We start from the raw sequence: 57671 nt of genomic DNA, 5'->3' as shown, positions 1-57671 counted from the left end.
TACTTTTACCAGCTCCGTTAGCCCCAATAATTCCGTAAGTATTAGATTCAGTAAATTTTAAATTGACCCCTTCAAAGAGCTTTTTATCGCTAAATATTTTGCTTAAATTTTGGACTTCTAACATTTTCCCTCCTTTGTTCAAAAATAAAGAACCATATTAACAAAATGGTTCTTTATGTATTTTTATTTATTTACGATTTCGTGAAAGAAACCTAAAAATTCTTTTGCTAAATTTTCAAAATTAAATAAGTTTTGGTTGGCAAATCTTTGTGCTAATAGCACATTTGCATTTTTATTTCCTCTGCAAGTTCCACTGCAGGCTTTTCCACCAATTGGGCGATATACATGTTCCATAATAGTTTCATCTCCTAAAAATCTTTTAAATCTTATGCCATGTTCTTGGGACTTAATATTTGAATCTAGATGTCTTAACTTTCTTGTATCTGTTTTATTTTGTCTCATATTAACTCCTTCTATATTGTTTCTTAATTATACCATACTCTTTAAGAATATATAATAGTATATTTGCAAATCTCGAGCTTAAATTTTCTTACATATGTGTTTTCGATTATAATCAACTTGTAAAATAACCTTCAACCCTTTTGTAATTTATTTTGATATTATCATAAGGTAACACAGATATAAAATAAAGATATCTTTCTGGATTTTCAAAAAATTCTTGAATTCTTTTGCTATATTCAATATTAAATTTAAATGTATATCAAACTCGATTACCTCTATTAATTAGTATTTTTTTTGGTTGGTTAATTTCCTTATAAATATCTGAAAATTCATTTAAGGAAACAAAAGTGCTTTCATTATTTAGTTTTTGATTTTTATCTTTTCATTCTTGTATATTTTCTAACGATATTTTAGAAGTTATGGGTTTAAGTTGGTCGAAAATGCTTAAAAGATACCCCAGGCTTATTGCAAATACTAAAACTCAATTTGACAAGATGAAAAAAAGGAATCAAATAAGATAAGTAATATATTCGCTATTATCTGCTAATTTATTGAATTTAAATTCGCCATAAGCAATTGGGACTAATAAACCAAAAGCAGCAATTCATATTGAAATATTAAAATTAGTTTGATGATAATTATCTAATGTGGTTTCAGCTTTTTTGTATATAAATCTTTGCTTACTTATGATTTTGATTAAATCATCAAAATAAATGTCATCTAACTTTATTGAATTATTTAAAAAATACTCTTGAGTCTGTTTCTCGGCTATAAAGTATAAATTTGGCAAAAATAAAAGTTCTTTTTGGATTTTTTTAATATTAATAATATTTTGTATTGAAAAAATTGTTCAAATTATAAAGATAATTGACCAAGTTATTATAATTGCTTCAAAGATCATGTTAACCCAAATTATCTTCTAATAATTTATTACTATTTTTACTTCGAATATATTCATACGTGTATGTTTGATTATTTTTAGTTACAGTTCTTTTAACCTTGATTAAATTATAACTATCTAATTCATATTTGCTCATTGCAAGCATTTCTTTTCGACTGAATATTTTGCCATCTATAAGACGTTTAAAAAACATATTTGTCCCTCCAGTACCACCACTTTTATATGCAAAAGTTTGTGGTGTTTCAGAGATAACTACTATTTTATTAAGTTTTTTAAAATTATCTCATTGCTTAGCATATTGTAGTTTCATTTCTCTAATTTTTTCTATTTCAGTATTGATAACTTTTAATTTATTTATTTCTTCATCTAGTTCATCAGAACTTTTTAGAAAACTATGTACATCATATGCAACGCTAAAAATTCCCCACACTTTTGAAATGTATTTAGAAGCGTTTTTTTTGGCTATATCAGTTGCTAATGATTGTATTGCAAGATCTGAAAGATTAGCAGCAAAATCAACACCCCATTTAACACCGTCTTTAATAAATTTAGTTAAATCAATTTCCTCAATTTGATCTAATAATTCTAATTGTCTTTTTATTGCATTTGTTTTAGTTTTACGGAATTCTTTATACACACTTAAACCTAGTGCAATTAAACCAGCGCCAGCAGCAATAAATGCAAGTGGAGTAATAAACAACCCAAAGAATCCTGTAACAACTGATGCAGCTGTAAATACTACTATAAGATTTTGAATTTCAGTATTAAATTTTTGTTCCTTTGCCAATTGTTCATATAATTCACCTTTAATTTTGTAAATTTTCTGGTATTTTTCTAAAAGTAAACTTAACACCTTTGATGTTCCCGGATCATTATTAATATAAGTATTATCGGGAGTTAAAATTCTATCAGGTGCTTTTTCCAACACCTTAGTTTGTTTTTGATTGTCTATTTCTTTTTTAACGTTTCGCAATTGCACATTATAATTTCCAAGAAAATCATAACTATTTAAACGAGATTTAACTTCTTGTTCTTTTAATGGGTTACTTTTTATTCTTATGTCCAGTTTATTTGTGATTTTACTTAGAAATTCTTGTTTTACTTTTTTATTTTGCTTAGTGTTTTTAGTTTGGGTTAGTTGGTTAATATTACTTGTGTTTTTTACTGCATCTGAAACAACTGCAACAACATTATTAGTTAAATTAATTTGATCTTGTTCAGAAATATCAGATTTACTATCAGTTTGTGGGGTTTGTGTGACACTAGAAACACTTGTAAAATTAGCAACTTGAATTACGTCCATGTTAGAAATTAATGTTTTTTGGAATTTCGTGCTTGTCTACCTCTTTCTGTTTTAATGCTTATTAGATCTCATGGTAATATTTTAGAAAAATATTCTCATTCATCTTTAGTTTTGAATATACTTTGGTCATAATTTTTGCTTTGTTTATTTAAATTAACTTTAATAAATTTATATCATCTGTATTTTTAAAAGTTAAGTTATGATCTAGTTGTGGATAAAAACTTATCACTATTTCATGATTGTTTGTAGCTAAAATTTTCAGTAAAAATTTGTTATTTTTATAATTTTACTAATACTAATTACATTATGCAAAATCACAACCCCGTTGTTATTATGCAATTATACTATAAAGAGCGTAAACAAATGTTATAGTGATTTAATTAAGAAAAACACCCTTAGGTGTTTTTTTAGTATTAAACATTTAGTTTTGTGGTTGTTTTGAATTTATCTCTTGTTGTTTTAATTCATAGTATTTATTAATCATGCTTTGTTCAAATTCTTCGATGGTTTGTGCTCCGCCAAAGTTAAAAACCTGGATCATAGTTTGGAATAAAGGATCTTGCCGCATTGCTTTAGTAATTAATGATTTTTTACCCATGCGGTGTTTTAAGATATTAACCATAACTTTATATGCAATATCATTAAGCATTGCTTCAAATAGTTTTGTTCCTTCTTCTGTATAAACTTGATATGGGTTTTTTTGTGAGTATTGTACTAAATTCACATTTGAACGTAATTTATCCATGCGGTTAATTTGTCTTTGTCACCTACTATCTAAAACAGATAAAATACTTTGTTTTTGTAGTTGTGCAATTTCTTCAGGATCGGCATTTTCAGTAGCATTTTTAATTCATGCTTCATAAAGTGAAAGAATAATATTGGCAATATAATCTGGTAAATCATTTTCATGAACTTTGACAATATCAGATATGTCAAAGTTAAATGAAACTAGTTGACCAATATTTTCATTTAAAAATCTAACTAATGCATCATAATCATAATTGTGATGTGTATTAAATTCATCGTTTTGAACAACTGATTTAGCAGCTGATGCAAACATTCTTTTAATAATAAAATCAACATTTGAACTAGTTAAAATTAAATCACGTTGGGCATAAATTAAATCCCTTTGTTGGCGAATTACATCATCATAATTAAGCACTGATTTCCGAGAATCATAGTTAAAACCTTCAATTTTCTTTTGTGCATAATTAAATTGTAATCTTAATGTTTTACTTGATATTTCATTGCCTTTTTTATCTGCATAAGCTTCTTGGAATTGTTCATATGAAGCAAAACGCTTGATAAGTTGGTCTTCTAAGGAAACAAAGAATTTACTCGTTCCAACATCGCCCTGACGTCCTGAACGACCTCTTAATTGGTTATCAATACGCCTTGCTTCGGCTTTATCGGTACCTAAAACATATAAGCCACCTAAAGCAATTGCTTCTGGAGTAGGTTTAATATCAGTTCCCCTACCTGCCATGTTAGTTGCAATTGTAACTGATTTAACTTCTCCAGCTTTAGCAATAATTTCAGCTTCAGAAGCATTTTGTTTAGCATTTAAAACAGTATGAGGTATTCCCCGTTTTAAAAGAAGTTTATGCAAGATTTCTGAATCTTCAATTTGCGAAGTCCCAACTAAAATGGGCTGACCTTTTTCATATAATTCTCAAACTTTTTCCACCACAGCATTTCATTTATCTTCTGAATCATAAAAAATAGAATCAGGCTCATCTATTCTAGCAATTGGTTTATTTGTCGGCACAACATTTACACGTATATTATAAATATCAATGAATTCCTGCTCTTCAGTTTTACCAGTACCTGTCATTCCACAAAGTTTTTTGAACATTCTAAAGAAGTTTTGGTAGGTAATTGTGGCTTGAGTTTTGGTTTCTGGTTCAATTTCAATTTGTTCTTTAGCCTGGATAGCTTGCTGCAACCCTTCTGAATAGCTCCGACCATCCATAATTCTTCCTGTAAATGCATCAACTAGTTCTATTTTTCCGTCTCTTACAATATATTCAACGTCAATACGCATAATTTTATGGGCTCTTAATGCATTTTGAATTAGATGAATTTTTTCGCTATTTTCCATATTATAAATATTTGGAGTATTGAAAAATTCATTTGCCCTTTGAATTCCTGAGTGTGTTAAGGCAACAACTTTCGATTCTTCGTCGATAATATAATCTTGGTGTGATAAAGTTCTTACAAATTGATCAGCAGCGAAATATGTACTAATGTCTTCTTTTTCTCCTCCAGAAATAATTAACGGTGTTTTAGCTTCGTCAATTAAAATTGAGTCAACTTCATCAATCAAACAAAAATATAAACCACGTTGTACTTTTTCGTGTTTATTAGTAACCATGTTGTCTCTTAAATAGTCAAATCCTAGTTCAGAATGAACTGAGTAAGTGATATCACAAGCATAGGCGGCTCGTTTTGAACTTGGGTCTAATTGGGCTTTATTAATTCCAACCGTTAAACCAAGGAAGTTAAATACTTCACCCATTTCAATTGCATCACGTTCTGTTAAATATTCATTAACAGTTGAAACAATTGCTCCTTTACCAAGTAAAGCATTTAAATAAACTGGAGCAATTGAAGTAATTGTTTTACCTTCACCTGTTTTCATTTCGGCAACTGAACCAAGGTCTAGGAGTAACCCTCCTAATATTTGAACATCAAAAGGTCTTTTGCCTAAAACTCTTTTAGTTGCTTCGCGAGCAATTGCAAAAACATCCTCGCGGATATCTTCTAGTGTATAACCTTGTTTAAGTAAATCCTTAAAAAAGGATGTTTTTGATTTCAATTCTTCATCAGTAAATTTTGAGACTATTGCTTCAAGTGAATTAATTTTCTTTAATGATTTTTCAGCAATTCTCATTTCAGTAGATTTAAGGTCAAAAATATTGCTTATTTTTTTCATAACTTATATTATATATTAAAAATTTAAATTTGAAGGTTTGAATAATTTCAATTATTTAGGTAGTTAATAAACTATTAATGTAAATGTCACATGCAAGTTTTTTGCATGTGACATTATTTTTTTTGTCTGCCTTGTAATAAAATAATGGTATTAATAAATTTTCAAAAATTAAAGGAGACTATAAAATTATATGAAAAATTTAGAAAAATATATTGTTAGAGGATTATTTTGTTAATATTTCGCCTGTGACTTTTCCAAAAAACAAAACTAAAAAACAAAAAATATTTTTCTTGTTTTTAAAATTTATATGATATAATTTGCTCATGAAAAACGAAAGACTCATTACACTGATTAATATTAACTCTCTTTATACTATGTTATTCCATAACATTTGTATGTTTTAATATTAATCTGTTGAGTTGTTATTCATAACAGATTAATAAATTTAGAAATCTGTTATGAAGATTACTATAGAGGAGCTTTTAGGATTAGTAAATATTTCAGTAGGCATACATAGAATATTGAAAGGACATAAAAGCCGAAGCATTTAAGGTGGCAATTTTAAATGCTGGTAGAAAGTCATAAAAGATTTCTACTCTTGGGTGTTTATCGCCCTTGGAGCTATAGATTTACATTTCTATTAATAATAATTTGGGTTTTTAAAACCTTATTTAATTTATATTATTAAATTAGTCTTGTAGATTTATACTCTACAAGATTTTTTGATTTAAATGGAGGTTTTGTGGAAATTAAACAATATAAAAATCATAAGGATGTTGAAGCAAAATATCGCTGAGATTTAGAAGATTTATTACAGGGTAAAAGCTTAGAATATTGAATTAATCAATATCAAGATATAACAAAAAAACGGATCGCAGTAAAAGATTCAAAATATGTTTCAATTGATGCTTATTTAGATGATATTAAATTAGAACAAGAGCAAACTATTATTTCTAATAAGATTTATAACTATATTTCTAATAATTTGAGTACTGATTTAAATAATGCTCAATATATTAAATGAGAAAAAGATTTTGAATATCAAGCTTATTTACTAAATCAAGAATTTGGATCTGAGTTACCACGTTTCTTTAAAAATATTGACAAAATGAAAGTATGGAAAGATGATCCAAGGTTAAAAAGTTATAAACGAGCTATTGAAGATTTAATAGCATCACAAAAATATAAATTAGATGATAAAGTAGAAGAATACTTAGTGCAAAGTTCACTAGGTGCACCTAACCCACATTCTATATTTAGTATTTTAAGTGATAGCGAGCTTGATTATGGTTATGTAAAGATGCCAAATGGTCAAAAAACTAAACTTGACCCAATTAAACGTAATAAATTATTGAAATCAAGCGATAAAGAAGTTCGCAAGCAAGCTTATCAAAAATATTGAGATGCTTATTATAAGCATAAAGATTCTTTTGCAGAAATATTGTATCAACACTTTAATATGTTAGTTTCAGAAGCAAAAGTACGCAAGTATGATTCAACAGTCCATATGTTGACTTATGAAGACAAAATAAGTGACGAAATTTTGCAAACTCTATTTCAAAAAGTTGCGCAGAAAAAACAAATTTTGAAAAAGTATGTTCGTAATTTAAAAACGTTTTATAAAAAACGTTTTGGTGAAGAATTTCACGATTATGATTGATCTCGTGAACTAGTTAAAGTTAAAATGTCATATTCAGTCAAAGAAGCTAACGACTTAGTTTTAAAAGCACTTGAACCTTTTGGCCCTGAATACTACAACCAAGTCTGAAAAGCGCTAAATGAAAATTGAGTTGACTATATGAGCACAACTACTAAGCGTTCTGGTGCTTATAGTATTGGTGCTACATATGGTATTGATAAAAAATATATTTTAATGAATTTTGATGGGATGTTACGTAGTGTTGAAACCTTGGCCCACGAATTAGGTCACTCAATGCATTCGTATTATTCTGATAAACATAATGATATTAATAATGCAAGTTATCCAATTTTCTTGGCTGAGATAGCTTCTATTTTTAATGAATTAATGTTATTTGATTATTTAATTACAAACTCAAATAATGATAAATTAACTTTCTATTTATTAAATAATCTTATTAGTGGTTTTAGCGGCACTGTGCATAAGCAAGTTTTATGAGCTAACTACGAGTATGATTTATACAAAGCAATTGAGCAAGGAAGGGCTAGTTCAAGTTATGATTCGATTAGTAAAATATATTTTGAAAATGCTAAAAAATATACTTTAAATGATTCTTTAAAGTATACACCTAATGGAACCATTCAATCGATTTATGTACCTCATTATTATTATGGTTTCTATGTTTATAAATATGCAATTGGACAATTAGTTGCAATTTATTTCTTTAAACAATATAAAAAATATGGCACCCAGGCTCTTGAAAATTACATTCAAAACTTTTTAAGTGCTGGTGGTAACGATTATCCGCTAGAGATATTAAAAAAAGTTGGTGTAGACCTTACAAACAGCAAATTTTATGATGAGGGATATGATTATTTAGAAGACCTCATTAACCAATGAATCAAAATTGGAAAAAAATTATTTTAAACATTACTATTAAATAAAAGGAATTATTATGAAAAAAAGAAAATTATTTTTATTTGCAAGTACATTAAGTGCACTTGCTTTACCAATAGCCACTGTAGCTTGTGGCAATAGTGGCGATAATATTTTAGTCACCGAAACATTTGCGAACTATGCAAAACAATACATTTACCGTAATCAATTTAACTCTAAATATGAACAATCTGCTGGCGAGTTTGATGGATCTAAGTATTCTGGTTCAATCAGTGGTTCATCAGCGGGTGTAGGATTAGCTTCATCAGGTTTCTTATTTAGACACGAAGGATCTGGCAAAGCTGAATTTTTTGAAGAAGAATCAATTAGTGCTGACGGTATTAATGCAGTCAAAAAAACTTATGTAACTAAACCTTCGACCTTAAAATGAACCTTAGAATATGCAAAATCTATTAAACTATATGTTGATGGTAAAGAAGTTGTTTATGATAATGATAAAACTGAGCCTTTAGGAGCTCCGACAATTGATGGGAAATATTATGCATCATCTTTCATAGAATTAACCAGCAATGATCCTAAATCAATCAACAATCCTAAATTTTTTGATGACTTATCAAAAGCATCTAAATTTGAAATTGAGGTTGATGAATCTGCAAATTGGGTAGATTCAACTGGTACGAAAACAAATTACAAAATCGTTGCTAGAGATTTCTATTACGGAATTTTAAGAACTTACTTACATTCAGATACTAAGGCACGTCTTGAAAATGGTGGATCAAAACACTTAGATGAAACAGCTAAAACAATTATTCCAAATTCTGCGGGTACATTTGATGAGAAAAATACCTTCAGTAATAAATATTTATATGGACTGTACAATATTGATTTTGACAAAATAATTGACGAAAGTTCATTTATTAAAAAAGATGGTGACAAAAATTACTTAGTATTTCAAAAAGCTGATCCAAATGCTACCGCACAATTTGTAGAATTCTACAAAAGTATTTTATTTGGTAACTATGATTATGTTCCAGCACCAAGTCAATACATTGATGAAATGAACAAAAATCTAGCTGAACTAAGAAAGTTTGTCCCACTCCAAAAAGAAAAAGGTAGAGAAGCAACAATCGCAAGTGACTTAGCAAAAGCTACTGGTAAAACTAAAGACTCAGCAGTATACTGGTATGGACTTACCAATGATACAACTTTATATGCTGGTAGATATTACTATAAAGGATATGATGCTACTGATTTAACAAAACGTTGAGTATTAAATACAGAATATAAAGATCAAGCATATGTAAATACACCTGGTAGATTAAAAGAATTACAACATGTCTATCTTAATGCACCTGTTGATGCAAATGTATATAAGAGTCAAAACTATAATGCATTTATTTCAGGAACTACTTCAGCAATTTCATTTACACAATTAGATGCAAATACTCAACAAAAAATAATTAAAAATAAAGACGTTTTTGGACTAAGCAAATCTCAAAGTTCAAACAAAAAATCAACTTTAGGTTACTACTATTTATCAGTAATCCCAAATTATGGCCAAAACAAAGAATTTAATGATAAATACTTTAATGATGCATTTGCAAAATTACTTTGAGGAGCAACTCATGAAGAACTTAACAAAGGGACAGCAACAAATACTTTAACTTACACAACAACAGGAAGAGGGGCAGAATTTAGAAACATTATTACATCAGCAATTAACTGAGATCATGCTGCTAAAGAATCACTTCAACCTCTTGATGGTATGGCTTGACTTACTGGTGTTGCCCAAGATACACCATTTGTAAATACTGACACAGATACACCGAGAAAATTAGCCGACCAAATCAACGAACTTTTTGTTGTGGATCGCAACACTAATCAAAGAGTTGATCTTGGTGGTAACTTAGGGACTGAATTAAGACCTAGTGAAAACAATGTAGTTGGACAAGCGGCTGATCAAAAATATCAATCTGCTGCTTATCAAACACTAAAAGAACGTTTTAAAACCCTAGTTGATGAATTTTACAATGAAAATCCAGCTTACAAAGAAGATAGCGATAAAGAGAAAGGAAATAGTAAAATTAGATTTGTGATTTCATATAGATTTACTAACTATAATGAAAAAGAACAACAATCACTTTTAAACCAAGTAAAGGTACTTAACTCATTATACCCTGAAAGAATGAATGTTTCTGTTGTAAAATTAGATCCACAAAATGCAACTAAATCGCTTCAGAGCTACTTCCTATACTCACCTTCACCAGCTGAAATAATTTCCTGAACTTCTGATTATGAATTAATTAACGGTTCAAATGACTATAGATCATGAAAATATGCAATGCCAATTCTTGCTGCAATTGCTTATGATGAACAATATAGTGCAAAAGTTGCTTTGGCATATCCAACTTTATTCAAAGCAGCTCAGAAATTAAAAACTTATTTAGAATTAAATAAGGAAACTTTAAAAATATCAATTCCAGCTGAAAAATGGTCAAAACTCACAAATAAAGATTTACACTCATTGCCAGATTATTTAGGTCAAAAACTTGTGGACGAAGAAAAATCAACTGATACAAATGTTGTCTTAAAAGATATACCAAAAGAGGATACAACTAAATACCTTAGTGCATACGAACTTTCTGCATACTACTTGTTGTGATTGAATACAGATACAACACATGCATTAACTAAAGATGAACTTATTAAATTTACAAGTGAATTAACAAATATTTCTGGTTTATTACCTAATCCATTCTATACTTCAACAACAAACGGAATTTCTGATGTTTTAGTAAACCCTAACTATATTTATCCTAATACACCTAACGAAAGTGATTACTCAACTTACTTAGTAAGACTAGAAGAACCAAAACAAGATAAATAACATAAACAGCAATAAACATGATTGTTTATTGCTTTGTGTTTTATGATAGAAAGGAAAATTAATGTTAAAATACATTTTACAAAGGATCGGCTTTGCTATTTTGACTTTGCTAATTATTGTTTTTGTAGTATATGTGTTAACAGCTCAGTTTTCTGTTAATCCATTTGTAGAAAAAGCATTAGCAACTTCAGAATCTAGTAGTAATAATAATTCAAATAAAGAATTATTAAAAAAGCTTTTTAATGATTCAGTAAGATACCATTTTTTACCCGCTTCTTGAGCCAATCGTTATGATGAATTTGAAAATGTTTGACTCAACTATCGCTTAAGTCCGTTTACCCGCTTTGGATATTGACTTAGTGATATTTTTACAAACAAACAAAACCCATTTGGAGAACCATTTAATGAAAATATTTTCCAACAAACACAAACATCATCAATTTCGGAATTATTCTTTAAATACTTAAAATTATCAATAATTATTACTCTTCCGGCGTTTTTTATTAGTGCTATTATGGGTATTGTGCTTGGTACAGTTGCTGGGTACAAGCGGGGAACAATATTTGATGCAGGAATTAATGTTTTTTCACTATTCTTTATTGCCTTACCATCATTTATTATTGCCCCAATCTTAATTTCAATTTTATTAAGGGTTAATATTACGCCAAACTTTATTAACCCATATTCAGCACAAAGTTCACAAGTTTATACTAAAAGCCAAATTTTCTTGTCTTGAATACCACCTATTTTAATTGTAGTGCTTGGTTCTTTATCTGGGTATATTACTTATACACGAAACCAAGTCATTACAGTTTTAACATCAAATTATGTATTAATCGCACGTTCAAAAGGATTAAAACAATCTGAAATTTTCTTCAAATATGTCTTAAGAAATATTTCAATTCCTTTAGCAGCAATTTTAATTCCTTCATATATTGGTTTATTAACTGGAGGAATTGTTATTGAAAGATACTGAAATATACCTGGTACTTCAGAAATTATTGCCCAATCTTTCCCGCAAGGGGAAATTAACATTATTATGTTCAACACAGTCTTCTTCACATTTTTAGGTGTTATGACTACGATTGTTGTTGACATCTCATATACTATTTTAGATCCCAGAATTAAATATTCATCTCAATCAGGGTTTAGTTATTGACAAATATTTATGCGTACTATGCAACGTAATAAAGATTTTGTAAAACACAAGCAATTACAAGGAGGAATAAATGACTAGTAAAGAATTTAACCAAAAATATAAACTAAAATTGGATAATATTACTAATCCATTTGCTTTTGCTCCTCAAACTAATAACTTTAGTAACGTTGCTGGTAAGCCAAAAAAATTAATGGTGGAAATCTTCAAAAGATTCTTCAAAAGTTGGCCTTCAGTTTTATTCTTAATTGTTTTTTTAGCGGTCTTTATAACCTCGATAGTCGTAACAACTTATTCAAACTATAGTGCAGATATTTCGGTAGATCAAACTACCAAACTTAATTTAATTGGCGAGAAAGCTGGCCTAACCACTAATACAGGTTCATCATTTGTAAAATCTTTACCTGCAATTTGAGCTGGTAAAATAAATTCTAAGTTAGTTTTTAGTGATAATTACTTTACTGAAAATGCCTTAGCTTGACAAAAAGCGGACTATTATGGCGGGTATTTATGAAATCAGTTTAACAAACCAGAATACTTTACTCAAGATCTGACAAGTGGAAATTTAGTTAGATATATTGATTTTTACAAATGGTATGAAATTGACTCGGTGCATATTGTTTTAATTAATTCTGGCATTAGCCCAACAATTTCTGCACAAGAGACTGCTAAATATTACCAAGAAATTTTAGCCGCTAACCCCCACATTAAATTAGGAACTTATTTAGGAACTACAAGTACTGGTATTGATATATGAACTCAAAGTTGAATTGGAACTTGAAGAGCAATTAGACTTGCTTTAGTTGTTGCTACCTTACAAACCTTAATTGGAGTTGCTATTGGATCCTACTTAGGATTTCATGTTGGCAAACCCGCTGATACAATTATCATGCGTTTAATTGATATTTTTTCAGCTCCACCAACTTTAATTTGGTTATTATTATTTGCTACTTTATTTGGAACAACTGACTTAACTTTAGGTTTTGCCTTAATCTTTGTTGGTTGAGTTGGTTCTGTTGGTAGAACAAGATTATTTATTATTACAGTTAAGGATTCAGAATTTATTACCGCCTCTCAATCAGTTGGTGCTTCAAAAGTCCGTTTAATTTATAAACATGCATTACCTTCAATTGTCGGCAAAGTTGCAACTAGCTACGTTGCATCAATTCCGTCAATTATTCTTTCAATTTCATCACTTGCTTTCTTAGGTTTCTTTAAATCTGATAATGCAAACTTAGGAAAAATTATTTCTTCAGCCCCTGCTGAAGCTGCCACAAATATTTGGACGTTGTTACTTCCATCATTAATCTTACTTTCAATTTCAGTTTCGCTACACTTCATTGCTTTAGGTGTCCATGATGCATTAGACCCTAAAGTTATTAAATCAAAATAGGAGGATATTTATATGCAAGAATCACAAGATGTTTTGTTATCTGTCAAGAACCTTAAAGTTAGTTTTAAGGTTAAACGTAATAAATATATAAATATTGTCCGTGGTGTTGATTTGGAAATTACCAAAGGTCAAATTGTTGGTATTGTTGGAGAGTCAGGGTCAGGAAAATCAGTTACTTCAAAATCATTTTTAAATATTAATGAAAATTCATTAATTACTGCTGATTTAATGAATATCGATGGAATTGATTTGTTAAAATCAAAACGAGATAGTTTTTGGCAAAAAATTAGGGGACATAAAATTGGATATATCCCTCAAGATCCTTTAACTTCCTTAAATCCAACTCGTAAAGTTGGCAAGCAACTCTTAGATGCTTTAAATAAAAATGTTGATTGAAAAAATAAAACTTACCAAGAAAAGCGCCAATACCTAGTTGACTTATTAGATAAATTTGGTATCAGAGGACCAGAACAAGTTTTTGACATGTATCCACATACCCTTAGTGGGGGTATGAAGCAAAGAATCGTAATTACTATGGTTGTTGCTTTGAAACCTAGTTTAATAATTGCTGATGAACCAACAACAGCTTTAGATCCAACGGTTCAAGCTTCAATTTTAGCTTTATTTGATCAAATTCGTGAAACAATGAATATTTCAATTATTCTAATTAGTCATAATATTTCTGTAGTTGCTAAGTTTTGTGATTATATTTATGTTATGTATGCTGGCAAAATTGTTGAACGCGGGACAAAAAAAGATATTTTTACTGACCCAAGACACCCTTATACTTGAGCTTTAATTTCTGCAATTCCAGAAAACAAAGAAGATCGGTTATATTCGATCAAAGGAACCCCTCCGGATATGAATAATTTACCCTTGGGCGATGCCTTTGCGCCAAGAAATGATTATGCCCTTGAAATTGATTTTGTTAAAGAACCCCCACTTTTTGAAGTATCGCAAACTCATGCTGCTGCTACGTGGTTATTACATCCAAAAGCTCCACAAGTTGCATTATCTCCAGAATTAGAAAACAGACTTAAGAATTTTAGAAAGGTGTTCAACGATCATGAATAACAAGAGACCTATTTTAGAAATTTTTAATTTAAAAAAATTCTTTGTTAATAAAGGACATGTTAACAAAGCTGTTGATGATGTTTCTTTTGATGTTAAAGAGGGTGAAATAGTTGGTTTAATTGGTGAATCAGGTTCTGGGAAAACAACAATTGGTCGTTCACTTTTAAGGCTTTATGATGATTTTAATGGGTTTGTGCGTTTAGATGGAAAATTAATTTCAGGTAAAAAAATCTCATCTCAAACACGTAAATTCATGCGCAAAAACATTCAAATGATCTTTCAAGATCCAATGGCTGCTCTTAATGGTCAACATACAATTTTCACAATTTTAAAAGAACCATTAGTAGTTAATAAAATCATTAAAAACAAAATTAAAGATTTAGATAAAACTTGAAGCAAAGTTAAAGAAAACTTCCATTATTCATTTTTAGAAGCTGTTTTAAAATTAAGATTAGAAAATCTGAAAATTACTAATTCATTAACTAAGCCCTTCAATGATAAATGAAGCGATATTTTGAGTAATATAAATGATTTTGAAAATGATGAAGGTTCATACGATGATAAATTTAATTCTTATTTTTCATTTTTAGAAGAGAAAAATAAGAACAATTCCACAATTATTAATAATTTATATTCAAATACCGATTCATTAATTTCATTATATAATGAATCAAAAACCAAGCTTGCTTTGAATCAAATTGATATTGATGAAGTTGCTTATTGGGAGGCTTTAGCAAAGTATAATGAACAGCTTAAATTAAGCAAAAAAACCAAAAAATATTATCAATATAAATTAAGCCGTAAAGAAGCATACCAAAACATTAAGGCTAATTCACTAAATTGATGGGAAGAATATTCAAGTTCACGAAATTCAGTTAAGAATATTATTGCGGAATTAAAAAATGAATCAAGGCTTAATTGAAATGAATCATATAATGCTTATGATATTGAATTTCACGCTTATAAATTAAAACTACATTTATTAAATAAAAAAGCCGAAAGCTTATTTAAGAAAAATAAAACATCTTTAACATATTTAACTTTTAATGAGCTCCAAGAGTTAATTAGTTCTTTTAATCAAATTTCGCTGCCAATTTTTGAACAAAAACTAAATTTAGATGTTTATTCGTTTAGTTCTTTAAAAGCATATAAACAAGAATTAGTGAAAATAATTGATCAAGAATATAAATTTGATTTTACAAAATATACTAATCTTTCAACTGAACGGAAAAATGCACACAGAATTTCTTTTAAAAATGAGCTAAATAAATATTTAAATTCTATTAAGTTAGAATTTAAAGAATTTTTCAAAAAACCTCTTGATAATTCAAAAGAATTAGACAAAGCTAAAAGAGAATATCAAGAAGCTAAAGAAATCCATAATGAAGAAGTTAGAAAATATGTTTTAGATTTTGAAACTAGAATTAATTTACTTAAAGATCAAATTAACAGCGAAGAAAATACTTGGAAAGAGCTCAATATTGTTTCTAAGAAAAATAATGAACTATTTAAGTTAGTTCATAAGAAATTTAAAGAGTTTTATAAAACTAATCGTATTTTAAGACTCCAAGAAAGACTTAAAGAAGCAAAAAATAGCAAACAAGAAAGTATCATAAAATTAACTCGTAAATTAAAACAAGCTAAAATTGATTTACAAGTTTATGATACAAATGTGCGAGATAAATTATTAGGTGTTGAATCATTTGATATCGAACTTAAATACCTTACAAAAGATTTAAATAATACTTATGTATTGCTGGGAGTTTCTAAGTTTGATTTATGGCTTTTAAATAAAAATAAAAAGTTACAAAAATTCTTGACTTATATACTGAAACCATTTAATTTATGGAAACTAAAATCTTTATTTACTAAGATAACGATTTATAAAAGTTTAGAAGATGTTGGGTTATTAAAGCAATTTGCATATCGTTACCCACATGAATTTTCAGGAGGACAGCGCCAAAGAATTGTTATTGCAAGAGCCTTAATTTCTGAACCAAAAGTTATTGTTGCTGATGAACCAATTGCTTCATTAGATATCTCAATCCAAGCTCAAATTGTTAATTTACTTAAAGATTTATGTTTAGAAAAAAATATTGGAATGGTTTTTATAGCTCATGATTTATCAATGATTGAATATATTGCCGATCGTGTTCAAATTATGCACTTTGGTAAAATTGTTGAATCAGGTGATACAAAAGAAATTTATCAAAACCCACTACACCCTTACACAATTAACTTATTTAAAGCTATTCCAAAAGTTTCTAATGCTAACGAAAAATTTACTGATGTTAAATTTGAATTAGAATATCTAAAAGCTCAAAGATATCCAAATGTTCCAATAAATTATGCTCTAACTACTAATCAAAACCATTTTGTTTACGCTACTAAAGAGCAATTTATAAAATGAACTAACCAAGAAACAAATAATGATTAAAAACCTTTGAAACTCAATTAAAGAAGAATTACACAAAAAACATTTATACATCTTATTTGGTATATCATTCTTAATTTTTTTAATAATACTTTTAATTGATTTTAGCATCAAAAAAACTTATGATGCTAAATCCTTCTTGAACTTGCTTTCAGTATCTGCAATTGTATCTAGTTCTTTATTGCTTGTTATCTTAATTATTACTAAGAATTTTTGAAAATCAATGAGCAGGCCGTTTAAGCAAGCAAAAAACAATGTAGGAACATACAAAGAAGAAAGAAAAATGCGTTATATGAATGCAAATGAAGCTAATAAATATCGTCAAACAATTATTGCACGAAATCAAGAGAAAGCTTCTAAATCGCCTATTAATAACCTTGCATATTATTTAAATATTTTGTTGTTTTTCATACTTTTTATTATATTTTTTGTGATATCTTCTATAATTTAAATTCCAAAACACAAGTAGACATACTTGTGTTTTTTTGTATATTAATTGGAAATGTCACATGCAAGATTTTTTGCATGTGACATTGTTTTTGTCTGCCTTGTAATAAAATAGTTGTATTAATAATTTTTCAAAAAATAAAGGAGACCTTAAAATTATATGAAAAATTTAGAAAAATATATTTGTGTTTTTGACAAATATCGAAAAGAAAATAAATATCAACATTTTAAAATTGAAGAGAATTATAACACTATCTTGAAAATGCAAGGAGCTCTTGAGTCGCATCGAAAATTACGAGCAAACCAAATCGATCTAGAGCAACTTTATAATATTTTACAAGAACTTTCTGAAGGCTTCTCAATCCAAGAAGTAGCCAAGATTTTTGATAGAGACATTCGAAGTATAAAAAGTAAAATCGAAATTATTACAAATCGCAGACCACTTAGTTTAGATAAACAAAATCGCTATGTTTGTCCTAAGTGTTCAAAAAGAGTAATGCGGGTTAAAACCCTTAATTTTACCAAGCTATACGAACATTTATTAGGCTATTCATTTTCGCGACTCTTTTTTGTAAGTGATACAATTAAAGAGAAATGAAAGGCCTACAGAAAATATTGGTATAGTGAGCTTAATACATACAATAAAAATAGAAATAAAAAGAACTTGCAGCAAAAAGAAGTTAAGAAATCAGTTACCTATCTTGTGAATTCTTTTAAAAAATTATCCCCTGATGAATTTGCTCCTTCACCTAGTTCAATTTATAAAATAATCAAAAAATACCCTTATTTCCTTGATTTTGACCATATTGTTAAAAAATCTGAAGGCAAATATGGCATAAGGAAGAAAAAACAAACCAAACCTAAAACATTAAAATATGCTACAGAAATTTCAAAACGTCCAGCTTATATTAATGATCGCTCTGAACACGGCCATTTTGAATTAGACACCGTTATTGGTAAAATCAATGATACATATTGTATTGTGACCATAATTGAACGGCAAACCAGAATGTCTTATGCTATGCTCTCAAAACGCAACTCCAAAGCTATCAAACAAACTCTTGTCAAACTAATCAAGAAACATAACTTAGACATTAAAACTTTAACAGTTGATAATGGTAGTGAAAATGTCTTATTGCACCAGGTAATTCCAACTGAAAGATTATTTAAATGCCAACCATATAGTTCATGACAAAAAGGTTCAATAGAAAATATGCACCGCTTAATTAGGTATTACATTCCCAAAGGAAAAAGCATGGATAAATACTCTCAGCAAGAAATTGATTATATGATGGAAAAAATAAATAACTATCGGCAAGTTGTCCGGAAATATAAGATAACCTAAAATTTTTTTAATCCCCCGCCTTTGATTGCAATCAAAGGGGCCTTACTTTTGACAAAAGTAAGCAAAACCGACGAGAAAACACTGCCGTGTTTTCTGTTTTCTCATACATTTTTTTATCTAAAAATTATGTTAAAATTAAAAGACAATTATTTTGTTAATATCTCGCAAGTGACTTTTCCAAAAAACAGTGTTTTTTTGTATTCAAATCATTGATGCACATTCTAAATTTTATGTTATAATACTACTGAGCCGACATCGAGGTATCTCATGTCAAATTACCTTCAAATTATTTGAAGGTTTTTCATTAACTTAATTTATTTCGGTTATATCGTGTTATAATATAAGAAATTAAATAACTATTATTTAATCCATTATTTTATTCCATTCATTACATAATATAAATTTAAAAGAAAAGGAGAGATTAAGATGAATAAGAAAAAGAATCTCCCTACAAGAATTATTCCACTTGGGGGAGTTGAGGAAATTGGTAAATCAACTTTACTAATTGAACATGATAACCATATTTTTATTATTGATTCTGGTATTAAATTTGCAGATACTTTTAATACAGGAATCAAAGGAATTATTCCAAATTTCGAATATTTAAACAGGCCTGAAAAAACTATTGAAGGGTTATTTATTACCCATGGTCATGAAGACCATATTGGAGGTGTTGTTTATTTAGCAAAACAAACAAAACTAAATAAAATTTTCGCGCCACGTATTGCTATTCAATATTTAAAACTTAAATTTGATGAACATAACATAAAATCTAAAATTGAATTTATTGAAATTCAAAAGGATGATGTGCATAATTTCCCAAATGGTTGCAAAGTAGATTTTTGAACTTCGCAACACTCAATTCCTGATTCATTTGGGATAAGAATTATAACACCAAATGGAAGCATAATGTGCACTGGTGATTTTAGATTTGACTATACACCGATTGGAAATTATACTGATTTTGCAAGGCTAGATGAAATGGGTAAACAAGGACTTACCGCTTTATTATCTGATTCAACTAATGCAATGAGGCCAGAGCATTCGCCATCAGAAAGCGATATTTTAACTGATATTGAAAGGCATATGACTGATGCAAAAAAGAAAATTATCATTACTGCTTTTGCATCAAATTTAACGCGTATTAAGGTAATTATTGAACTAGCACAAAAACTGGGTAAAAAAGTTATTACTTTTGGACGTTCAATGATTCAAGGTGTTAAAATAGCTCGAAAGCTAGGTTATATAAATGTTGATGATAAAGTGTTAATAGACAAAAAAACTGCCCAAAATACTAAGGATTCTGAGCTTGTAATTTTGACAACTGGTTCGCAAGGAGAACAACTTGCTGCATTATCAAGAATGAGCTATGGTAAACATGCAACAGTGAAAATTACCAAAGGAGATATGATTATTTTTTCATCAAGTCCAATCCCTGGCAACCGCATGGTAATTGAATTATTAATCAACCGACTTTGTAAATTAGGTGCGATTATTAAAGAAAATGGTGTAGATGGTTATTTACATACTTCAGGGCATGCTTATAAAAGTGAACACGATAAAATTTTCCAATTAACTAAACCCAAATACTTTTTACCATACCATGGAGAATTCAGGATGAGTGTTGCACATGGGCAAAGCGCTATTGAAAACGGGGTGAGTCGTAAAAACGTAATTATTATACAAAAAGGTGTTGTTTATGAAATGTTGAATCAAAATATTAAACGCACAAACGAAATAATTGATTTTGGTCCAATTTTTATTGATGGGAATACAGTTTTAAATTTCTCGGGTAAAATTATGAAAGAAAGGGCACAACTTAAAGATTCTGGTTTTGTAAGCATGGTGATTTTAATTAACAAAGCTATTAACCAAATTATTGGGCGTCCTCAAGTTTTAACAAAGGGGACTTTCTTTGTTAAAAATTCGAAATCTTTAATTGAAGAATGTAAAAGAGTGTGTCATGGGGCAATTTTATTCCATATTAAGAATAACCCTAATTGAACAGTTATTGAACTTGAAAAACTAATTATTGAACGTCTTAATGCTCTAATGCATAAAGAAAAGCGTCGTAACCCTGTGGTAGTTCCGACAATATTATTTACTGATGACCATAGTGATGCTGATTTATTGTCTAAACCAATTAAATTTGGTAATTCTAAAGGTGAACAAAAAGATACGATTGAAAAGGTTAAAAAAACAAAGTCCAAATTAGTTGAACAAAAACTAAAAGAAATTGAGGAATTATCATTAAGCATGATAGATTCTGATTATGAAATTGATGATGAAGACGAGGTATAAAATGAAACAAAATAAACCAAAACTTGATTTTATTAAATTGCGGCAAGAAGAAATTGAATACGCAAGAAAAAAAGCAGAATATGAACAAGCAAATCTTGAACATAAAGAAGTTCAAGAAAAACTGCCGTTATCTAAAAAAGAATTATTTAGAAATCTTATTCTAACCATTTTAATAATAATTGTTGTGATTGTTTTATTAGTTGGTGCTTATTTTATCGGTAAGACTGATTAGGAATAAACCATGGAACAAACTACCTTTATTATTTTAATTACCCTGTTAGTTTTTAATGTTATTATTTTATTTTTTGTTTTACAACCGATTATTAATTTGTCAATTAAAAACAGAACTAGAAAAAATTCATATAAGAAAATAGGTCAAAGTTCACAAATACGTTTAATTAACCAATTGCGTGAAACTATTGAATATTTATCAAAATACAAAATAGGCGCAATTATTAGCGTTGAAAATAATGATTTACTTGATAATTATCGCACAGATGGAATTATTTTAGATGCAAATATTTCAAGTGGTTTATTAATTTCAATTTTTAATAAAAATTCACCATTGCATGATGGAGCTGTAATAATTAGAAAAAACAAAATTTATTATGCTTCTACTTTTTATAAAATTACTAATAAATCAGTTCCTTCTTCATATGGTTCAAGGCACCGAGCTGCAATTGGTATTTCAGATCAGACTGATGCTATAACTATTTTAGTTTCTGAACAAACTGGTGTAATTCGTTTATTTCAAAAAAACGTTATTTTATCAGTTAGAATTGATGAATTTCAACAAGAATTTATTAAGATGTTGAAAGGATAGTAATGGATAAGATATTGAACCAAATCAAACATGAATTATCTGTGGAAGAAATTAAAAAATTAATTGCAACTAAAAAAGTTCGCGAAATTCGCGAATTGCAAGAAGAAACTACGTATCCGAATTTTGCTCTAATTATGGGCGATGAATTACTAAGTGATGAAGATCGTTTATATTTATTAAGAGTACTGCGCACAACTGAATCGGCTGAGATTTTTAGTTACCTTGAAGATGAAATTAAAACAAGACTAGTTACCCTATTTAGTGATGAGTTAGGAAAAAAAGTTTTACAAGAATTGGAAACTGCTGAACTAGTAGATATTTTAGAAGAATTACCAGTTAATATTATGCGCAAGATCCTATCACATACACCAAAAGAAAAACGTGATATTATCAACCAAATTTTTCTTTATAAAGACCACCAAGTTGGCAGCATCATGCAAGTTGATATTTCAATTTTGAAAAGCTCATGAACTTTAAAGGATGCTTTAGCAAAAATTCGCAAAGACTATCATAATAATATGACTATGGGCCATAATTTTTACATTGTTGATAATGATGGAAAATTACTCGGTGATATTACCTTAGAAGAAATTATCTTTAATAATGAAACAAGTCGACTTGAAGCATGAGTTAACCCCGTTGCTGCTGTATATCCAACTGATGATAAAGAGCAAGCCGCTAAAGTTTTTTCCGACAATGATCGATCATCTTTGCCAGTGGTTTCGATTGAAAATCGCCTTATTGGAATGATTACATCTGATGATATTATTGATGTTATCAATGAGGAAGCTACTGAAGATATGTATAAGATGGCCGGAATTAGTCCTGAAATTTCAGAAGAAAATTATTTAAAAACTACAATTAAAACAATTGTACGCTCAAGAGTCGTGTGGTTAATTATTTTGATGCTTTCTGCAACCTTATCGCAATATATTATTCAAAAATTTACAAACATTAGTGAAGAAAGCATCAATCAATTTGGTATTACTATTTCTACTGCTGTTATTGTCTCTTTAATACCAATTATTAGTGGTTCAGCTGGAAATGCGGGTTCTCAGTCAACGACAACTGTAACAAGAGCTTCAGCACTGGGTGAATTTGATTCAAGTCAATATAAAAAAGTTATTTATAAAGAATTATTAGTTGGAACAATTATCGGTGGAATTATGTTTTTAATAAATTTAATTCGCTTATATATTTATTATGCAATTCCAAGTTTTGCAAATGATGCTTTTGAAAATGGTCAAACTGACTGGGTTTCGCTTTCGTTTATTATTTTAGCTAGTTCATTATCTTTATGATTTGTAGTTATTTTTGCAAAGTTTTTAGGAACAATTATTCCGCTTGTTGCTATTAAATTTAAAAAAGATCCAGCTGTTATGTCTGCGCCTATTTTAACAACTTTAAGCGATGCTTTATCAACATTAATTTTCTTTGGTCTCAATATTTTAGTTTTATATCTTGCTTGAAAGGCAGGTTTATTTGAAAAACCCGCAACTAATTCAACGTTAAATCAATTAAATTTACAAACATTTAGCGTATTAAATACATATAACATTAGTTTAATTTAAAGGAGATTTGTGTCTAAAGTAGCTGATATTGAAAAACTAAAATTATTAGCCGAAGATTATTTGCGTTTAACCAAAGAAGCAAAAGAACTTAAAAAGCTTATGCAAGAGTTAGTAAAAGATACAGATATTGAAATTCATGAGCGTTTATCAGAAGGTGGACTAGTAACTTACCAAAAACCTGATTCGAAAACTGTGATTGATCGAAAATTAGTTAACGAATTATTATTTAGTATCTTAATTAACTATAATCAAGAAGGCTCAGATCAAATCATTCCAAGCATCCCTGAGATGGAGCAGCAAATCAAAGAACAATGCCAAGTTGTTAAAGAATATAAATGGAAACTAAGTATTAAAGCTAAATAAAAATTTCTTATGGCTATATTAAAGTCTTAAAAAATTTTTAATATTTACTTTAAAAGATTTTAAAAACTTATTAATTTAATATAATATATATAACTTTATTTTCATAAAGTAAAGTTATTCTTTAAATTTAATAAATATAATACCTATTAATTAGGAGTTAGAATGGAAAATAACAATTCAAAACCAAATAACACTAGTAGTGTTTTTGGAACTGATTCATCAATAATTATTTGAGTTATTTTAGGTGTCTTACTGCTCTTATTGCTCTCTTATATTGTTTATTCTTATATTAAAGAAAAAATAAACCGTAAGAAAACCAAAGAAGCAGCATTGCAGCTTGAAAAAAATTCTGTAATATATTGAAATGAAATAACTATAAAAATTAATGAATTAATTTTATTAAACCGCAAAGAGCATGAAAATTTTGTTGTCAGTGTTGGCAAATACAAAATGTCACATTTAAACTATGCTGCTGCTCAAACAATCAATGATTTACAAAATGAATATGAATTTAAAAACTATTTAAAAACTTCAGAACGTTATAAAGTTTTTGTGACTAACTTAAATGTACTTAAAGATTTAAATTCAAATTTATGAGATAAAAAACTTTCGCAATCTTCTTTACAATTTTTTATTGATCAACTTCCTCTAGCATTAGAAGCAGCTAAAGAAGCAATTTCAAGTGAAATAAATGATTTAAAAGACCCAGAAATATTAAAAAATGAAATTAAAACACAATATCTAAATAATTTAAATAAAGATTTTGACAGGAGTCTCGCTAATGAAGAAAATTAATTTCAAAACTTTTAAATTAAAGTTTTCAAAACTAAAACATAAGATTACTCATGGATTTAAGAATTTTAGAGGTTTTGCAAAACTGAAAAATATCAAAATAGAAAAAATACCAAATTTACTTACTATTTTACGTATGATCTTGATCTTACCTTTAGTAATTTTATTCCCATTTATGTGGGTTTATAAAGGTGTATATTCTTATGATATTGGTATTGTTGCATTTAGTTTAGTGATTTTTATTATTGCAATGATTACTGATTATATTGATGGTTTTTTGGCCCGTAAATATAATGCAATAACGTCTTTTGGAAAATTATGGGATCCACTAGCAGATAAAGTTATTACAACAACTGTTTTAATCTTTTTATCATTTTACAACATCATTCCATTTTGAATTATAATCATCTTTATAGTTAGAGATTTAGTCGTAGATGGAACTAGAGTTGTTTTATATAAACATAATATTAACATTGCAGCCAAATTTTATGGAAAATTAAAAACAATCGTACTTAGCTTAGCAGTTATTTTTGTTTCAATAAGTTACTTAGCTGCACCTTGAATCTTTAACGAAGTTTACTGAGCCGTTATATTATTTAATATTCCAACTTTAATAGCCCTTGGGTTAAGTTTATACTCAGCTTTTGATTATATTTATCCATACCGTCACTTAATCTTCAAATAAAACCGCCGTTGCGGTTTTTTTATTGTATTATGCATTGTGCATCTATTTATATTTTGATTATAAAAAATGTGTGTGATCAACATTAATCTTTGTATTAATTCCACAAATAAATAATTATTAATTGGAAATGTCACATGCAAGTTTTTTTGCATGTGACATTGTTTTTGTCTGCCTTGTAATAAAATAGTTGTATTAATAAATTTTAAAAAAATGAAAGGAGACCTTAAAATTATATGAAAAATTTAGAAAAATATATTTGTGTTTTTGACAAATATCGAAAAGAAAATAAATATCAACATTTTAAAATTGAAGAGAATTACAACACTATCTTGAAAATGCAAGGAGCTCTTGAGTCGCATCGAAAATTACGATCAGATCAAATCGATCTAGAACAACTTTATAATATTTTACAAGAACTTTCTGAAGGCTTCTCAATCCAAGAAGTAGCTAAGATTTCTAACAGAGACATTCGAAGTATAAAAAGTAAAATCCAAATTATTACAAATCGCAAACCACTTAGTTTAGATAAACAAAATCGTTATGTTTGTGCTAAGTGTTCAAAAAGAGTAATGCGGGTTAAAACCCTTAATTTTACTAAACTATACGAACATTTATTAGGTTATTCATTTTCGCGACTCTTTTTTGTAAGTGATGCAATTAAAGAGAAATGAAAGGCCTACAGAAAATATTGGTATAGTGAGCTTAATACATACAATAAAAATAGAAATAAAAAGAATTTGCAGCAAAAAGAAGTTAAGAAATCAGTTACCTATCTTGTGAATTCTTTTAAAAAATTATCCCCTGATGAATTTGCTCCTTCACCTAGTTCAATTTATAAAATAATCAAAAAATACCCTTATTTCCTTGATTTTGACCATATTGTTAAAAAATCTGAAGGCAAATATGGTATAAGGAAGAAAAAACAAACCAAACCTAAAACATTAAAATATGCTACAGAAATTTCAAAACGTCCAGCTTATATTAATGATCGCTTGGAACATGGTCATTTTGAATTAGACACTGTTATTGGTAAAATCAATGATACATATTGTATTGTGACGATAATTGAACGGCAAACCAGAATGTCTTATGCTATGCTCTCAAAACGCAACTCCAAAGCTATCAAACAAACTCTTCTAAAACTAATCAAGAAACATAACTTAGACATTAAAACTTTAACAGTTGATAATGGTAGTGAAAATGTCTTATTGCACCAGGTTATTCCAACTGAAAGACTATTTAAATGCCAACCATATAGTTCATGACAAAAAGGTTCAATAGAAAATATGCACCGCTTAATTAGGTATTACATTCCCAAAGGAAAAAGCTTAGATAAATACTCTCAGCAAGAAATTGATTATATGATGGAAAAAATAAATAACTATCGGCAAGTTGTCCGGAAATATAAGATAACCTAAAATTTTTTTAATCCCCCGCCTTTGATTGCAATCAAAGGAGCCTTACTTTTGGCAAAAGTAAGCAAAACCGACGAGAAAACACTGCCGTGTTTTCTGTTTTCGCATACATTTTTTATGTAAAATTTATGTTAAAATTAAAACGCAATTATTTTGTTAATATCTCGCAAGTGACTTTTCCAAAAAACAACAAATAAATAATTTTCGTTTTTATTGAAATATGGTAAAATAAAAACGTGTTTTTATAACACTTAAATTTTAAAATTATATTAACGGCAATATGGATTCACTTGGGTGTGCTAAAAATAATATTATAGTGCTAGGTGCTCGAAATATTGCTTAGAAAATAACAAACTAAAGAAAAGGATTTTTTATTTATGAAAACAAACGAAACCCACAAACTAGAAAAAGAATCAAGACAAAAACAAGAAAGAAAACCAATTATTTCAAGAGAAAAACTTCTTGAATCAGGTTCTTACTTTGGACATAAAACTTTTGCTTGAAATCCAAAAATGAAGGAATACTTAGTTCCTAACCGTAAACTAAAAGGTGTACATATTATTGATGTTTACAAAACACAAAATCATCTAGAATATGCATATAAGCTTGTTAACAACTTAGCTGCAAAAGGTACAGAATTTATTTTCGTTGGTACTAAAAAACAAGCTAGAGATGCAGTTAAAAAAGCTGCGGAAAGAACTAATTCATTATTCGTAACTGAAAGATGATTAGGTGGAACATTAACAAACAATGCTACTATTATGCGTAGTGTTAATACTATGGAGCAATTAGAAGCAAAAGCTGCAAATAACTTTAAGGGTTACACCAAAAAAGAGGCTTTAGAAAAAACTAAACAATTAGAAAAATTACACAAAAACTTAAATGGTATACGTGCTATGAGTAAAATGAGACGTTTACCACATGTAATGATAGTAGCTGATCCTAACGAAGATGAAATTGCTATTAAAGAAGCAAAGAAAAAAGGATTAAAAGTTATTGCTATTTTAGACTCTAATTCCAATCCTGATACAGTTGACTTAGGAGTTCCAGGAAATGATGATTCAGCAAAATTCATCCAAGTATTCATGACGATTATTGCCGACGCTATTGTTAAAGCAAGAGGTGGACACCACTGATTCGCATACCAAGATGATACTAAAATAGTTTTTCCTGAAACACCAGGAACTAAACAAAATGGTGAAGAATTCACTAAAGAAGCAGAAGTTAATTTAGAATAGTATTAATAAAAAGGAGTTAAAAATGAGTGCAAACAAAATGGAATTAATTAAAGAATTAAGAGCTAGAACTAATTCTTCATTAATTGATTGTAAAAAAGCTTTAGAAGCTTCTAACGATGATATTGAAGCGGCTATTAACTGATTAAGAGAAAATGGTATTGTTAAAGCCGCTAAAAAAGCAGGTAGAGTAGCAGCCGAAGGGGCAGTAGTTGCTTTAGGAAATGATAAAAGGGCAGTTTTAGTTGAAATTAATTCTGAAACTGACTTTGCTGCTAAAAACCAAAAATTTGTTGAATTATTAAACAAAGTTGCTCAAAGAGTTTTAGATAGTAATGTTACTTCTTTAGAAGATGCATACCAATTAGAATTAGAAACAGGTGTAACAATTGAAAATTCATTAATTGAAGCAACATCTGTAATTGGAGAAAAAATTTCATTGCGTCGCGTTTTTGTTCTTGAAGCAAACGAAGCTGAAGTTTTAGGTGTTTATGTACATGCTAATTCTCAAGTTGCCGCTGTTGTTAAAGCAAAAGGTAAAGCTTTTGATGCTGCTAAAAATGTTGCAATGCATGTTTCAGCAATGAACCCTGAATTTACCTTAGTAAGCCAAATTCCAACTGATCGTTTTGAAGCTTTAAAATCTAGTTTTGAAAAACCAGCCGGATTTGAAAATAAACCAGCACAGATTCAAGAAAAGATCCAGGAAGGTTGGTTAACTAAACAACTATCAGAATTTGTTTTAGAAAAACAAGCCTTTGTTATGGAAGATTCTTTAACTGTTGAAAAATATTTAGCTAATCATAATGCTACATTAGTAGAAGTTGCAAGATTTGAAGTTGGTGAAGGAATTGAAAAAGTTCAGTCTAACTTTGCAGCTGATGTTGCAAGTATGGTTAAATAATAATAAAATAAAAACATTCAGAATATTGTGAATGTTTTTATTTTAATTAATTATTTTTAATATTATATTTAGAAAGAGATTATGCAACTTAAAAACCTTTAATGATTTTACCAGTTACTTCAACCGTGCTTTAATGGCTCTTGCTCACAAAATTGTAAAGAAAATATTTATTTAAAAGATGTAAAAACTGAAGATGTCTTTTACAAAGTTAACAGTAGGCAGTACTAATACAAAAACTAAAGATAAATTCTATTAATTTTGATACAAATATTGCGCTTATTTCGCTTGTATCAATTGATAAAAACATTAAATGGAAATGTTTATATTTAATTATAATTTATGGAATAACTTTAATAAATAATATTAAAAAGTTGTAAAGGAGACAAATGAAATTAAGAAAACAAAAATTATTTATAATATCAACTTTAACTACCGTGCCATTATTTAGTGTAATTTCCTGTGTACAAAAGAGGGTGCCTGATTTAATAAACTACAATAATGACGTTGAAATTACTCAAAATATTTATAGATTACAAAATGAATTATGAAATCCTACAGATTTTACAAATGCAAGCCGTGAAAAACCTTTTTTAGTTAAAAATTCTGAGGATTTCAAAAATGATATCATTCAAAGAACTACTAACGAAAGACTAGCAACTCAAATTAAGGATAATTGAGAACTTTTTTCAAATCAGGTTCAAAGAGTTTTTGATAAAGATATTCAAGATAAATACTATGTTATTTACTATGCTAACTATGCTGTTAATGAACCAATGGATTCAGTTGAAATAGATGAGGATTTTGTAAAAATTCACTATATTTCATATGGTAATAATACAAAACAAATCATTTCAGGTCAATATTTTATTTTTATTGATAAAAACAATGTACCAAATATTAACTCAATTACAGTTCATGAAGTGCAAACTAGAAGTGATTTGACAGAATACAATAGAAGATTAGGAATAAAAAGAAACAAAGTGTGATTTAGTAAGTAAAAATCAAAAACATTCAGATAAGTTTTCTGAATGTTTTTAAATTGCCTATGAATTATTTAATTTATTTCTAAATATGATTTTTTGATTGGCGCTTCTTTTAAAAATTCTAAAATATCTTGCTTTAATTCGTTAAGTTTATTTTTTGCATCATTGCTATTTGAAGCATAAAATTCATAATTAGACAAAACATTATGAATGATGGTTGCTAATTCATCTCAATGTTTAAAGTCCCTACTTGTCATTGCGGCAGTGCCAATTCTAATTCCACTTCCTAAACGTGGATTTAATTTATCAAAAGGTATAGAGTTTTTGTTTAAGGTAATATTTAATTTATGCAATAATGTCTCAGCTTGCAAACCATTAATTCCATAGGTATCAAAAACATTTATCATAAATAAATGATTATCGGTTCCACCACTGATAACTTTTGCACCAAGTTCTTGAAATTTTTGGGCCATTTGACGGGTGTTTTTAATGATATTTTGAGCATAGGTTTTAAATTGAGGTTGTAATGCTTCATAAAATGCAACTGCTTTGCCAGCAATAGCATGAAATAAAGGGCCGCCTTGATAACCTGGAAAAACTCAACGATTAACTTTTTTAGCAATTTCTGGATCATTAGTCATAATGATTCCGCCACGACCACCACGTAATGTTTTATGAGTTGTAGATGTAATAATATCAGCATATCCCACCGGAGAAGGGTGCTCTCCTGCCACAATTAAGCCTGCAATATGTGCTATATCAGCCATCAATTTAGCCCCTACTTTATCAGCAATTTCCCTAAATCTTGCAAAGTCGATGGTACGTGAATAAGCTGAGTAGCCACAAATAATTAAATCCGGTTTTTCTTGGATTGCTAGTTGTTCAATTGCATCATAATCTAAATATCCTTCTTGATTTAAATCATATGAAACTGATTGGTAAAAAATGCCACTAAAACTAATTTTATAACCATGAGTTAAATGACCTCCGCAATTTAAGGATAAGCCCATGATTTTTCCACCACTAGGTGCTACAGAAGCAATAGCAGCTGCATTAGCTGTTGAGCCTGAATATGGTTGTACGTTTGCATACTCAACACCAAAAAGTTGTTTTAAACGTTCAATTGCAGTTGATTCAATAATATCAACATTTTCGCAACCACCATAATATCTTGCATTTGGATATCCTTCGCCATATTTATTTGTTAAAATGCTCCCTTGCGCCTTTAATACATCTTCAGAAACAAAGTTTTCAGAAGCAATTAATTCCACATGGTCTTCTTGACGCTTTAATTCACTATTAATCGCATCTTGAATTACTTGGTCGGATAATTTAATTTTTTGATACATAATTATGATTCTCCTTTATTAAATACTTGGTTTATTTCTTTAATTACTGATTCATAGTCAGTAATTCTAATTGTTATATTATGCGACGTTTCTTTTTGATAATCATCAATTATTTTAATTTCATATGGATTATGATTTAGAATAATTGGTTTTAAGTATTCATCAATACTTTGGTTATTTAAAAGTTCAAAGGTTAAATCAATACTTTTCATTGGTTCATAATTAATTGGTTTAAATTTATGGAAAGTATTTGGTAAGTCTGGGCTAATAAATTCAGCATAAAAAGCATTAGTATCATCATACATTGGATGAATCTTTCCAATTCATCCAATTAGTTTATCATTATGAAAGATTTTTGCTGAAACATTTTGGTGTACGAATTCATAATTATCAAATTTTTCAAAAGTTAATTCTAAGTTTAAAAAGTTAATTATATCTTGTTTTAATTCTTGAAAACTTTTAGTTGTTGATGCCAAACCATATACAAACTCTTCAGAAACAACCATACCATGTTCAAAGATATTAATTTGTTCTAATTTACGCTTTTGATTATAAATTATTACTTCTTGCAATGAAGTTATGATTGATTTACGAACTGATTCGCGTTCTTTTGAAACAAAGGTTAATAAATCAATATTTTCTTTTCAGCAGAGTGGATTTAAAAAGTTTTTGTTTTTTGAAATTAAACAAAATGTTCTTGCTTCATTATAACCATTATGCAATCAATAACCTTTGTTATTGTCTCGCTTTTGTGTTTTTAAAGGAGTGATATTAACAGCTTTTGGTTGAAAATTTTGATATGAATAAAAGCGGAAAATTTCTTCAATAATATCTTCAAAATAATTAATATCATATCGATAGTCTGGAACTAAAACTAAGTTTTCTTTAAACTCAAAACCTAAAGATTCTAGTTGTTTTAGTGCATCTTGAAATATATTCAAATATTTAGAACCCGAATACATTTCTAATTTTTGGCTATCAAATAAAATTTCCTTTTTATTTGATAAACATATTGGGTTAATAACGTTCGATATTTTTAAATTGCTTGTTTTGGCTTGAATGTATTCTAAGGCTATTTTTGCACTATATCTTGTGATAGTTCGCGAACCTTGATTTGCAGCACTAGTTAATAATTTAATTTCTTTTGCCCCATGGCGTACTAATTTTGGATCAAAAACACCAATTTCAAATAAATAATTAGTAGTATCTAGGTCGGCTTTTGACTTTTCTAATCCCATTACAGAAGCTAGGGATATAGGCCCTTGATCATCAAATATCGCTAGAACATTAGTAACCTCAATTTGTTTTTGACCTAAAATTTCTACCTTTCCGCTAAATAAATCACAGCTAATATTTTTAGAAATTTTTTGAGCATCATAAACATGAACCGGAACACCAATTTCTAAAAGTGTTAAATTAGTTAAATTAACACTTCAATCAAACGAGCTTGAAATTCCATGTTTGGCTAAAAACATTTTTTCATGTAAACTAGTTTGATTTTTACCATGAACTTCTAAAAATGAAAGTTCATTAGCTTTATTCTTTACAACTTTAAAGTCAGAGGTAAAACTTGGAGATGTATTATTTATGAATATTGGTTTAAACTCAGTTTTAAAATACGCTGCTAATTCTTTAGCTAAAAAATAATATGAATTTGCATCATTTCGATTTGCCGTAACTGAAATTTCTATAATATAATCATTAATTCCTAATAATTCCATTGGATCATCTTCTAAGTTTGCAAAATCATTAGGTAAAACCAATAATTGATCTTTATTTGTTAATAATTCATATTGATACCCAATTTCTGATCATGAAGCCATCATCCCTTGTGATGGAACACCTTTTAACATAACTTCTTTAAAAGTAACTCCATTTTTGGTTGAACCAACTGGAAAACAAATTACTAGGTCGCCTTCTTTTAAGATTCGATTTGTTGTTTGGATTGTAATATTACCATTTTTAGTTGCTAAATTTACTACATCTAAGCGATCTGAATTAGGATTTAATTCAACTTTTAAAACTTTAGCAAAAATTACACCTGTCACATTAGCAAAGGGTTTGATACTTTCAACTTCAAAACCAAGTTCATTTAAAGCAATTTCAATTTGGCCTGGTGTTAAAGTAAGAGATGGTAAATATTTCTTTAAATGTTTAAGAGATAAAATCATGTCACTCCTTATAAATTTCAATCAATGGACTCTTTATTTAATGTTTCTAAACGAGCATTAATAGTTTTAAAGATTTGCGAATTTTTAAAACTATGACGGTATCCTAGCGGCGAAGGATGCGATAGTTTAAATAAATTATTTGTATCATAGTTTAATAAATATAATGAATTATCAACAATTTTATGTGCATAATTACCTAAAGCCAAGATTAAAACATCTTTATTTACCCTGACAATTTCTTGGATAATTGCACTTATGAAAAAATTTCAACCAATATTTTGGTGTGAATTAGGTTTATTTTCCTCGACTGTTAGACTTGAATTTAATAATAAGATTTTTTGTTTGGCTCATGGCACCAGTGAATTAGAATTTAAAGTTATATTTGGATAATCATTTTTAAGCTCTTTAAAGATATTTTTAAGTGTGGCAGGGGTTTTTAAATTATGTGTAGAAAAAGCAAGACCATCAGCAACACCATATTCACTATAAGGATCTTGACCTAGAATAATTAGCTTAGTTTCGTGAGTTTGAAAAAATTCAAAGGCACGAAACATTTCAGTTTGGTGTGGCCAGATTGTTTTATTTTGTTTCGCTGAAAGGGATAAATTATCTAAGATTTTAGTAAAGTAAGGCTTTTTTCCTTCAGATTGTAAAATTTTTAAAAAACTATCTTTCATAATTAAATTGCTCCATGATTCTTAAATCATTTTTATATAAATCTCTAATGTCATTAAAACCAAATTTAATCATTGTAATACGTTCAATTCCTAATCCTGCAGCAAATCCATTCATACCATTAGTATAACCGGCTAATTCTAAAACTTTTGGGTGCAACATTCCAGCGCCGAGAATTTCAATTCAACGGTTATTATAAAAAATGTCAACTTCAACACTTGGTTCAGTAAATGGAAAATAACTTGGTCTTAATCTTAACTGTATCTCTGTTTCTAAAACATATGATAATAAAGATTTTAATGTTCAAATTAAGTTTGGAAAACTTAATTTACCAACAGCTACAAAATCGAGTTGAGTAAATTGGTGAGAGTGTGTTGCATCATCTTCATCATTACGGTATACTTTACCAATTGAAAAAGTACCTAATTCCATATTTTTATTTTCTTCAAGAACTTTTGCACTAATTCCAGTATTATGAGTTCGCAATAATGTTGTTGGATTTATATACAACGAATCATGCATTCCACGTGCTGGGTGATCTTGCGGAATGTTTAATTTTTCAAAGTTGTATAAGTCAGAAACAACTTCAGAATCAAATTGTTGGTAATAGCCGTGTTGTATAAATCAATCTTTTAATCTTTCTTCGATGATTGTAATAGGATTTAAAGATCCTGGTTTTAAAGTCGGTAAATTAATATCCACAAATTCTGAGTTAATTTTTTGGTCAATATTTAATTTAGTAATTTTTTGCTCAGCAAGAGCAAAAAATTCTTCATATTCTTTTTTTAGTTTGTTGATTGTTTGACCAATTTCTTTTTTTTGATCATTAGGGGCTGTTTTTAATGTTTGTTGTAATTGAAATATTTGTCCTTGGTTTCCGTAAAGTTTGGCTTTAAGTTGTTTTAAATCTTCAATATTATTAATTAAGTCTAAATTTAACATTTTACTCCTTATTCTTTTTTCAATTTTCTTTTAAAGTTTCTCAATATTTTTTGACATCTTGTTCATATTTATTTTTACCAGGAGTGTAAAATTGTTCATTGCGCAATTCTCTGGGTAAATATGTTTGTGCAACTCAATTATTGGGATAATCATGAGGGTATTTATAACCAATTGCATCACCTAATTTTTGTGCTGATTGATAGTGTCCATCTCTTAGGTGTGAAGGAATGCGGTACACTTTACCTTGATTTAAAATTATGTCTTTAACTTTTTCTTTGGCTAAGTAAGTTGAATTGCTTTTTGGACTTAAAGCTAAATCACAAATTGCTAAGGCAACTGGCAATTCCCCTTCAGGAAGACCTAGACGTTCAAAAGTCTCAATTGCCGCTAAGACTCTTGGCCCAATTTGCAAATTTGCTAAACCTACGTCTTCATATGCTAATGCCAGCATGCGGCGAAACAAACCATCATAATCGCCACTTGTTAAAATCAAAAAACCATAATATAAAGCCGCATTAACATCGCTGCCTCGCACCGATTTATGAAATGCCGATAAATTATTATAATGTTCGCTTGAATTTTTATCACTATAAAAGTTTATATTTGGAATAATGGTTTTTAAATCTCGCTCGGTAATTTCATTTAAATCCGTTTTAATAATTCCTAATGTTTGCAAATTATTAATACTTGCTCTATAATCTCCCGCCGAGTAGTTTGCTAGCAAAGCTAGTTTTTCATCAGAAATATTTAGATGTTTAAAGCGCGCGTTAACAATTTTTCTAAGCCCTAAAGTAATATCTTCAAGTGAAAGTTTATAAAATTGTAAAATTTGCAAACGACTTCTAATTGCCGGGACTACCTTAAAATATGGATTTTCCGTTGTGGTTGCATAAATAATAATTTTGTCAAATTCTAAATATGATAGCAAAATTTCTTGTTTATCTTTATTTAATCGATGAATTTCATCGATAATTAAAATTTGGTTTTTAGATAATAATTCAGTTAACTCAGTTTTTGAACCAACTGATGCATTAAAATAACCATATGGTAAATTCATTTCATTTGCTAATGCAAAAGCTGTTGAAGTTTTCCCAATTCCGCTTTCGCCAAAAAACAAAAAACTAGACCTAATTTTTTTAAGGACTATTTTATTTAATAATTCTTTTAAATGGTTTTGACCAATAATATCATCTAATTTTTGTGGTCTTAAGTAGTTAGCAAGGTTTTTATCAATCATTTTTATAAATTATATTATATAAGAAGTTTTTATATTATTAAATATATTAATTGGAAATGTCACATGCAAGTTTTTTGCATGTGACATTGTTTTTGTCTGCCTTGTAATAAAATAGTTGTATTAATAATTTTTAAAAAATGAAAGGAGACTTTAAAATTATATGAAAAATTTAGAAAAATATATTTGTGTTTTTGACAAATATCGAAAAGAAAATAAATATCAACATTTTAAAATCGAAGAGAATCATAATACTATCTTGAAAATGCAAGGAGCTCTTGAGTCGCAACGAAAATTACGATCAGATCAAATCGATCTAGAGCAACTTTATAATATTTTACAAGAACTTTCTGAAGGCTTCTCAATCCAAGAAGTAGCCAAGATTTTTAACAGAGACATTCGAAGTATAAAAAGTAAAATCCAAATTATTACAAATCGCAGACCACTTAGTTTAGATAAACAAAATCGCTATGTTTGTCCTAAGTGTTCAAAAAAAATAATGCGGGTTAAAACCCTTAATTTTACCAAGCTATACGAACATTTATTAGGTTATTCATTTTCGCGACTCTTTTTTGTAAGTGATGCAATTAAAGAGAAATGAAAGACCTACAGAAAATATTGGTATAGTGAGCTTAATACATACAATAAAAATAGAAATAAAAAGAATTTGCAGCAAAAAGAAGTTAAGAAATCAGTTACCTATCTTGTTAATTCTTTTAAAAAATTCTCACCTGATGAATTTGCTCCTTCGCCTAGTACAATTTATAAAATAATTAAAAAATACCCTTATTTCCTTGAATTTGACCATATTGTTAAAAAATCTGAAGGCAAATATGGCATAAGAAAGCAAAAGCAAACCAAACCTAAAACATTAAAATATGCTACAGAAATTTCAAAACGTCCAGCTTATATTAATGATCGCTCTGAACACGGCCATTTTGAATTAGACACCGTTATTGGTAAAATCAATGATACATATTGTATTGTGACGATAATTGAACGGCAAACCAGAATGTCTTATGCTATGCTTTCAAAAGCAACTCCAAAGCTACAAAACAAACTCTTATCAAACTAATCAAGAAACACAACTTAGAGATTAAAACTTTAACAGTTGATAATGGTAGTGAAAATGTCTTATTGCACCAGGTCATTCCAACTGAAAGATATTTAAATGCCAACCATATAGTTCATGACAAAAAGGTTCAATAGAAAATATGCACCGCTTAATTAGGTATTACATTCCCAAAGGAAAAAGCTTAGATAAATACTCTCAGCAAGAAATTGATTATATGATGGAAAAAATAAATAACTATCGGCAAGTTGTCCGGAAATATAAGATAACCTAAAATTTTTTTAATCCGCCGCCTTTGATTGCAATCAAAGGGGCCTTACTTTTGACAAAAGTAAGCAAAACCGACGAGAAAACACTGCAGTGTTTTCTGTTTTCTCATACATTTTTTTATCTAAAAATTATGTTAAAATTAAAAGACAATTATTTTGTTAACATCTCGCAAGTGACTTTTCCAAAAAACAGAATTTTTAACTAAATTTTATTATTATTTAAAAAAGTTATATAATATTACTATACAGTAATATATAAACATTACAAAAAATTGAAAAGAGGTAAAAATGAAAAAACTTTACAAGAAATTATTAATGCCAGTAGCCTTTTCTATTACACCGCTATTTGCTATTGTATCATGTGCAAAACAAGAGCAAGATTCTGATCCATTTTCAAATATAAAAATTGATTTTAGAAATTCTATTGGCACAAATCCTACTCCAGCACCTTCGCCTAAACCAATAATTGAACCTAAAATTGATCCAAATAACGAAACTAAAAAAGAGACTCCAAAGGATAATAATCTTGGGGGTGAGAGACTCCAAGATCAAGATAAAGAAAACAAGCCAACAGACTCAGGAGATTCACAAGAGAAAACTCCGCAAACAAAGCACCCAAATGAAACAAATGGAGAGAAAAATATTAAAGACACAGAACCAGAGCAACCAAAACAACAAACTTCGAATAACTCTAAATTTCAAATTAATTCAATTAATTTTGATTTTAATGAAAATGACCATACTAGTTTAGGTGTAATTGTAACTTTAAATAAAATACCAACAGAAGCTGAAAAAATGGAATTTAAATTACATATTAATTATCCAGACGGTTTAGATGAAGAATATGATGGTATATTTAATCCTAACTTATGACATACTCAATATAAAGATAATAAATTATTTTTTGAATTATATGACTTAGCAGAAAACTTTGATTATCAAATTTTAAAAATTGCATATAAAGATGAGGTTATTAAACTACCTAAAGAATCAATAACATTTAAAGCAGGAACAAAACCTGAAGATGTTCAAGGAACTGGTTCTGTTGAAAATTCAAACCCTTCAGTTAAAGAAATTGAAAATAACCATGATCAGGATCATGGTAATAATGGATCAAAAAATGAAAACATTCAACCAACACAAAGTAATCTAAATTTAGAGAAAGTTCATTTTGTAGCTGATGATTCCGATGAAGCAAATGTTAGTGGTAATTTGACATTAACTCTTGACCAAACTATTACAAATTTTAATTCTTCTAAATTAGAAATATTATTTAATTTGGAAAGTTTTCAATATAGTGAGTTAACTTTTAGTCTTAAAAATAATGTTTTAAATGCATATATTTACGATTTACCAAAAGACCAAACTATTACTATTACGTCATTAAAATATAATAATGAGTCTATTTCATTAACAGAATCAAATAAAACTTTTACAACAAAAGCACCAGAGACTAATACAACCTCTGAAGATTTATAAAAAACCTTTCTGGTTTAGTTATTTAAATATAGTGTATAATATTTAAGATAAATTATTTTTTAACTTAACTTTTAAAAAATAGGTTATAATACTTAAACAAATAAATAAATCATTTAGGAGACAAAATGACAAAAAAAGAATTTGTAACTCAAGTATCTGAAAGAGTTGAGGATACCTTAAATTTAACACCTAAACAAGTTGATCAAATTTTAGAAGAAATGTTATTTGTTCTAAAAGAACAATTATTAGCTGAAGATTCAGTACGTTTAGCTGATTTTGGTATCTTCTCAACCGTTGTTAAACCGCAACGTACAATTACTAACAGATTTACAAAAGAACAACAAGTTGTTCCGCGTAAGAGAGTTGTTAAATACAAACCATCTAAATACTTACGTGATTTAATTGATTTTAAATAGTTTATAAAATATTTAAAATACCTGGAAACTCTAAAGTTAAAACTTTAGAGTTTTTAATTAATTCTTCAATTCGGATACTTTTTTGCTTTTGGTTTAATAATGCTAAAATATATTCAATTTCTACTTTAAAAAATAAATCTTTATTGCTAAAAAATAAAATGATAAAAGCAAGGCCGCCATTTCACTTTATTAATTTTAAGTAATTAATTTGATGAGTTTTTAAGTTGATTAAATCAAAACGATCTTCGTTGCAACTTTTAGCTTCAAAACAGACGAATTTTCCTTGATACATCCCAATATAGTCTACCGTTGATTTTTTACTTATATATCCTTTATTTACTATTATTTTTTGATCATTATTTTTATTTATTTTCTTAAGGGAAATATCCAGGTTTTTCTTATGAATAAAAGCATAATTAGTTTCCCAGTAATAATTAATTGTTTGATTAATAATTTTTTCTAAAAACATGCCGCGGTTCTTTGTCATATTAATTTTAATATTATTTTTATTTAAAAAATACAAAAAATAAACATTTTTGATAAAATTTAAATAAATTATTAGCTATTTAGAAAGGGAATTAGATGAACAAATTACTTATTATTGGTAACTGAAAAATGAATAAAACATATTCAGAAACCTTAGATTTTATAAATAAATTCCAAGATTTATATAACCAAAAAAACCAAATTATTGCTAAGGATACTGCCTTTGCTGTTGCTGTTCCATATACTAATTTAAGTGCTTTTAAGACAAATCAAGTGCAAGGTTTAAAACTAGCTGCACAAGATATGTCAAAACATGTTAAAGGAGCATATACTGGAGAAGTATCAGCAGATATGCTTCTTGATTTAGATGTTAAATATGTTATTTTAGGACATTCAGAAAGAAGAACGTATCACAATGAATGTAATAAAACAGTATATTCTAAAGCTAAATTAGCTTTAGAAAAAGGGCTAACTCCAGTTATTTGTGTTGGTGAAACTTTAGAAGAATATGAACAAGGTTTAACTAAAGAAGTAGTTAAAAAACAAATTGAAGGATCAGTTAATGATTTGGATTTATCTAAAATCGTTGTGGCATATGAGCCTGTTTGAGCAATTGGGACTGGTAAAGTAGCAACAGCTGAAATTGCACAAGATGTTTGTGCATACATTCATGAACTTACTTCAAATGATTTAGTTGTCCAATATGGAGGAAGTGTATCTCCTAAAAATATTGTTGAATTAGCGACCCAACCTGATATTAACGGATTTTTAGTTGGTGGTGCTTCATTAGAACCAGAAAGCTTCATGCAACTTTTAACCTTAGGTAAATAATCTTAGAATTAATTTATTATAAAATATGCGTTTAAATAACGCATATTTTTTAAAACAGTTTTTAACAATTATTTAGATTAAAAAAATAAAATATAAAAATTTACCTTAGTTAATTTATAATAAATTAACCAAGGTAAATTTTGGGGCGGTTGACGGGATTCGAACCCGCGAATGACGGGACCACAACCCGCTGTGTTAACCACTTCACCACAACCGCCATATTTGCCATATAATTATACACTAATTTTTAAAATTCCAAATACTAAATTATTTTTTATTGTTGCTTGTTTTTTGGAAAAGTCACTTGCGAGATGTTAACAAAATAATTGTCTTTTAATTTTAACATAATTTTTAGATAAAAAAATGTATGCGAAAACAGAAAACACGGCAGTGTTTTCTCGTCGGTTTTGCTTACTTTTGCCAAAAGTAAGGCCCCTTTGATTGCAATCAAAGGCGGGGGATTAAAAAAAATTTTAGGTTATCTTATATTGCCGTACAACTTGTCGATAGTTATTTATTTTTTCCATCATATAATCAATTTCTTGCTGAGAGTATTTATCTAAGCTTTTTCCTTTGGGAATGTAATACCTAATTAAGCGGTGCATATTTTCTATTGAACCTTTTTGTCATGAACTATATGGTTGGCATTTAAATAGTCTTTCAGTTGGAATAACCTGGTGCAATAAGACATTTTCACTACCATTATCAACTGTTAAAGTTTTAATGTCTAAGTTATGTTTCTTGATTAGTTTGAGAAGAGTTTGTTTTGTAGCTTTGGAGTTGCGTTTTGAGAGCATAGCATAAGACATTCTGGTTTGCCGTTCAATTATGGTCACAATACAATATGTATCATTGATTTTACCAATAACGGTGTCTAATTCAAAATGACCATGTTCCAAGCGATCATTAATATAAGCTGGACGTTTTGAAATTTCTGTAGCATATTTTAATGTTTTAGGTTTGGTTTGTTTTTTCTTCCTTATGCCATATTTGCCTTCAGATTTTTTAACAATGTGGTCAAATTCAAGGAAATAAGGGTATTTTTTGATTATTTTATAAATTGTACTAGGTGAAGGAGCAAATTCATCAGGGGATAATTTTTTAAAAGAATTCACAAGATAGGTAACTGATTTCTTAACTTCTTTTTGCTGCAAATTCTTTTTATTTCTATTTTTATTGTATGTATTAAGCTCACTATACCAATATTTTCTGTAGGCCTTTCATTTCTCTTTAATTGCATCACTTACAAAAAAGAGTCGCGAAAATGAATAACCTAATAAATGTTCGTATAGTTTAGTAAAATTAAGGGTTTTAACCCGCATTACTCTTTTTGAACACTTAGCACAAACATAGCGATTGTGTTTATCTAAACTAAGTGGTTTGCGATTTGTAATAATTTGGATTTTACTTTTTATACTTCGAATGTCTCTGTTAGAAATCTTAGCTACTTCTTGGATTGAGAAGCCTTCAGAAAGTTCTTGTAAAATATTAAAAAGTTGTTCTAGATCGATTTGATCTGATCGTAATTTTCGATGCGACTCAAGAGCTCCTTGCATTTTCAAGATAGTGTTGTAATTCTCTTCAATTTTAAAATGTTGATATTTATTTTCTTTTCGATATTTGTCAAAAACACAAATATATTTTTCTAAATTTTTCATATAATTTTAAGGTCTCCTTTCATTTTTTTAAAATTTATTAATACAACTATTTTATTACAAGGCAGACAAAAACAATGTCACATGCAAAAAAACTTGCATGTGACATTTCCAATTAATATTTTATTGTTGCTGTTTTTTGGTATTAGTTATTGCAAATATCAAAGATTATAATCAATTAGTTTTAAAACACTATGAAGACATAGTTATTTTGTATAAATCAGTGATATGCTTATTTAAAATAGTTTTGTAACTAATATAAATATTGCTAAAGGTTAATTTATGAGTTAATTTAAATAATTAATATTATACTTTATTATGAATATAAATATTTTTGATCTGGTAAATTATTTTTGCATATTTTTTAAAAAATATTTGGAAACAACATTTTTATGTGTTATAATTTAAATCTAAAGTTTAAAACTTAGTATTTGCCCGAGTGGTGGAATTGGCAGACACGCTAGACTAAGGATCTAGTGGAGCAATCCGTGCAGGTTCAAGTCCTGTCTTGGGCACCAATATTATATGTATTTTATTATATATGGAGGTTGAGGAAGCATTTCTTAACTGACCCGAAAATTATCTCGCCCGTAATTATTAAAATTTATTTTAATGATTACGGGGGGGGTAATATTTTTAATATTCTTATATTTATAAAATATAATTAACACATATATTATATGCAAAAAAAATTAAGGAGAAAAATATGGAAATATTAAAAGATCGAATTTTAAGGTTTAAAAATGAGAAAGATATTTTTTGAGGCGAAATATCGCAAAAGTTAGGTCTTAGTATTGATAATGTATATACATTATTTAAAAGCGACTGAATACCAAATATATCAGATTGTTTCAAACTAGCTGATATATTTAAAGTTAATATAATTACATTATTAACCGGAGAACCATATGATGAAAAAAGCTATTCTTCAAATAATGATGATAAATGACTTGGAGATATTAATGATCAAACAAGCCCCTTACACTTAATTTCTAAAGATGATGCAACTTTATTTAAACAATATGGATATTTAAATTTATTTAATATTTTTCATGAATTTAAATATGGTCAAAAAGGAACAAAAGAATATTATCAATTAACTAGAAAGGTAATTGATGCACTTTACGAACATAAAGCAGTTAATATTTTTAAAGAATGTCTTTTAGATAATATTGTCGATTTACCAGATGATTGATATGAAACTAATTCTCATTCATCAAACAAATGACCATGAGTAATTTATGGAAATTCTTGAAGTTATAGTAATTCTAAATCTTTGGACATGAAACGTTTTAATAAATACATTAGTTTATGTATTGATAGTAATTATGCTGCTGGATTAAAGGCAATAGATTACAAACATAATTATAGATACTCAGATCTAACCGCAACATTTAAAAGCCTCTTTACAAAAAATGTTAAAGATGTCTTGGAATATATGTCTAAACTTGAATTTAAAAATACAGGATATAATTCAACAAATGAGATAATGCTTGAACTTTATAAAAATAAGCATTTTGAACTTTTAGACAGAATGATAGTTGACAAAGAAAAAAGATTAGAATATGCTAGTGAATCATATTATAAGTATAAATATAGACGTGATAAAGATAAAGAATATTCTTATGAACATTTTAACCCAATTAAAGATGCTTTCAATTTAGCAAAAGAACAAAAAGATATAGTATGGCTCAAAAAGTTTAATGATTTTAATTTAAAGTTAAAGCAAAAAGTGAATCAACTTGAAGTAACTACTGTATCAAATAAAGATATGCAAATTTTTGAATTAGAATGATTAGATTCTAAACCTTTAGAAGATATTTTAGTTGCAAAGCATACTAAACATGGTGTTTTAGACTTAAAATCTTTATTAAATGATGATTGTGGGCTAAGTAAAGAAGAGTATGGGCAAAAACTTACAAATTTAGTTGCTAAAATCAGAGGGCTTAAGCCATTTATTATAGATAAATATATTAGTTATAATGAATTAATTAAAACAAGTGCTAAAAATAATATGTGGCGAGAAGTATATCAATTTGCTATTGATTTGGGTTATAGCTTTTTAGCAGATGCAGTTATTGCAAAAAACGTTGATTTAATTTATGAACTTGCTGATGAATTATTTATGCCTAATGATTATATACGTGAAGGAATCATATCACACACTGATTATTTAAGAACTAAAACAGCAATAGAACATAAATATACTCAAGAACAAATAAAAGAAGGTGAATTAAAAATACTTGAAAGTTGATCAAAGAGTATTTTTAATAAGATGAACAAGTTTGAAAATAGCTATAACTCATTTGAAGATAGCTATGACTCACCAGCAACTTTAGATATAGATACAAAACTCTATAAAGAACTATTAACTATTGAATCTCAAAATTTTCCTTTATTAGATGAGTATAATGAATTTACTGTTAAAAGCAATCTTAAAAAAGTTAAAGAAAACTTTTGAAAACAATATAAGCAAAAACTTGAGGATGTTATTGAATGAATTACTAATGAAAAAGCTATGAAGAACCATTTTGAAAAAATTAATAATGAATTTAGTTCAAAAAACCTACTTAAACTTTTAAATTCTGGAAATATAGAAATGTGCATTATCCAAATTTATAGACGTTTGGAAGCTATCTTTGCATATAAATACAAATATAAAGATAAATATGGCGATAACATCCATGAATGGATAAACAAATATTTTGAGCATGAGAAAGTTAAAGTTGAGAGGGATTCTGATTATTACAATGATAGTAAAATCAAGGAATTAGAGGAAAAACAAAAACTATTGCATAAACTTAGAAAAAAACGCAATGATATAACGCACGGTAGTTTTTCAAACATTGATAAACAAGATAAACAACTATCAAATGATGAATTAAAAACTTGCATAAATTTATTAGACACAATAAATGAAGGGGCAAAGGATGAATAAATATATAAAATACTTATTAAATAAAGAAGTTGTTTCATTTGTATCTTCGGAAGGTTCGGAATCTTCTTATTTGTATGAGGATAATTCAAATATTATTCTGCAATTAGTCCAAAACGAAAATTATCACATTGAAGGTTACAAAATCATCTTTTCAAGCCCTGCAATAGAATGTATTACTTATCAAAACAAAAAATATACTCATATAAATGATGTGATAAGCATTGATTATGAGTTTAAATCTGATAACCGAAAATTATTAATATCTTTTAAAGATAATCTTGCTGATAATTATGCATTGCCAATTAAAGTTGTTTTAGCAGATAAAGAAAAATGAGATAAGAATAATAAAAACAAAGAAACTAATGCAAAATATAAAAATAGTGCTTTAGTTGTTAATCCTGGAATTGATTTTCTCAATATTTTTTGAAAAAATGTAAAAGGTATGAACAAGAGAGAAATTAAAGTTTATTATCAGGATACCAACAAAGAAGATAGTTCAATTATTGAATACAAAATTTATGATGGTAATGGAGAGGAATCAAATTATCCTAGTTCTACTCTAGAATTCTTTGAACTTTTAAACTTAGCACCTGGTAAATATAAAATAATATTAATACAATGGAAAAGGGAGCATACTGACACTATTTTATCTCAAGCTGAAACAATTGTTGAAATTAAATCTCTTGTTAATGAAATTGGACGAGTTAAAAATGCAATCTTACGATAGTAAGTTGGTTAAAAACATTATAAAAATTTTAAATAAAACTACGCCAAAATTATATTTTTGGAATAGTTAAGGAGGAAGAAATGGAAATAAATCATAAAAATGTAATGGCTCTTTGGAGTTCAAGATACGGCAGACAATGCCAAAAAACTAAGGACTTTGCAGGTCGAAAAATCCAAAAAAGTGATTTTAATAATCTCAAAAGCCAATCTTGTTGAAATATTGATCATATCCTCCCACTGAGCCAAAATGGTGGGAGCAATAAGGAAAATTTACAAATAACTCATTGTAAAACTAACCAAGAAAAAGGTGATAATTTTCCGACATTTAAAGCCAATAATAAGAATTTCCAAATAGTAAAACATAATGGATCTTATAAAGTTGAGGAGGTAAAAAGTATCAAAAGTAAATTCTTGGATGCTAATATTGGCTTAAACTATTTGAAAAAGCTAGAAAATAAAGATAGTAAAACAAGGTGAATTGGATCAATTTTAATAAAACTAGAAAACGTATCAAATCCTGCAGTTATAGAATTTATAGAAAAAATACTAGGTGAGGATAGCATCCCTTATTCAATTAATAAAGGTTTTAGTAGCAATATTTACATTGCTAAAAACTATAATTGTCCACTTAAAGACGATGTATCTGAACTGCTTGATATATGCATTTTGCTAAACACATATTTAGGATATTACTTTTTAAACAAAAAGTATATGTCTAAATATCAAATTTACTATCAACTAAAAAATTATACTAATGCAAAAGATATGTATCACCAAGCAAAACTTTGTGAGTTTAATATAAGTTATAATCATAACGATAATTCTTTATATATAAATAATTTAGTATATGAAAATACTAGGGCTAAAGAAAATGAACCAAATCTCAATTTCACATATGGATATGGAAAATATAACTACTCTTATATAGACTTAAGAGAAAAATTATCAAATAAGTAAATTAATCATAGAAAGAAGGTAATTATGAAAATCAATAAAGAAACAGCACTCAAATTATGGGATAAATTTTTTAGTGGTAAAGAAGATGCTAAGGATTTTGCTGGAAGATCTATCAAAAGATCTGCTTATGGAAATGAAGCAAGTCAATATTGTTGAAATATTGATCATATTTGTCCAGAAGCAGAAGGCGGAACTGATTCACAAGACAATTTACAAATAACTCATTGTAAAACTAACCAAGAAAAAGGTGATTCATTCCCTGACTTCGTAGCTAATGGAATTACTTTTACTTGCGAAAAAGTAAAAGGTAAATCAAAAGTTTATCCAGTTGTTAAAGCAAAATAAATACACAGCTAAACTACAGTATAAAGGCACCCGCAAGTTGTACTAAATTAATTGGTCTAACTTGCGGGTGTTCACTATATTTTTTAATTATCGCTATTTTACTTCTCTAAAACTTAATAACCTATCTCTATAATATTCATATTGTTTTTGTCTTAAAGATATTTCAGCTGGTAAGCCTTTAGTTAAATCATTTGTTAAGTCAGAGAAATTATCTAATATCTCAACAATTTCATCTTGGATCGCGCGGGGAGGGAGGGGAATATCTAAATTGTGTATTGTATCTGATTTTAAGGCGGGTATTGTACCGAATACTGATTCAATAAGTTCTTGTTCTTTATTCTTTATAAAATAATATAAATACCTTGCATTAACTGAATCTTTTAAATCTGTTATAACTCAACAAGCATCAATTGCCCAAAACTTTTGAGTTTCTCACCTTACATATCCTGCAGTACCATACCGGGCAATTGAAGTTGTATTTTCATTATAGTTATAGTCTTTTCAATACCCTATTGGATTAATTCCTCCGCTCATTACTGGGTAGCCTTTATCTAGTAATTGGTTTTTAGTAAGCCTTTTTCCGCTTTTACACTTTGCAACTTCACTAAGTTTTTGATATTTAACCCCATAGCCAAAATTAACTAGTTCAAAACCAAAGACATATTCAAATAATTTGGCTAATCCTGGATTATCTTCTCTCTCTCTCTCTCAATATCATTAATATTAAATGATAATAAGAGATCTCTATAATATTCATATTGTTTTTGTCTTAAGGATATTTCAGAAGGTAAGCCAATTTTGAGATCATTACAGATCTTTTCAAAATTGTCTAAAACTTCTGCAATGCGGTTTTGAACCCGAAGAGGTGGAAGGGGAATTTGAATTCCAGCCATAACATTTGTCATGAGCTTTGCATTTGCATTCACTCCTTTTCTAACATATTTCTTTGCTATTATTTGAAGTACATAAGCTATAAACTTTAGGTTATTGTTATGAGATAGGGGAGTTAGTAAGCCACAAATATTTGTGATACTAAATTTACCAGTGCGATAAAATACTGTTCCAGCATAACCGTCTGTGGTCCAGGTAATATACTGCCCATCGTATTGATAAGTGTTAATTTTACCAAGTTCACCATTATTTTCAGTTTGCGATGAATATACTGGATATTCTCCAGGGTTATCTCTAATATAATTCTTAGAGATAACGATTCCTCTACTTAGTTTAAATAATTGATCAATTCTTTTATACTCAACCTTAACTTTTGAATCATCAAAAGTTAATAATTTATCTCTGTAATACTCGTATTGTTGCTTACGGTATTTAAGTTCTGTGGTAAGTTCTGTGGTAAGTTCTGTGGTAAGTTCTGTAAAATTATCTAGAATTTTAGCTATTTCATCCTGGATCGCGCGGGGAGGGAGGGGGATTTTTATTTCTTCGATAACGCTACGCTCAATTGTTGGAACTCCTCCCACTCTTCTTTTGCTTTTGAAATAGTCTTCATATCGCACTAAGATATAATAAAGAAATTTATTATTTATTTGCTCATCATGTCCAAGCCAAAAACTCCCATCAGAACACCAAAAAGGTTCGTCTATATATTTAACTCCGCCAATGCTACCGGTATTAACAACTATAACTGTCCCTGCAGGAACATTGAACATATTGTATTTACCAAGGATTAAATCTTTACTACCATGATATACTTCATATTGAAAAGTATCACTTAAACTACTTTTAGTAACTCTTTTTCCCCGGTTGATTTTTACTACATCACTTAGTTTTTTATATTTAACCCCATTAGGGCATAGTTCATTAATAAGTTTTTCGATTTTATTCATAATGATTCCTTAATGTTTAATTAAAGTAAATTTTATCATATTATATTTATTATATGTAATTGCAAATGACATCTTACCTAAAAATTCATATTTAAAATATAATATAAGATAATTAAGTATTATTATTGATTTACAACTTTATCTCTAATAATATTTCACTAAATAAAGTATCAAAAACAATCCAACAAAAAAATAAAAAAATATTTTGGTTTTTATTTTTTTGTACTATAATTATCTTGAGCTTTTTGAAAAAGCAGCATGAAGTTCTTTGAAAACTAGATATACACACAAAACATGACAGTCAATTTTTTCGAGAGTTTGATCCTGGCTCAGGATGAACGCTGGCTGTGTGCCTAATACATGCATGTCGAGCGGAGTTCTTTTAGAACTTAGCGGCGAATGGGTGAGTAACACGTACTTAACATACCTCTTAGATTGGGATAACGGTGAGAAATTATCGCTAATACCGGATACTTATATAGTTCGCATGAATTATATATAAAAGGAGCCTTAAAGCTTCATTAAGAGATTGGGGTGCGGAACATTAGCTAGTTGGTAAGGTAATGGCTTACCAAGGCGATGATGTTTAGCGGGGTTGAGAGACTGATCCGCCACACTGGGACTGAGATACGGCCCAGACTCCTACGGGAGGCAGCAGTAGGGAATTTTCCACAATGGACGAAAGTCTGATGGAGCGACACAGCGTGCAGGATGAAGGCCTTCGGGTTGTAAACTGCTGTTATAAGGGAAGAAAAAGCATTAGAGGAAATGCTAGTGCCTTGACGGTACCTTGTCAGAAAGCAACGGCTAACTATGTGCCAGCAGCCGCGGTAATACATAGGTTGCAAGCGTTATCCGGAATTATTGGGCGTAAAGCGTCTGTAGGTTGTATGTTAAGTCTGGCGTGAAAACTTGGGGCTCAACCCCAAATTGCGTTGGATACTGGCATGCTAGAATTGTGTAGAGGTTAGCGGAATTCCTAGTGAAGCGGTGAAATGCGTAGATATTAGGAAGAACACCAATTTGGCGAAGGCAGCTAACTGGGCACATATTGACACTGAGAGACGAAAGCGTGGGGAGCAAACAGGATTAGATACCCTGGTAGTCCACGCTGTAAACGATGATGATTAGCTGATAGAAAATCTATTGGCGCAGCTAACGCATTAAATCATCCGCCTGAGTAGTATGCTCGCAAGAGTGAAACTTAAAGGAATTGACGGGGATCCGCACAAGCGGTGGAGCATGTGGTTTAATTTGAAGATACGCGTAGAACCTTACCCACTCTTGACATCTTCTGCAAAGCTATAGAGATATAGCGGAGGCTAACAGAATGACAGATGGTGCATGGTTGTCGTCAGCTCGTGTCGTGAGATGTTCGGTTAAGTCCTGCAACGAGCGCAACCCTTATCCTTAGTTAATTTTCTAGGGAGACTGCCCGAGTAATTGGGAGGAAGGTGGGGACGACGTCAAATCATCATGCCTCTTACGAGTGGGGCAACACACGTGCTACAATGGATAGTACAAAGAGACGCAAAATGGTGACATCAAGCAAATCTCAAAAAACTATTCTCAGTTCGGATTGTAGTCTGCAACTCGACTACATGAAGTCGGAATCGCTAGTAATCGTAGATCAGCTACGCTACGGTGAATACGTTCTCGGGTCTTGTACACACCGCCCGTCACACCATGGGAGCTGGTAATGCCCGAAGTCGGTTTTGTTAACTACGGAGACAACTGCCTAAGGCAGGGCCGGTGACTGGGGTGAAGTCGTAACAAGGTATCCCTACGAGAACGTGGGGATGGATTACCTCCTTTCTACGGAGTACATTAAGTTACAATTCATTTTAGTAACAATTACCAATTTATGATATGGTTATCATTTCTTATTTAATGTCATGGTTGAGATAACCCAACATGTATATCTAGTTTTGAGAGAACTTCTCTCATTTTGTTCTTTGAAAACTGAATAGTAAAGATAAATTAATATAACAACGACATCAAAAAATAAATTAGTCAATTTGTTTTGGATAACCGAGTAATTATTTTATAAATAATTTATTAAAATGTCTTTGAATACATCAACAACAATAGGTAAATATTGAACTTTTAAATAAGTAAGAGTGAGTGGTGGATGCCTTGGGTCTGGAAGTCGATGAAGGACGTGATTACCTGCGATAAGCCTCGTGGAGCTGGATATGAGCTACGATACGGGGATTTCCGAATGGGGAAACCTAGTTAGAGTAATGTCTAACTGCTTCAAGATGAATAAAATAGTCTTGATTGCGAGACACGTTGTGAACTGAAACATCTTAGTAGCAACAGGAAAAGAAAATAAAATATGATTCCATTAGTAGCGGCGAGCGAAAGTGGAAGAGCCCAAACCACCTTAGGGTGGGGTTGTAGGACTATCTACATAAAGTTACAAATTTTTGTTATAGCAGAAAAAGTTGGGAAACTTTAGCATAGAGGGTGATACTCCCGTATGCGAAATAGCAAAAACTTTTGATAGCATCCTGAGTAGGGCGGGGCACGTGAAACCCTGTCTGAATCTGCCGGGACCATCCGGTAAGGCTAAATACTAACCAGACACCGATAGTGAACTAGTACCGTGAGGGAAAGGTGAAAAGAACCCCGGGAGGGGAGTGAAATAGATTCTGAAACCACTTACTTACAATTAGTCAGAGGCCGTTAATGGCTGATGGCGTACATCTTGCAGTATGGACCGGCGAGTTATGTTAACATGCGAGGTTAAGCGGAAAAAAGCGGAGCCGCAGAGAAATCGAGTCTTAATAGGGCGTTTAGTATGTTGACATATACCCGAAACCAGGTGATCTATTCATGAGCAGGCTGAAGCTTGGGTAATACCAAGTGGAGGGCCGAACCGTAGTACGCTGAAAAGTGCCCGGATGACTTGTGAATAGCGGAGAAATTCCAATCGAACTTGGAGATAGCTGGTTCTCCTCGAAATAGCTTTAGGGCTAGCGTGTGATGTTAAACTTTGGTGGTAGAGCACTGAATATGGAATGGCCGCGCCTAGCGGTACTGACTATAATCAAACTCCGAATACCATTGTGTATTGTCATGCAGTCGGAACCGGGGTGCTAACGTCCCGGCTCGCGAGGGCAACAACCCAGATCGTCGGCTAAGGTCCCAAAATTATGTTAAGTCAGAAAGGTTGTGAGATTTCATAAACAACTAGGAGGTTGGCTTAGAAGCAGCCACCCTTTAAAGAGTGCGTAATAGCTCACTAGTCAAGAGATCTTGCGCCAATAATGTAACGGGAGTAAAACATAATACCGAAGCCACGGGTACGTAAGTACGTTAGAGGAGCGTTCTTAATGCAACGAAGTCAGACCGTGAGGACTGGTGGAGCGTTAAGAAGTGAGAATGCCGGTATGAGTAACGATTCGTAGTGAGAATCTACGACGCCTATTGGGAAAGGTTTCCTGGGGAAGGTTCGTCCACCCAGGGTTAGTCAGGACCTAAGGAGAGGCTGAAAAGCGTATCTGATGGATAACAGGTTAATATTCCTGTACTGCCTTGTTATAGTGATGGAGTGACGGAGAAGGATAGCACTACCTATTAATGGATTTAGGGGTAAGTAGTGACTGGTGAATATAGTTAAATGCGTATTCTATAACTGGGAGCTACGATGCATAAGGCTTTGGCCTGAATTGTGTGATTTCATACTTCCAAGAAAAGCTTCTAAACGTTTAAATAACAGGGTACCTGTACCGAGAACGGACACACGTTCCCAAGATGAGTATTCTAAGGCGAGCGAGAAAACCAATGTTAAGGAACTCTGCAAATTAACCCCGTAAGTTCGCGATAAGGGGTGCCAACATTAAACCGTTGGCCACAGTAAATTGTGAGGGGCAACTGTTTATCAAAAACACAGCTCTCTGCTAAACCGCAAGGTGATGTATAGGGGGTGAAGCCTGCCCAGTGCCCGAAGGTTAAGTGGATGCGTTAGCTTAATGCGAAGCGTTGAAATGAAGCCCGGGTGAACGGCGGCCGTAACTATAACGGTCCTAAGGTAGCGAAATTCCTTGTCGGCTAAATACTGACCTGCACGAAAGGCGCAATGATCTCTCAACTGTCTCAACATTGGACTCGGTGAAATTATGGTCCCAGTGAAAACGCTGGGTACCCGCATCAAGACGAAAAGACCCCATGGAGCTTTACTACAACTTCGTATTGAAACTTGGCCTAACATGTGTAGGATAGGTGGGAGACAGTGAGATCAAGGCGCTAGCCTTGAAGGAGTCAACCTTGAAATACCACCCTTGGTATGTTGAGTTTCTAACCTGCCGCCGTTATCCGGCGGGGAGACAGTGCGTGGTGGGTAGTTTGACTGGGGCGGTCGCCTCCTAAAAGGTAACGGAGGCGTTCAAAGGTACACTCAATACGGTCAGAAACCGTATGTAGAGCGCAAAGGTAGAAGTGTGCTTGACTGCGAGACCTACAAGTCGAGCAGGTGCGAAAGCAGGACTTAGTGATCCGGCTGTACGTCATGGAACGGCAGTCGCTCAACGGATAAAAGTTACCCTGGGGATAACAGGCTTATCTTGCCCAAGAGATCACATCGACGGCAAGGTTTGGCACCTCGATGTCGGCTCATCGCATCCTGGAGCTGGAGTCGGTTCCAAGGGTTTGGCTGTTCGCCAATTAAAGCGGTACGCGAGCTGGGTTCAGAACGTCGTGAGACAGTTCGGTCCCTATCTGATGTGGGCGTTGGAATATTGATGAGAGCTGCTCTTAGTACGAGAGGACCGGAGTGGACGTACCGCTGGTGTTCCAGTTGTTCCGCCAGGAGCATAGCTGGGTAGCTAAGTACGGAAGGGATAACCGCTGAAAGCATCTAAGTGGGAAGCCTCCTCAAAGATAAGTATTCCCTTGAAATTCCTTGTAGACTACGAGGTTGATAGGATGGAAGTGTAAGTGTAGTAATACATTCAGCTGACCATTACTAATAAATTGATAGGTTTAAAAGTTAAATGTATTCATGACATTTTAATAAATTACTTTACTGTTCAGTTTTCAGAGAATAAGTAAAAACTCCCCTCAGGGGAGTTTTTTTTGTTTAAGGTTAAAAATTTAATTTGCTTGTTAAACTAAAATATTTTATTAAATGGACTAACAAATTTAGGATATAGGATCAATCCTTAAATTAATTTTAGTGCAATTTTATGGGTCACTATAAAACTGCTGCATTTTCTGTTTTGATATACATTTTTTATGTAAAAATTAAAAGATAATTGTTTTCTTAATATCTCGCATGTGATTTTTCAAAAACTCAATTTCCCTTGATAAAAAATGTAGAATAACTACTTTTTTGCACTACTTTTTTAATTTTTTGCCCAGACTGTTGGGGTTAATCATTTTTTTATTTTTGATTTATATTATGAATTCCTTTGTTGCAAAAAAAGATAACGAAAAAACAAAGAAAAAAAATTTTTTTCTTCTTTGGCAACTAAATTGAAAAATTTATATATTTTTTCATGTTTTTACTGTCTAAAAAATCAAGACATAATTATGTATATTATTAAATTAACTATAAAATTTCAAAATGAAACAAAAAGATTTTTAAACCCCCCCGCCCTTGATTGCAATCAAGGGAGCCTTACTTTTTAAAAAGTAAGCAAAACTTCCAGAAAACACGTGCCCGTGTTTTCTATTTTTATTATTCTCTTTTTTATAAAAAATATTAAAATTATAGACAGGGAAAAAATATTCGGATTTTCAAAGCCGGACAGAAAAGTTAACATTTACATGTTAGCTTTTCTGTTACCATTCGTTGGTACCAACGAAGAATTTTTTTTGAAAGGATAAATTATGTCAAGACATTTAAAGAAAGAAGAATTTGCAAAAATATATGAAGAATATCAAAAATCAGGTTTCCCAGGTGCTTTCCAAGCTATTTACCAAATATCACCAGAAACAAAAAACTTACAAAGAAATAGTGTAAAAGTTAGAATTAATAAAATAATTAAGTATTATAATTTAGGTATGGAAGACTTATTGCAGACAAAGAAAGGTGAAAGCCGTAAAAAAGGAAGCGGCAAACCTAAGACGAAAAGAGAACCAAATTGAGATATTTTTGATCGTGATGATTTGTTACAAATAGCTAAAAGATATTATGAAATTACCAACGAATTACCTAAAAGTAAGAAAGTTATTGAATCTAAAAGTTTTAGTATAAGTTATGTTAAGCTTGCAGAAGTTTTTGGCATTTCTAGACAAACAATTTCTAAAACTCAAAATATTAAAATTGCACAAAAACTCCCTAAATATAGTGATGTAATCGAAAAATCGTTCGCAGAAACAAAGTCAAGATATGGAAGGTTAAAACTAAGTGTTTACATATCTAAAAAATACAAAATAGATATAAACGAACGTTCATTAGGGAGATATATGAACCTTTTAGGCCTAAAATGTAAGCTTAGACAAAAATCAAAACGAAAAGAAATTAAAAATCTATCTACTCAGATTGATAACTTCGTAAATCGTGATTATAATGATCAAAACAATCGAAATATTTATGCAACTGATGTTTCATATATAAAAGCGCCAAAAGACGTGTTAGAATCACACGTTTATTTGTCTGCAATTTTGTCTCATAAAACTAAACAAATTGTTGGTTTTAAATTATCAAGAAGTAATAATCTAGAACTAGTTTTAGACAATTTAAATTCATTAAAACAATACAAACCCAAAAATTTTATCATTCACTCAGATCATGGCTTTCAATATACACATCATCAATATATTAAAGAAGTTAAAAATCTTGGTGGGATTATTTCGCTATCAAGAGCGGGAAATTCTCTTGATAATCGAGAAATTGAATATTGGTTTGGAGTCATTAAAACTGAATTATTAAATGATTTAGATTATTCAAAAATAACATTTAATGAACTTAATGATATGATACAAGAATATGTAATTTGGTACAACAATGACCGAATTCAATCAAACTTAAACTGAAAAACTCCACAGCAATTTGCTATGGAATTATAAATAACTAAAATGTTAAATTTTGCTGTCCATGTTTATTTGTCCGAATATTTTTTCCCTGTCTATTTTTCTTGATTACTTTTTATTATTTTTTTATATCTTTTTACAGTTGATACACTAAGGTTTGTAATTAAACTAAGTTGAGATAAAGATTTTTCAATATTAGTAGCAATTAATATGAGAGATTGCTGTTTTTTTTAGTTCGTAGTTTGTTAAGTTTTTGTACTTATCTATGTTATGTTTGATTCTCATAAATAATTTATACCATATTTTAATTAAATTAGTTCACTTTCGGTGGGATTTATATATGGGCCTAAATAGTTGTCATTGGACAAAAAACTCAATTTCCCTTGATCAAAAATTTTTTTATGTATTAATTGGAAATGTCACATGCAAGTTTTTTTGCATGTGACATTGTTTTTGTCTGCCTTGTAATAAAATAGTTGTATTAATAATTTTTCAAAAAATAAAGGAGACCTTAAAATTATATGAAAAATTTAGAAAAATATATTTGTGTTTTTGACAAATATCGAAAAGAAAATAAATATCAACATTTTAAAATTGAAGAGAATTACAACACTATCTTGAAAATGCAAGGAGCTCTTGGGACACAACGAAAATTACGATCAGATCAAATCGATCTAGAACAACTTTATAATATTTTACAAGAACTTTCTGAAGGCTTCTCAATCCAAGAAGTCGCCAAGATTTTTGATAGAGACATTCGAAGTATAAAAAGCAAAATCGAAATTATTACAAATCGCAGACCACTTAGTTTAGATAAACAAAATCGTTATGTTTGTCCTAAGTGTTCAAAAAGAGTAATGCGGGTTAAAACCCTTAATTTTACTAAACTATACGAACATTTATTAGGCTATTCATTTTCGCGACTCTTTTTTGTAAGTGATGCAATTAAAGAGAAATGAAAGGCCTACAGAAAATATTGGTATAGTGAACTTAATACATACAATAAAAATAGAAATAAAAAGAATTTGCAGCAAAAAGAAGTTAAGAAATCAGTTACCTATCTTGTAAATTCTTTTAAAAAATTATCCCCTGATGAATTTGCTCCTTCACCTAGTTCAATTTATAAAATAATCAAAAAATACCCTTATTTCCTTGACTTTGACCATATTGTTAAAAAATCTGAAGGCAAATATGGCATAAGGAAGAAAAAGCAAACCAAACCTAAAACATTAAAATATGCTACAGAAATTTCAAAACGTCCAGCTTATATTAATGATCGCTCTGAACACGGCCATTTTGAATTAGACACCGTTATTGGTAAAATCAATGATACATATTGTATTGTGACGATAATTGAAC

Annotated in this window: 45 protein-coding genes, 2 tRNA genes, 2 rRNA genes and 1 riboswitch (2 of these 50 only partly in view); of the genes, 34 read left to right on the top strand and 15 right to left on the bottom strand. The window is 29.5% G+C overall.

Annotated elements, in window-relative coordinates:
- From AC0B4N_RS03715 to secA, 5 genes are all read right to left on the bottom strand, one after another.
- Window positions 1-124, bottom strand: the 5' end (the start) of a protein-coding gene (locus tag AC0B4N_RS03715; protein WP_465102502.1) for an ABC-F family ATP-binding cassette domain-containing protein. Its footprint begins 1493 nt before the window's first position; only the first 124 of its 1617 coding nucleotides appear in the window; it begins with the start codon at window positions 122-124; its stop codon lies beyond the left edge, outside the window.
- 59 nt (window positions 125-183) lie between these two features.
- Window positions 184-462, bottom strand: a complete 279-nt coding sequence (locus tag AC0B4N_RS03710) for a hypothetical protein (RefSeq protein ID WP_465102501.1) — start codon at window positions 460-462, stop codon at window positions 184-186.
- A gap of 106 nt (window positions 463-568) precedes the next feature.
- Complete coding sequence (locus AC0B4N_RS03705; RefSeq protein ID WP_465102500.1) at window positions 569-1363, bottom strand: hypothetical protein; 795 nt, start codon at window positions 1361-1363, stop codon at window positions 569-571.
- 1 nt (window position 1364) lies between these two features.
- Window positions 1365-2666, bottom strand: a complete 1302-nt coding sequence (locus AC0B4N_RS03700; protein WP_465102499.1) for a hypothetical protein — start codon at window positions 2664-2666, stop codon at window positions 1365-1367.
- 421 nt (window positions 2667-3087) lie between these two features.
- Window positions 3088-5601: a preprotein translocase subunit SecA gene (secA, locus tag AC0B4N_RS03695; protein ID WP_465102498.1), complete on the bottom strand. Its 2514-nt coding sequence runs from the start codon at window positions 5599-5601 to the stop codon at window positions 3088-3090.
- Between the two features lie 463 nt (window positions 5602-6064).
- Window positions 6065-6233: riboswitch (Lysine riboswitch) on the top strand.
- A 110-nt stretch (window positions 6234-6343) separates the two neighbouring features.
- On the opposite strand from secA, the gene pepF reads away from it, so the two are divergent.
- The 19 genes from pepF (at window position 6344) to AC0B4N_RS03600 (ending at window position 29960) form a co-directional block, all read left to right on the top strand.
- Window positions 6344-8167, top strand: coding sequence for an oligoendopeptidase F (gene pepF, locus AC0B4N_RS03690; RefSeq protein ID WP_465102497.1), 1824 nt, complete (start codon window positions 6344-6346; stop codon window positions 8165-8167).
- A 28-nt stretch (window positions 8168-8195) separates the two neighbouring features.
- A complete protein-coding gene (locus AC0B4N_RS03685; protein ID WP_465102496.1) occupies window positions 8196-11024 on the top strand; it encodes an OppA family ABC transporter substrate-binding lipoprotein in 2829 nt (942 codons plus the stop codon).
- Window positions 11025-11085: 61 nt separating this feature from the next.
- Window positions 11086-12261 (top strand): ABC transporter permease, encoded by a 1176-nt coding sequence (locus AC0B4N_RS03680; protein ID WP_465102495.1) that lies wholly within the window; start codon window positions 11086-11088, stop codon window positions 12259-12261.
- Complete coding sequence (locus tag AC0B4N_RS03675; RefSeq protein ID WP_465102494.1) at window positions 12254-13573, top strand: ABC transporter permease; 1320 nt, start codon at window positions 12254-12256, stop codon at window positions 13571-13573. The genes AC0B4N_RS03680 and AC0B4N_RS03675 overlap by 8 nt, the downstream gene beginning before the upstream one ends.
- Window positions 13574-13585: 12 nt before the next feature.
- Window positions 13586-14647, top strand: a complete 1062-nt coding sequence (locus AC0B4N_RS03670; RefSeq protein WP_465102493.1) for an ABC transporter ATP-binding protein — start codon at window positions 13586-13588, stop codon at window positions 14645-14647.
- Complete coding sequence (locus tag AC0B4N_RS03665) at window positions 14640-17084, top strand: ATP-binding cassette domain-containing protein (RefSeq protein ID WP_465102492.1); 2445 nt, start codon at window positions 14640-14642, stop codon at window positions 17082-17084. The genes AC0B4N_RS03670 and AC0B4N_RS03665 overlap by 8 nt, the downstream gene beginning before the upstream one ends.
- Window positions 17077-17532 carry a hypothetical protein gene (locus AC0B4N_RS03660; RefSeq protein ID WP_465102491.1) on the top strand — a complete coding sequence of 152 codons (456 nt, stop codon included), beginning with the start codon at window positions 17077-17079 and terminating at the stop codon, window positions 17530-17532. Before AC0B4N_RS03665 ends, AC0B4N_RS03660 begins: the two co-directional genes overlap by 8 nt.
- A 156-nt stretch (window positions 17533-17688) precedes the next feature.
- On the top strand, window positions 17689-18873 hold the full coding sequence (locus tag AC0B4N_RS03655) for an IS30 family transposase (protein WP_465102490.1): 1185 nt from the start codon (window positions 17689-17691) through the stop codon (window positions 18871-18873).
- A gap of 426 nt (window positions 18874-19299) precedes the next feature.
- On the top strand, window positions 19300-21174 hold the full coding sequence (locus AC0B4N_RS03650; RefSeq protein ID WP_465102489.1) for a ribonuclease J: 1875 nt from the start codon (window positions 19300-19302) through the stop codon (window positions 21172-21174).
- Between the two features lies 1 nt (window position 21175).
- Window positions 21176-21406: a hypothetical protein gene (locus AC0B4N_RS03645; RefSeq protein ID WP_465102488.1), complete on the top strand. Its 231-nt coding sequence runs from the start codon at window positions 21176-21178 to the stop codon at window positions 21404-21406.
- Window positions 21407-21415: 9 nt separating this feature from the next.
- Window positions 21416-21997, top strand: a complete 582-nt coding sequence (locus tag AC0B4N_RS03640; protein WP_465102487.1) for a diadenylate cyclase — start codon at window positions 21416-21418, stop codon at window positions 21995-21997.
- A 2-nt stretch (window positions 21998-21999) separates the two neighbouring features.
- A complete protein-coding gene (mgtE, locus tag AC0B4N_RS03635) occupies window positions 22000-23568 on the top strand; it encodes a magnesium transporter (protein WP_465102486.1) in 1569 nt (522 codons plus the stop codon).
- 9 nt (window positions 23569-23577) lie between these two features.
- Window positions 23578-23931: a hypothetical protein gene (locus AC0B4N_RS03630; RefSeq protein WP_465101680.1), complete on the top strand. Its 354-nt coding sequence runs from the start codon at window positions 23578-23580 to the stop codon at window positions 23929-23931.
- Window positions 23932-24093: 162 nt separating this feature from the next.
- The gene (locus tag AC0B4N_RS03625) at window positions 24094-24726 is read left to right on the top strand and encodes an MHJ_0274 family protein (RefSeq protein ID WP_465102485.1); all 633 of its coding nucleotides are present in this window, start codon (window positions 24094-24096) and stop codon (window positions 24724-24726) included.
- On the top strand, window positions 24713-25408 hold the full coding sequence (gene pgsA / locus AC0B4N_RS03620; RefSeq protein WP_465102484.1) for a CDP-diacylglycerol--glycerol-3-phosphate 3-phosphatidyltransferase: 696 nt from the start codon (window positions 24713-24715) through the stop codon (window positions 25406-25408). The genes AC0B4N_RS03625 and pgsA overlap by 14 nt, the downstream gene beginning before the upstream one ends.
- A gap of 233 nt (window positions 25409-25641) precedes the next feature.
- Window positions 25642-26826 carry an IS30 family transposase gene (locus AC0B4N_RS03615; protein WP_465102483.1) on the top strand — a complete coding sequence of 395 codons (1185 nt, stop codon included), beginning with the start codon at window positions 25642-25644 and terminating at the stop codon, window positions 26824-26826.
- 374 nt (window positions 26827-27200) lie between these two features.
- Complete coding sequence (gene rpsB, locus AC0B4N_RS03610) at window positions 27201-28061, top strand: 30S ribosomal protein S2 (protein ID WP_465102482.1); 861 nt, start codon at window positions 27201-27203, stop codon at window positions 28059-28061.
- A 22-nt stretch (window positions 28062-28083) separates the two neighbouring features.
- Complete coding sequence (gene tsf / locus AC0B4N_RS03605; protein WP_465102481.1) at window positions 28084-28962, top strand: translation elongation factor Ts; 879 nt, start codon at window positions 28084-28086, stop codon at window positions 28960-28962.
- Window positions 28963-29348: 386 nt separating this feature from the next.
- The gene (locus AC0B4N_RS03600; RefSeq protein ID WP_465102480.1) at window positions 29349-29960 is read left to right on the top strand and encodes a hypothetical protein; all 612 of its coding nucleotides are present in this window, start codon (window positions 29349-29351) and stop codon (window positions 29958-29960) included.
- A 56-nt stretch (window positions 29961-30016) separates the two neighbouring features.
- Here the strand turns inward: AC0B4N_RS03600 and glyA are convergent, their stop codons facing one another.
- Genes glyA through AC0B4N_RS03575 form a run of 5 tightly spaced genes read right to left on the bottom strand, consistent with a single transcriptional unit; the run spans window position 30017 to window position 36319 of the window.
- A complete protein-coding gene (gene glyA / locus AC0B4N_RS03595) occupies window positions 30017-31294 on the bottom strand; it encodes a serine hydroxymethyltransferase (RefSeq protein ID WP_465102479.1) in 1278 nt (425 codons plus the stop codon).
- Between the two features lie 2 nt (window positions 31295-31296).
- On the bottom strand, window positions 31297-33465 hold the full coding sequence (locus AC0B4N_RS03590) for a phenylalanine--tRNA ligase subunit beta (RefSeq protein WP_465102478.1): 2169 nt from the start codon (window positions 33463-33465) through the stop codon (window positions 31297-31299).
- An 8-nt stretch (window positions 33466-33473) separates the two neighbouring features.
- On the bottom strand, window positions 33474-34142 hold the full coding sequence (locus AC0B4N_RS03585; protein WP_465102477.1) for a uracil-DNA glycosylase: 669 nt from the start codon (window positions 34140-34142) through the stop codon (window positions 33474-33476).
- Window positions 34132-35082: a phenylalanine--tRNA ligase subunit alpha gene (pheS, locus tag AC0B4N_RS03580; RefSeq protein WP_465102476.1), complete on the bottom strand. Its 951-nt coding sequence runs from the start codon at window positions 35080-35082 to the stop codon at window positions 34132-34134. The genes AC0B4N_RS03585 and pheS overlap by 11 nt, the downstream gene beginning before the upstream one ends.
- 1 nt (window position 35083) lies before the next feature.
- A complete protein-coding gene (locus AC0B4N_RS03575; RefSeq protein ID WP_465102475.1) occupies window positions 35084-36319 on the bottom strand; it encodes a replication-associated recombination protein A in 1236 nt (411 codons plus the stop codon).
- 160 nt (window positions 36320-36479) lie between these two features.
- Between AC0B4N_RS03575 and AC0B4N_RS03570 the strand changes: the two genes are divergently transcribed.
- From AC0B4N_RS03570 to AC0B4N_RS03550, 5 genes are all read left to right on the top strand, one after another.
- A complete protein-coding gene (locus tag AC0B4N_RS03570) occupies window positions 36480-37391 on the top strand; it encodes a transposase family protein (RefSeq protein ID WP_465102474.1) in 912 nt (303 codons plus the stop codon).
- Window positions 37295-37525, top strand: coding sequence for a hypothetical protein (locus AC0B4N_RS03565; protein WP_465102473.1), 231 nt, complete (start codon window positions 37295-37297; stop codon window positions 37523-37525). Before AC0B4N_RS03570 ends, AC0B4N_RS03565 begins: the two co-directional genes overlap by 97 nt.
- Window positions 37526-37530: 5 nt before the next feature.
- On the top strand, window positions 37531-37662 hold the full coding sequence (locus AC0B4N_RS03560; RefSeq protein WP_465102472.1) for a hypothetical protein: 132 nt from the start codon (window positions 37531-37533) through the stop codon (window positions 37660-37662).
- Window positions 37663-37945: 283 nt separating this feature from the next.
- The gene (locus AC0B4N_RS03555; RefSeq protein ID WP_465102471.1) at window positions 37946-39136 is read left to right on the top strand and encodes a hypothetical protein; all 1191 of its coding nucleotides are present in this window, start codon (window positions 37946-37948) and stop codon (window positions 39134-39136) included.
- 125 nt (window positions 39137-39261) lie between these two features.
- Window positions 39262-39552 carry an HU family DNA-binding protein gene (locus tag AC0B4N_RS03550; RefSeq protein ID WP_465101665.1) on the top strand — a complete coding sequence of 97 codons (291 nt, stop codon included), beginning with the start codon at window positions 39262-39264 and terminating at the stop codon, window positions 39550-39552.
- Window position 39553: 1 nt separating this feature from the next.
- Here the strand turns inward: AC0B4N_RS03550 and recU are convergent, their stop codons facing one another.
- A complete protein-coding gene (recU, locus tag AC0B4N_RS03545) occupies window positions 39554-40039 on the bottom strand; it encodes a Holliday junction resolvase RecU (protein ID WP_465102470.1) in 486 nt (161 codons plus the stop codon).
- 95 nt (window positions 40040-40134) lie between these two features.
- Here recU and tpiA point away from each other — a divergent pair, with 95 nt between their 5' ends.
- Window positions 40135-40869: a triose-phosphate isomerase gene (gene tpiA / locus AC0B4N_RS03540; protein WP_465102469.1), complete on the top strand. Its 735-nt coding sequence runs from the start codon at window positions 40135-40137 to the stop codon at window positions 40867-40869.
- A 141-nt stretch (window positions 40870-41010) separates the two neighbouring features.
- On the opposite strand, the gene AC0B4N_RS03535 is transcribed toward tpiA, so the two are convergent.
- Both AC0B4N_RS03535 and AC0B4N_RS03530 read right to left on the bottom strand, forming a co-directional pair.
- Window positions 41011-41086 (bottom strand) — tRNA-His (locus tag AC0B4N_RS03535).
- Window positions 41087-41342: 256 nt separating this feature from the next.
- Window positions 41343-42527 carry an IS30 family transposase gene (locus AC0B4N_RS03530; RefSeq protein ID WP_465102468.1) on the bottom strand — a complete coding sequence of 395 codons (1185 nt, stop codon included), beginning with the start codon at window positions 42525-42527 and terminating at the stop codon, window positions 41343-41345.
- Window positions 42528-42957: 430 nt separating this feature from the next.
- Between AC0B4N_RS03530 and AC0B4N_RS03525 the strand changes: the two genes are divergently transcribed.
- From AC0B4N_RS03525 to AC0B4N_RS03505, 5 genes are all read left to right on the top strand, one after another.
- Window positions 42958-43042: transfer RNA gene (locus tag AC0B4N_RS03525), tRNA-Leu, on the top strand.
- A gap of 188 nt (window positions 43043-43230) precedes the next feature.
- On the top strand, window positions 43231-45462 hold the full coding sequence (locus AC0B4N_RS03520; RefSeq protein WP_465102467.1) for a hypothetical protein: 2232 nt from the start codon (window positions 43231-43233) through the stop codon (window positions 45460-45462).
- Window positions 45455-46189, top strand: coding sequence for a hypothetical protein (locus AC0B4N_RS03515; protein ID WP_465102466.1), 735 nt, complete (start codon window positions 45455-45457; stop codon window positions 46187-46189). The genes AC0B4N_RS03520 and AC0B4N_RS03515 overlap by 8 nt, the downstream gene beginning before the upstream one ends.
- 80 nt (window positions 46190-46269) lie before the next feature.
- Window positions 46270-47145 carry an HNH endonuclease domain-containing protein gene (locus tag AC0B4N_RS03510; protein WP_465102465.1) on the top strand — a complete coding sequence of 292 codons (876 nt, stop codon included), beginning with the start codon at window positions 46270-46272 and terminating at the stop codon, window positions 47143-47145.
- A gap of 24 nt (window positions 47146-47169) precedes the next feature.
- A complete protein-coding gene (locus tag AC0B4N_RS03505; protein WP_465102464.1) occupies window positions 47170-47490 on the top strand; it encodes an HNH endonuclease signature motif containing protein in 321 nt (106 codons plus the stop codon).
- 93 nt (window positions 47491-47583) lie between these two features.
- On the opposite strand, the gene AC0B4N_RS03500 is transcribed toward AC0B4N_RS03505, so the two are convergent.
- Together AC0B4N_RS03500 and AC0B4N_RS03495 are read right to left on the bottom strand one after the other, a co-directional pair.
- Entirely contained in the window at window positions 47584-48024 is a 441-nt protein-coding gene (locus tag AC0B4N_RS03500; protein ID WP_465102463.1) for a restriction endonuclease subunit S, read from the bottom strand.
- Window positions 48025-48167: 143 nt separating this feature from the next.
- Window positions 48168-49331, bottom strand: a complete 1164-nt coding sequence (locus AC0B4N_RS03495) for a restriction endonuclease subunit S (RefSeq protein ID WP_465102462.1) — start codon at window positions 49329-49331, stop codon at window positions 48168-48170.
- 306 nt (window positions 49332-49637) lie between these two features.
- On the opposite strand from AC0B4N_RS03495, the gene AC0B4N_RS03490 reads away from it, so the two are divergent.
- From AC0B4N_RS03490 to AC0B4N_RS03475, 4 genes are all read left to right on the top strand, one after another.
- A 16S ribosomal RNA gene (locus tag AC0B4N_RS03490) occupies window positions 49638-51146 on the top strand.
- A 289-nt stretch (window positions 51147-51435) separates the two neighbouring features.
- Window positions 51436-54325: ribosomal RNA gene (locus AC0B4N_RS03485) — 23S ribosomal RNA — on the top strand.
- Together the 16S and 23S rRNA genes form the textbook arrangement of a ribosomal RNA operon.
- A gap of 841 nt (window positions 54326-55166) precedes the next feature.
- The gene (locus AC0B4N_RS03480; protein ID WP_465102461.1) at window positions 55167-56348 is read left to right on the top strand and encodes an IS3 family transposase; all 1182 of its coding nucleotides are present in this window, start codon (window positions 55167-55169) and stop codon (window positions 56346-56348) included.
- 485 nt (window positions 56349-56833) lie between these two features.
- On the top strand, window positions 56834-57671 hold the 5' portion of the coding sequence (locus AC0B4N_RS03475) for an IS30 family transposase (RefSeq protein ID WP_465102460.1). Its footprint extends 347 nt past the window's final position; the window shows 838 of its 1185 coding nt (coding positions 1-838); its start codon is at window positions 56834-56836; its stop codon lies beyond the right edge, outside the window.

It is taken from the genome of Mycoplasma sp. 13536, assembly GCF_055523495.1.
Note: the sequence above shows the minus strand (reverse complement) of the source record. Positions and strands in the feature narration are given on the sequence as shown.